The organism is Paracoccus sp. IB05, assembly GCF_016405985.1.
Lineage (GTDB): Bacteria > Pseudomonadota > Alphaproteobacteria > Rhodobacterales > Rhodobacteraceae > Pseudogemmobacter.
In genome coordinates, this window is record NZ_JAEFCF010000047.1 from 1 (window position 1) to 42,003 (window position 42,003).

38 protein-coding genes are annotated in these 42,003 nt (G+C 60.9%); 17 read left to right on the forward strand and 21 right to left on the reverse strand.

Going from position 1 to position 42,003, the window contains the following annotated elements; all coding sequences use genetic code 11:
- Positions 1–181: 181 nt before the first annotated feature.
- Positions 182–955: a MauE/DoxX family redox-associated membrane protein gene (locus tag JC607_RS21920; RefSeq protein ID WP_198838909.1), complete on the forward strand. Its 774-nt coding sequence runs from the start codon at positions 182–184 to the stop codon at positions 953–955.
- Between the two features lie 135 nt (positions 956–1,090).
- Positions 1,091–2,005, forward strand: coding sequence for a cation diffusion facilitator family transporter (locus JC607_RS21925; protein ID WP_174213102.1), 915 nt, complete (start codon positions 1,091–1,093; stop codon positions 2,003–2,005).
- A gap of 509 nt (positions 2,006–2,514) precedes the next feature.
- Here the strand turns inward: JC607_RS21925 and JC607_RS21930 are convergent.
- From JC607_RS21930 to JC607_RS21995, 14 genes are all read right to left on the reverse strand, one after another.
- Positions 2,515–2,856: a single-stranded DNA-binding protein gene (locus JC607_RS21930; RefSeq protein ID WP_174213103.1), complete on the reverse strand. Its 342-nt coding sequence runs from the start codon at positions 2,854–2,856 to the stop codon at positions 2,515–2,517.
- 53 nt (positions 2,857–2,909) lie between these two features.
- Complete coding sequence (locus JC607_RS21935) at positions 2,910–3,935, reverse strand: type IV secretion system protein (RefSeq protein WP_174213104.1); 1,026 nt, start codon at positions 3,933–3,935, stop codon at positions 2,910–2,912.
- Positions 3,935–4,348, reverse strand: coding sequence for a hypothetical protein (locus JC607_RS21940; RefSeq protein WP_174213105.1), 414 nt, complete (start codon positions 4,346–4,348; stop codon positions 3,935–3,937). The genes JC607_RS21935 and JC607_RS21940 overlap by 1 nt, the downstream gene beginning before the upstream one ends.
- A gap of 14 nt (positions 4,349–4,362) precedes the next feature.
- Positions 4,363–5,367 carry an ATPase, T2SS/T4P/T4SS family gene (locus JC607_RS21945; RefSeq protein WP_174213106.1) on the reverse strand — a complete coding sequence of 335 codons (1,005 nt, stop codon included), beginning with the start codon at positions 5,365–5,367 and terminating at the stop codon, positions 4,363–4,365.
- Complete coding sequence (locus tag JC607_RS21950) at positions 5,367–6,680, reverse strand: TrbI/VirB10 family protein (RefSeq protein WP_174213107.1); 1,314 nt, start codon at positions 6,678–6,680, stop codon at positions 5,367–5,369. The genes JC607_RS21945 and JC607_RS21950 overlap by 1 nt, the downstream gene beginning before the upstream one ends.
- On the reverse strand, positions 6,677–7,417 hold the full coding sequence (locus JC607_RS21955) for a TrbG/VirB9 family P-type conjugative transfer protein (RefSeq protein WP_198838904.1): 741 nt from the start codon (positions 7,415–7,417) through the stop codon (positions 6,677–6,679). Before JC607_RS21955 ends, JC607_RS21950 begins: the two co-directional genes overlap by 4 nt.
- Entirely contained in the window at positions 7,414–8,061 is a 648-nt protein-coding gene (locus tag JC607_RS21960) for a virB8 family protein (protein ID WP_174213108.1), read from the reverse strand. Before JC607_RS21960 ends, JC607_RS21955 begins: the two co-directional genes overlap by 4 nt.
- A gap of 17 nt (positions 8,062–8,078) precedes the next feature.
- Positions 8,079–8,849 carry a type IV secretion system protein gene (locus tag JC607_RS21965; RefSeq protein WP_174213109.1) on the reverse strand — a complete coding sequence of 257 codons (771 nt, stop codon included), beginning with the start codon at positions 8,847–8,849 and terminating at the stop codon, positions 8,079–8,081.
- Positions 8,846–9,991, reverse strand: coding sequence for a lytic transglycosylase domain-containing protein (locus JC607_RS21970; protein ID WP_174213110.1), 1,146 nt, complete (start codon positions 9,989–9,991; stop codon positions 8,846–8,848). The genes JC607_RS21965 and JC607_RS21970 overlap by 4 nt, the downstream gene beginning before the upstream one ends.
- Positions 9,992–10,209: 218 nt before the next feature.
- Positions 10,210–12,600 carry a type IV secretion system protein B4 gene (locus tag JC607_RS21975; RefSeq protein ID WP_174213111.1) on the reverse strand — a complete coding sequence of 797 codons (2,391 nt, stop codon included), beginning with the start codon at positions 12,598–12,600 and terminating at the stop codon, positions 10,210–10,212.
- The gene (locus JC607_RS21980) at positions 12,590–12,868 is read right to left on the reverse strand and encodes a type IV secretion system protein VirB3 (protein ID WP_174213112.1); all 279 of its coding nucleotides are present in this window, start codon (positions 12,866–12,868) and stop codon (positions 12,590–12,592) included. Before JC607_RS21980 ends, JC607_RS21975 begins: the two co-directional genes overlap by 11 nt.
- 12 nt (positions 12,869–12,880) lie before the next feature.
- Entirely contained in the window at positions 12,881–13,183 is a 303-nt protein-coding gene (locus JC607_RS21985; protein ID WP_174213113.1) for a TrbC/VirB2 family protein, read from the reverse strand.
- A complete protein-coding gene (locus JC607_RS21990) occupies positions 13,180–13,896 on the reverse strand; it encodes a lytic transglycosylase domain-containing protein (protein ID WP_370584917.1) in 717 nt (238 codons plus the stop codon). Before JC607_RS21990 ends, JC607_RS21985 begins: the two co-directional genes overlap by 4 nt.
- Positions 13,850–14,179, reverse strand: coding sequence for a hypothetical protein (locus tag JC607_RS21995; protein ID WP_174213114.1), 330 nt, complete (start codon positions 14,177–14,179; stop codon positions 13,850–13,852). The genes JC607_RS21990 and JC607_RS21995 overlap by 47 nt, the downstream gene beginning before the upstream one ends.
- A gap of 226 nt (positions 14,180–14,405) precedes the next feature.
- Here JC607_RS21995 and JC607_RS22000 point away from each other — a divergent pair, with 226 nt between their 5' ends.
- The 3 genes from JC607_RS22000 (at position 14,406) to JC607_RS22010 (ending at position 16,489) form a co-directional block, all read left to right on the forward strand.
- Positions 14,406–14,642: a hypothetical protein gene (locus tag JC607_RS22000; protein WP_174213130.1), complete on the forward strand. Its 237-nt coding sequence runs from the start codon at positions 14,406–14,408 to the stop codon at positions 14,640–14,642.
- A gap of 109 nt (positions 14,643–14,751) precedes the next feature.
- A complete protein-coding gene (locus tag JC607_RS22005; RefSeq protein WP_174213115.1) occupies positions 14,752–15,420 on the forward strand; it encodes a hypothetical protein in 669 nt (222 codons plus the stop codon).
- A 232-nt stretch (positions 15,421–15,652) separates the two neighbouring features.
- The gene (locus JC607_RS22010; RefSeq protein WP_174213116.1) at positions 15,653–16,489 is read left to right on the forward strand and encodes a hypothetical protein; all 837 of its coding nucleotides are present in this window, start codon (positions 15,653–15,655) and stop codon (positions 16,487–16,489) included.
- Positions 16,490–16,651: 162 nt separating this feature from the next.
- On the opposite strand, the gene JC607_RS22015 is transcribed toward JC607_RS22010, so the two are convergent.
- Positions 16,652–17,296, reverse strand: coding sequence for a TetR/AcrR family transcriptional regulator (locus JC607_RS22015; RefSeq protein ID WP_233093082.1), 645 nt, complete (start codon positions 17,294–17,296; stop codon positions 16,652–16,654).
- On the opposite strand from JC607_RS22015, the gene JC607_RS22020 reads away from it, so the two are divergent.
- Positions 17,295–18,812, forward strand: coding sequence for an MFS transporter (locus JC607_RS22020; protein WP_174213117.1), 1,518 nt, complete (start codon positions 17,295–17,297; stop codon positions 18,810–18,812). The two genes, JC607_RS22015 and JC607_RS22020, sit on opposite strands and share 2 nt — an antisense overlap.
- A 43-nt stretch (positions 18,813–18,855) precedes the next feature.
- On the opposite strand, the gene JC607_RS22025 is transcribed toward JC607_RS22020, so the two are convergent.
- Positions 18,856–19,218, reverse strand: coding sequence for an MliC family protein (locus JC607_RS22025; RefSeq protein WP_174213118.1), 363 nt, complete (start codon positions 19,216–19,218; stop codon positions 18,856–18,858).
- A gap of 57 nt (positions 19,219–19,275) precedes the next feature.
- Positions 19,276–19,623 (reverse strand): DUF1801 domain-containing protein, encoded by a 348-nt coding sequence (locus tag JC607_RS22030; protein ID WP_174213119.1) that lies wholly within the window; start codon positions 19,621–19,623, stop codon positions 19,276–19,278.
- Between the two features lie 143 nt (positions 19,624–19,766).
- On the opposite strand from JC607_RS22030, the gene JC607_RS22035 reads away from it, so the two are divergent.
- The 10 genes from JC607_RS22035 to JC607_RS22080 all read left to right on the forward strand — a co-directional run bounded on the left by JC607_RS22035 (position 19,767) and on the right by JC607_RS22080 (position 38,220).
- Complete coding sequence (locus JC607_RS22035; protein WP_174213120.1) at positions 19,767–20,273, forward strand: ClbS/DfsB family four-helix bundle protein; 507 nt, start codon at positions 19,767–19,769, stop codon at positions 20,271–20,273.
- A gap of 3 nt (positions 20,274–20,276) precedes the next feature.
- Positions 20,277–21,044, forward strand: a complete 768-nt coding sequence (locus JC607_RS22040; protein ID WP_174213121.1) for a dienelactone hydrolase family protein — start codon at positions 20,277–20,279, stop codon at positions 21,042–21,044.
- A gap of 926 nt (positions 21,045–21,970) precedes the next feature.
- Positions 21,971–24,250 (forward strand): AAA family ATPase, encoded by a 2,280-nt coding sequence (locus JC607_RS22045; protein ID WP_174213122.1) that lies wholly within the window; start codon positions 21,971–21,973, stop codon positions 24,248–24,250.
- Positions 24,247–25,242, forward strand: coding sequence for a hypothetical protein (locus JC607_RS22050; protein WP_174213123.1), 996 nt, complete (start codon positions 24,247–24,249; stop codon positions 25,240–25,242). Before JC607_RS22045 ends, JC607_RS22050 begins: the two co-directional genes overlap by 4 nt.
- A gap of 221 nt (positions 25,243–25,463) precedes the next feature.
- Entirely contained in the window at positions 25,464–27,077 is a 1,614-nt protein-coding gene (locus JC607_RS22055) for an N-6 DNA methylase (protein ID WP_198838905.1), read from the forward strand.
- A gap of 200 nt (positions 27,078–27,277) precedes the next feature.
- Positions 27,278–29,827 carry a hypothetical protein gene (locus tag JC607_RS22060; protein ID WP_198838906.1) on the forward strand — a complete coding sequence of 850 codons (2,550 nt, stop codon included), beginning with the start codon at positions 27,278–27,280 and terminating at the stop codon, positions 29,825–29,827.
- Complete coding sequence (locus JC607_RS22065; protein ID WP_174213125.1) at positions 29,824–34,158, forward strand: DEAD/DEAH box helicase family protein; 4,335 nt, start codon at positions 29,824–29,826, stop codon at positions 34,156–34,158. The genes JC607_RS22060 and JC607_RS22065 overlap by 4 nt, the downstream gene beginning before the upstream one ends.
- Positions 34,151–36,394, forward strand: a complete 2,244-nt coding sequence (locus JC607_RS22070; RefSeq protein ID WP_198838907.1) for a hypothetical protein — start codon at positions 34,151–34,153, stop codon at positions 36,392–36,394. Before JC607_RS22065 ends, JC607_RS22070 begins: the two co-directional genes overlap by 8 nt.
- A 271-nt stretch (positions 36,395–36,665) precedes the next feature.
- Positions 36,666–37,577: a DNA-processing protein DprA gene (locus JC607_RS22075; RefSeq protein ID WP_174213126.1), complete on the forward strand. Its 912-nt coding sequence runs from the start codon at positions 36,666–36,668 to the stop codon at positions 37,575–37,577.
- A complete protein-coding gene (locus tag JC607_RS22080; RefSeq protein ID WP_174213127.1) occupies positions 37,537–38,220 on the forward strand; it encodes a hypothetical protein in 684 nt (227 codons plus the stop codon). Before JC607_RS22075 ends, JC607_RS22080 begins: the two co-directional genes overlap by 41 nt.
- Before the next feature lie 89 nt (positions 38,221–38,309).
- On the opposite strand, the gene JC607_RS22085 is transcribed toward JC607_RS22080, so the two are convergent.
- Positions 38,310–39,191: an ImmA/IrrE family metallo-endopeptidase gene (locus JC607_RS22085; protein ID WP_198838908.1), complete on the reverse strand. Its 882-nt coding sequence runs from the start codon at positions 39,189–39,191 to the stop codon at positions 38,310–38,312.
- Positions 39,188–39,535 carry a helix-turn-helix domain-containing protein gene (locus JC607_RS22090; protein ID WP_174213375.1) on the reverse strand — a complete coding sequence of 116 codons (348 nt, stop codon included), beginning with the start codon at positions 39,533–39,535 and terminating at the stop codon, positions 39,188–39,190. Before JC607_RS22090 ends, JC607_RS22085 begins: the two co-directional genes overlap by 4 nt.
- Positions 39,536–39,881: 346 nt before the next feature.
- Here JC607_RS22090 and JC607_RS22095 point away from each other — a divergent pair, with 346 nt between their 5' ends.
- On the forward strand, positions 39,882–40,145 hold the full coding sequence (locus JC607_RS22095; RefSeq protein ID WP_174213373.1) for a DUF3892 domain-containing protein: 264 nt from the start codon (positions 39,882–39,884) through the stop codon (positions 40,143–40,145).
- A gap of 99 nt (positions 40,146–40,244) precedes the next feature.
- On the opposite strand, the gene JC607_RS22100 is transcribed toward JC607_RS22095, so the two are convergent.
- Positions 40,245–40,880 (reverse strand): SMC-Scp complex subunit ScpB, encoded by a 636-nt coding sequence (locus tag JC607_RS22100; protein ID WP_174213372.1) that lies wholly within the window; start codon positions 40,878–40,880, stop codon positions 40,245–40,247.
- Positions 40,881–40,882: 2 nt separating this feature from the next.
- A complete protein-coding gene (locus tag JC607_RS22105; protein WP_174213371.1) occupies positions 40,883–41,800 on the reverse strand; it encodes a DUF1403 family protein in 918 nt (305 codons plus the stop codon).
- Positions 41,801–42,003 lie beyond the last annotated feature (203 nt).

The window sequence follows — 42,003 nt, forward strand, 5'->3', positions numbered from 1 at the left end:
AACCCCACAGAAAAATCGGCGGAAATCCCCCGTTCCAATCATGGGAACCGTTGATTCCAGTGAGCGGGCAATGAAACTGGAAATGATCAGCTTGCCGGATCCTGACTGCTAAAAGCAGTCAGGGGCAGTGAGACAGCACGCGGAAGAAGTGGCTTCAGAAAAAGCGAAGCCTCCGGTCATAATGAGGAGCGAGCCATTGACCTCAAAACACCGACAGGCCGAGATCTACAGAATGGTGATGCCGGGTCACATCTGCCCATATGGCCTCAAATCGCTCGACCTGCTGAAACGCAATGGGTTTTCCGTCAGGGACCATCATCTGACGAGCAAAGCAGAGACGGAAGCCTTCAAGGCAGAGCATGGCGTTAAGACAACGCCACAGACCTTCATTGACGGAAAACGTATTGGCGGACATGACGATCTTGTCGAATTTTTGGGTGGAACTACGGCCACCAAAGACACCGTCACCTACCAGCCGGTCATTGCACTTTTCGGGATGGCAGCACTCATGGCACTGGCGGTCGGCTGGATCGCCGAGGGCCGCATTGTCCCGGTTCCTGCCATCGAGCGTTTTATCTCCACCGCCATGTGTCTTCTGGCGCTGCAGAAGCTGAAAGATGTCGAGGGGTTCTCGACGATGTTCCTGAACTACGACCTGCTCGCGCAGCGATGGGTTCCTTATGCGTATATCTATGCCTATGCCGAAGCTCTCGCAGGTCTGCTGATGCTGGCAGGTATCATGATGTGGCTTTCCATTCCGCTTGCGCTCTTCATCGGAACGATTGGTGCCGTTTCCGTTTTCAAGGCCGTTTATATCGACAAGCGCGAACTGAAATGCGCCTGTGTCGGCGGCGACAGCAATGTGCCATTGGGTTTCGTGTCGTTGACCGAAAACCTGATGATGATCGCCATGGCTGTGTGGATGCTGTCGAAAACCGGGATGGCGATGCCTTGACCAGAATGCAGGCTCTTTCTCTGAAGGAGTTCTAAAAGAACCGTTTGTCCCGAAACGTCGCCACGTCTCCGGGCCAGAAGTAGATAAAACAGACAGAAATCGATCAGTGTTTCTGAGTCATCCAGAGGAACGAGCATGGCAGCGCAACACGATGATGAAGACGGTCATGATCATGGCCAGACCGTAACCTCCGACAACGAACGCCGGATACGCTTCGTCTTCATCTTTACCGCAGGCTATGCGGTGGTTCAGGCCATCGGAGGCTGGCTGTCCGGGTCTCTTGCTCTCATTGCCGACTCTGGCCACATGGTTTCCGATGCGGCGGCTCTCCTCCTGGCCCTGATTGCCTATAGGGTTGCGCGACGGCCGGCCGATGGCACCCGGACTTATGGCTTCCATCGGGTGCGCGTCCTGGCGGCTCTGGCAAACGGGGCTACGCTCTTGCTGCTTGTTGCCTGGATCACCTGGGAGGCCATCCAGCGCTTCAACCAGCCGGTCGAGGTGCTGGCCGGACCAATGCTGATCGTTGCTACAATCGGGCTTCTGGTGAACCTTGCCGGTGCCTGGATCCTGTGGTCGGGCAACAAGGGCGATGGCAACCTGCGCGGCGCCCTGTTGCATGTGATCGGCGATCTTCTAGGTTCGGTTGGGGCCATCGCCGCTGCGATCGGCATTATGCTCACCGGCTGGTCCTTCCTTGATCCGCTGCTATCCGTTCTGGTTGCGGTGCTTGTCGTCAGGTCAGCATGGGCGCTGGTCTCGGACTCGATCCGCGTCTTGCTGCAGGCTGTCCCCAAAGGTCTGGATGCAAGAGCGGCAGAGTTGGCGCTGGCAGAACTCGATGAAGTTGACGAAGCCGCGCATTTTCATGCGTGGACACTCACCGACGACACCGTCGTTGCTACGGTGCATGTCACTCCGGCTACAGGAGCAGACACTCTTTCTTTGCCTCGGATTGTCGCAGACTCGCTCAAGAAGAAATATGATATTGATCATGTAACTGTGCAGGTGGACCCGCCGGGCGAACTTTGGCGGGGTGAAAACCTGTAGAAATAAGTGCCAACCATTTTGCGGCAGTTGTGGCTGGCTTCTGATCGAGAAACGGGGCCGTAACCTCGCTTGGGAGGGCCTAGAGGTGGCCCTCTCAACTTGGAGCAGTTCGCGCGTCTTTTGTTCAATTGCCGTCGAAACGGCGGCTGGCCGATCGAGAGCTCCGCCTGTCGTCACTAACTAGTCCGGCTAAACTATCCCACGCTCCCATGGCCTGCCGCGAGATTCAGCCCTCCTGTCTGCCTTGGAACAGTGCGCCAGCAACTCAGTGGGGTGATATCCATCCTCGAGCAGCGAAGCGGCTTCGCGAACCATAGCGATTGGCTGGACCATAGCGCAGGCCATCCTCTTCGAAATACGCCAGAGAGCCCAAAAGCCAGGCTCGATGCCAACGCGACTGCGCGAACAGCTTTCGCAGCCAGCGCGGAAAGACATAGCCCGTATAGCCTGAAAGGTAGAGGTGCAGTAGTACCTCTCCTGCCAACTGTTCAGTGCCGGTTGGATAAATCCTATGCATCCTTGCCGGTCGGCACGACAGCAAACCGGTCGGCCGCGAGCGAAGTCTCATAGACGGTCTGCCCGTCTTTCTCATAGTTACTTTCCGCGATCCGTCCCCGGACATGCACCAGATCACCGGGCTTCAGGTTTTCCTTCAGCCAGGCAAAACCTGTGGTGCTACGTTCAAAGAGAGTGACGGTGTTCCAGTCGGTGCGCTCGCGCAACTCGCCGCTGTCCTTGTCGCGCCAGCTGTCGGTGGCCGCGATGCTGACCTTCAGCACCTTGCCGCCTCCGAGTTCGGTCCGGCGCCCCACATAGCCCTGAATCTGGAATTCGGCATGGGTGTACAACATCTCTGTTCTCCTCGTTACGATACTGATTTCAAAGGCTCGCACCGCGGGCGGTTCTATTTCCCGAGACGGCGGGCCCTTTCGGCAACCCGCACGATCTGACCACCAGCGGCCATGGCGGCGGTTTTCACGGCGGGGGCGTTTTGGGCGATCTGGCGGCCAACCATCTCTCCGGTGCTGAGACTGCCCGTCCTCTCGCGCGCTCGGACGCCCGGGGTGTTCATCATCCCGCGTGTCATCGCGGCGGTGCCCGCTGCCACCGCCGGCGCAGCAACCACCATGAAATTCCCCGAAAGCCCACGCACGATCAGAGGCGTCGCAGCGACAAAGCCCTTGGCGAGGAAGACGATGACGAAAAAAGGCACCAGCGATCCGATATTGGTCGCCGAAGCCGGATCTCCCATCTGCGTGAGCAGCGCGTTCGCCATCCCAACCACAGTCGAGAACATTGCGGCGATCACAACCGGATAGAAGGCATAGCTGACAGTGGTCGAGACCCAGCGATGGAAGAAGTCCTTCGTCGCGTCAAACAGCGACAGCGCGATCATCACCGGCGCGAGGCCCAGCATCAGCGAGAGCATCATTTTGGCGAAGATCAGCACGATCCCGGTCATAAAGCCGAGCAGGCTCAGAAGGATCAGCCCGATGCCACTCAGGATCGCGCCGGCCATCCAACCGAGATTGTTGCCGATCGCGTTCAGATAGCCGGTGAACTGTTCGATCAGATTGTCGAACTCCGCCGCAAAATGCGTTGCGCCTGCGCCACCACCGCCAACCGAGGCAACCAGCGCACCCGCAATGTAATCCAGACCGCCGATCACCGCATTGGCAACAGCGTTGAAATGGGTCCAGTTGAAGGCAAAAAAGCCGATCAGGGTCAGCTTCAGCAGGTACCAGAAGAAAGTGGCCCCATCCATGCTGCGATACTGGAAGGCCATGTTGATACAGAGCCCGATCAGGGACAGGGTCACCATCAGCAGGGTGATCGTGCCGATATTGCCCGCCACCGCCCCGAACTGCGATTCCGCAGCAGAGGCGAGAAAGCTATCGGCGGAACCGACCATCCAGCTGACGACGCCCATTACCAGTTGCCCTGGGCTTCGCAGATCGCCTGGACAGCATGGCGCAGATCATTGGTCTGCCGTCGGAGGGCGCGTTGCGTTTGCGTGTGCTCCGGCGCAGAAATGTCTGCGAACCGCTCGGTGTATTCGGCGGCGGCGGCCGCCCAGTCCGGGAACCGGATTTCACAGGAGCAATCCTCGCTCTGCACAATGGCCTCCCAGGAGCGCAGCTCATAGAGGCCCATCAGGGTCAGGGCTTTGTATGCCTCGCGCGGATTGACCTCTTCGACCCAGATCGGTCGCGCGGGCCGGTCATTGCAGATCCGGTATCGCTGCGGCTCCATCGTCACCGTCAGATCATTGGTGATCGGAGTCTGGGCGAGCGCCGGAAGCGCGGTGGCCGCGAAGACAGCGGCAATGCAAAGATTGCGCATGGGATTCCCTTTCATCATTCGGCGACAAGGCGGGTTCGGGTGGCTGCCTCGCCCGTGCCGGGCAGGTAGAATTCGGTGATGCCGCGCGCGCCTTCATGGCGGCCTGCCTGGATGATCACGTCGATCGAGCCCTCGATATAGGTGATCATATCGGCATAGGTCATCGGCAGGTCGGTCTTCAGGGCAGCAATGGCAAGGCGGCGGACCGCGAGCTGCGGGGTCTCGGCATGAAGGGTGGTGAGCGATCCACCATGGCCGGTGTTGATCGCCTCGAGGAAGGTGAGGGCCTCCTTGCCGCGCACCTCGCCCAGCACGATCCGGTCGGGCCGCATCCGCAGGGTCGAGGTCAGCAGGGCATCGGCACTGCGCATCTCTGACTCCCGGTCCGAGATCAGCGTCACCACATTCGGCTGCTCGGGCCGCAGTTCGGCCGCCTCCTCGATGGTCAGAATGCGCTCTTCGACTGGAACAAGGGAGAGGATCTTGCGGGCCGCGACGGTCTTACCGGTCGAGGTGCCGCCCGAGACGATCATGTTGAGTTTATTCTCGACGCAGAACCGCAGCGACGCTTCGATATCGCCCGAGGCGACGACCGTGCGCAGCGCGAGATTGCGTTCCTTGCGCAACCCCTCAAGGCTTCGTTCACGCCCGTAGAGAAACCCGAAACTGATCTTGTCCAGGGGCAGGGAGGAGAAGAAGCGCAGCGAAATGGAAAATCCACCCTCGACCGCTGGCGGCTGGATCACCTGCGCCCGGATCGGCCGGTCGCCCCAGGTGATGCTGACCGAGACGATGGGCTTGCGGGCGCTGAGCGTGGTGTTCGCAGCCGAGGCGATCTGATTGCCGAGGTCGCGGATTTCCGTGAGCGAGAGCGGGCGCCCGAGATCCCGCATAAAATGATCGCCCTGGAACTCGCCCCAGATCCTTCCATCGGGGTTGATGCAGATCTCGATCAGATCCGGGCGGCGGATCGCGTCGCCGAGGCGGGCGAGGGAGGCTTCAAGATAACTTGCCGCCATCAGAGGATCTCCAGATCGTGGTCGACCATGACGGTAATGCGGGTGCCCTGCGGCACGCGGATCACCGGGCGGATCGACAGGTAGTCCTGCATGACGCTGCGGCTGGCATCGCGCAGATCGCCCGCAACATCGCTCGCAGCTTCCGATGTGGTCTCGCCGTCGATACTGGCCGCTGCCGCTGCGGGCACCGCTCCGATCAGAGAAATCAGCGCCGCCGAGCCGAAGCGCTGGCCAAAGCGGGTGTCGACATCGCCGGTGACACCGGAGCGCCCGAGTTCGTCCCCGCCGAATGCGCTGATCGCAACCGTCTGGTTGTCGGGAAGAATGATGCGGTCCCAGCCGACCATGACACGGGACTGCGCCAGCGAGACCTCGGAGCGGTAGCGCCCGATCAGTTGCGCGCCGCGCGGGATCAGCACACGGGTGCCGTCAAAGGAATGCACGTCCTCGGAGACCACGGCGCGGATCACGCCCGGCAGGGTGCTGTCCATCGCAGTCTCCAGCACGGCCTGGATCATCGTACCCTGCACGACGGTATGGCCTGGATTCACGATCAACTCGGCACGGGTCACCGGCGCAGGCGCTGCGCCGCCGCGGACAAAGGCCTCATCGGGGCTGAGACGAGCGGCTTCGACTGCCGTTTCGCCTTCAGCCCCGCCGCCCATCCCGGACCAGGCCAGCATGGGCGAATTCACCCGCGCTTCGCGTGCGGCAGCCTCCGCGGCGCGACGACGTTCCAGCTCGGCAAGTCGCGCATCTTCCTCGCCCTCTCCCTGCGGTCCGAGGCGTGCGATTTCCAGATCCATGCGGATCCGCTCCAGCTCGCGATCCCGCTCGACCAGTTGGCGCTCTAGGGCGGCGCGTGCCTCCGCTGAGCTCGCTTCCAGTGCCGCCATCTGTGCCGTCAGATCGGTGATTGCCGCCTGCGCTCCAGGATCCCCGGTCTCTACCGGGCGTGCACGAAGCTCCTCGAGTTCGCTCTGAAGTCGGGCAAGGGCTTCGCGCAATTCGAGTTCGGCAGCACTTGGCCCTTCCGGAACCGGGGCAGGGGCGGGCGCAGGTTCCGGGGCCGGCGTTCGCGGGAACTCTCCAAAGCCCGAACCCGCCGTCTGGAATTCTTCAGCGGCAGCAGTCGGCATACTGGGTTCTGACTTTGGCTGCATCAGCATCCAGCCCAGACCACCGACGGTCAGGATGGCGACACTGCCCAGAAGAGCCGTGAAGAGGGAAGGGCGGGCGCGGGCTTTGCGTTTGCCGGTTGACGCTTCGATGGCTGCAAGGCGGGCGGAGAGATCGTCGGGCTCGCTGCTCATGACGCGGCTCCGTTCTCGGCATCCGACATGTCCTGGATGCAGATCACTTCCTCACCGAGACGCAGCACCCATTGGCGGTGGACTCCGGAGACGCGGATCACGCCTTCGTCCTGCGCCACCGAATTTACCGTGCGCTCGCGGCCGCCCGTCCAGCGGAAGATCGCCGGGATCGGCGTGTTCCGCGGGAAGCGGAAGTAGGTGAAGGTGCCGTCATCCCAGACTGCGGTCGGCGTAAACTCGGTCTGGCTGCTGGCCGCATAGTTGCTGTTCGGCGCGCCGGCAGCCACGGCATTCGCCACTGGCGTGGTGCTGTCCGGATAGCGGAACTGAACGACATAATGCGGGGTCTCGCGCACCTCGACCACGTGGAAATAATAGGAGCGCCGGTTGGTGTAGACGGTGATATTGGTCGCCACCCCGGAGGCCACCGGCTTGATGGCAAAGGCCCGGCCGCCCGGAACACCGTCAAACTGGAACCCGGCGGTGTCGCCGGCAATGATCGAGCGGATGGACTCGCCCTCGCCGAACTCGACCGAAGTGACCCGGGTCAGGTTGGTGACCACCCGGTAGACCTGACCCTCGGTCCAAGTGGCAATCCGCACCCGACGGTCATGACCACCCGGGCGCGGCGTGGTTTCCGCGAGAGCGGGAAAGGCAGCCATGGCAATGAGTGCCGCGGCCAGAAGCCGGGAAGGCGAGGTGAGGCGGGGCAGGGCGCTTGGCCTGAAGCGGTTCATTCCGACCGGTCCGATCTGATGGCATATTGGGTCACGGTGAAGCCGAAGGGGTTCTGCCAGACATCATCGATGCTGCGTGCCCGCTCGGGCCGGAACTCGAACATCAGCGTTGCGGTGAAGAGGCCGACCTGACCGCCCTGCGGGCTCGTCAGACGTTTGCGCAGCCGGATCTGCGCCCGGTTCTCGCCGATCAGGGTGATGCTGGCGATCTCGACTGCCATCTCAGCAGTGGGCCCATAGCGCGTCGGTGGGAAACTCTCCTGCCCGCTGGTCCACATCGCCCGCATGCCGGCTTCGGCCGCACCCGCCGATTGCGCCAGAACCCGGTTCACCCGCAGATCATTGTCGAGCTGGTTGTAGGTCTCTCGATCCAGAATGTAGCGGTAGATCTGGGACTCGATCACCGCCGGGCGCTCGGATAGCCGCACGGCCTGCACCGTGGCATTGGGCAGGGCGAGGCCGCTTTCCGGATCATAGGGCACAACGACAGGCAGCGGGGGTTCCACAAAGATCGCGACAGCGGCGGCCGCCAGACAGCCGAGAACCCCAAAGCCCGCGCCCGCGATCCCGATGACCCGCCACTGCCGTTCCCGGCGCAGAGCACCATAAACTAGCTCTTCCTCGACCACATCCCGGATGCTCATCGTCGGATCCGCCGCGCTCACTCGAGGCTCGGCATGGTGAAATCCATGTAGCGCCGCTCTTCGGCGATGGTCGCGGCATCGACCACGCCCGCATTGCCCGCACCGATGGTCTGGATCGCCTCCAACTCCCACATGCGTGTCATGGCAATCGCGAGTTCCGCTGTGACACGGGTATTGTGGTCCATCGAGGCCTTCAGATCCTCCATATCGGGAATCATCGCGACCAGACGTTCAACCCGGGCGAGCGACTGCGCGGCTTCCTCGTGACTGTTCTGGGCCGCCGCCGAGAGCACGGCACCGGTGGTTGCCCGCGTGGCGATCCCCTCGGCACCGGGATTGCCGCTGGTTGCGATCTCGCGCAGGGAATCCTCGTCAAACCCCGCACTTGCGAGCGCCGCCTGCATCTGACTGCGCATCGGCCCGGCGGTCACGCCGAGCAGGTTGCTCCAGTCGCCTTGCTGGATGCCACGGATCAGACCGGGGATGTCCTCGAACTTGGCCTCAAGCAGCTGATCGAGGTCACCGCCCATGAGTAGACCAAGGATCTCGCGCGGCCCGGTCAGCGAGGTATACATGGTCTGGAGCTGGTCGAATTGCTGCTGGAGCACATCGAGTTGCTCGAGTGCATTCTCGAAGATATCGCTCTGGATGCCAAAATCCTCCAGCATCTGCTGCAGCTGGCGGATCTCCTGGGCGATGTTCTGGGTATCAACCGTGGGCACACCCTGCGCGGAAGCACCGGTGGCGAGGCCGAGGCAAAGGGCAGTGCTGATCAGCAGATATCTCATCGCAGATCCTCCATTGTAAAATCCATGAACCGCCGCTCGGCCGCCTGGGCTGCGGCCAGTGCCAGCTGTTCATCGCTGAGGGGTTGGGTTTGCGCCGCCTTCAGGCGGGTGCGGATCGCGACGATCCGCGCCAGTTCGGCGCGCGCATAGGTGTTGAGGGCGAGGGATTCCTGTACGTCTTCCGTTTGGCTGATAAGACTTATTATGTCATGCAAGCGTTGTGCCGCGGCCTGAACTGACACCATCGAGTAGTCGCCATAGACGCCGGATCCATGCGCCGAGAGGCTGAAACTCGCGTTCGCCAGCAACACCGGATCGATGGTCCCGAGCGCATCCGGACCGCCGACCATGGCGAGGTAGCGGTTGTACTGCGCCGGGATCACCACGACATAGTTCTGGGTCTCGGCGAAGGGCGGCACGCCGCTGTATTGCTGCACGCGCCCCGGCCCGGCGTTGTAGGCCGCGAGCGCATGGATGATATTGCCATCGAACATGGCGAGCATCTGCGCCAGATAGCGCGCGCCCCCGGTCACCTGCAGGTAGGGATCGTCGTAGTATTCCGGATTGATCCCCAGATCGCTGGCGGTGCCGGGCATGATCTGGGTCAGACCGAACGCACCCACAGGGGAACGCGCTCCGATCTGGAAGCGGCTTTCCTGCCAGATCAGCGCCTGCAACAGGCAGCGCCATTGCACTGGTGTCAGGCCGGCACGCGAGACGCCGGAAAGAGAATGGGTGTCGCGGGCCGCGCGGATGATCAGTTCCTCGACCGTCTCCCGAGCGTCCCCGAAGAGCCGGCTGGCGGCAGGATTACCGTCGTCAGTTGCATAGACCGCCACCGCCGCCGTCTCTCCCCCATTCCCGGCCTCCAGTGCTGCCACCGTCGCGCGCACGGACGGGCTAGCACCTGTGGTCACCGCGCCCAGAATGCTCTCGAGCGAGACGAGCTGCTGACGCTCGATTTCGGCCAGCTCCTCTTCCCGGGCTAGTCGGTCCCGTTGCAGGGCGATGTCACGATCCCGCTGCGTGATGGTGGCCGCAGTTCGGGCAATCGCCTGAGCATCAACCGTGGGCACGCCCTGCGCCGCCAGGGGCTGCGCCAGCGACATGCCGATCAGAACCTGTGGCAGAAGCCTGACCATGGCTTCAGTCCACCGCGCCGAGCAGAGTAAAGGAACAAGGATCTGATGCCCGCGCGACCTCGCCGCCCATGGTCGAGACCGTGACACCAGTTGGGTGCTCCGCAAAGCTGAAGCAATTGGCCCGTGGGGCCTGCCCGCCCGCGCAAGCGGCGAGGAGCAGGAGACTGCCGAGGACGGGAAGATGGGTAAACCGGAAACCATTTACACGAGACATCACACTACACCTTCCAGAAATCAGGGCGGTCGCGGTAATCCGCCCCCACGAGTTGCTCGCCCTTCTCCATGCCGCCAAGGACGGTCACGAGAGGGCCGAGGGCTGAGAGATCGGCGTCGATGACGACCGAGCCACGGTCGTCGCGCACCAGCGCCAGTCGCGAGGCTGTGCCGACGCCCAGAAGGACATCGAGTTCCTTTCCGCTGAGACCCAGCATGGCATAGTCGGCCGCGCTGGCGCGGATGTTCGGCAGCAGGATCTGGGTCGGCACCGCTTCGACGATGGTCTTGCCGGTCCGGGTGCGCTCCAACTGGCTAGCATACTGAGTCATCATCACGACGACGGCGTTCTGCTTACGGGCCGTGACCAGCCAGTTGCTCAAGCGATCCGCAAAATAGGCATTGTCGAGCGCCTTCCAGGCCTCATCGATCAGGATGACGGTCGGGCAGCGGTCCTCGATCACCCGTTCCACGCGCCGAAAGAGATAGGAGAGCACTGCCATCCGCTCTTGCTCGCTTTCGGAATCGAGGATGCCGGTCAGATCAAAGCCGGAGACTTCGCCGCCGAGCGAGAAGCTGTCTTCCGCATTGGCGCCGAAGATCCAGCCGTAGCGGCCAGTCTCGGTCCATTCCTGCATCCGCTCGAAGAGATCGCCATCATCATCCGTGGACACCAGCAACGAAGCAAAGTCTGACCAATTGCGCAGCCCGGCGTGATCGGCGCCGGCGTTCTGGCGCACCACCTCCTGCAGCCGATTGGTTTGCACCGGCGTCAGGGGCCGGTCGCGACGTTCAAGCAATGTTGCGAGCCAGTCTGTCAACCAGGCCTGACCGCGATTGTCGATCTCGGTCTGGAGTGGATTCAGCCCGGTGGGCTTGCCAGCGCGGACGGTTGCATAGCTGCCGCCAAGCGCGCGCACGGCCATTTCCATCCCGGCGCGGTAGTCGAAGATGAAGAGGCGTGCCCCGGCCCGCCGCGCCATGGTCATGAGGAATGCCGCCAGCACCGACTTGCCGGAACCGGGACGGCCGAGGATAAGGGTATGCCCCCCGGTTGGCTCCTTGTCCGGCGATCCCTGTTCGTGAAAGCTGAACCGAAACCCGCTGCGCTCGGGCGTCGGGAAGAGGGCAATCGGTACGCCCCAGGGCAGTTCCGGCCCTGTCTTGCCGAGTGGCGTGCGGTGGAAGGTCGCGAGATCTGCAAAATTGTGGTTGGTGATCGCTGCCTTGCGGCTGCGCGCACCGGTGTTGCCCGGATGCTGCGCCATGTAATGCGCACGCGACCCGAAGCCTTCCGAGATCAGGTTTATGCCGGAACTGGCCGAGATGTTGCGGATCTCGGCGCAGACATCATCGAGATGGGCGCGGCTTCGGGCATAGACCGCCACGGTCATATGGTGCTCGCCAAAGATCAGGCGCTTCGATTCCAGATCGTCCTGCGCCAGCTCCAGCTCTTGGGCCAGACTGACCGCGCCGTCATTGCTGGCCTGCATCAACCGCAGCTGGCGCTTGATCCGGCCCGCCATGATGTTCGAGTTGATCGGTACGAAGGAATGGGTGACGACCATGTCGACCGGCAGGTTCAACTCATCGAGCATCAGGCTGTCGGTCTTGGCTGGATAGTTCTTCACCGCGAAGATCGCGCCGAACTTCTCGCCCACTGCCCCATCGGTGAGGTGGATCTCCGCGCCACGGAAGGTCACGCGGGTATTGGCGACGTCTTCGGCGAGGATACCGAGGCGCGAGGCCGGGAAGAGCGGGTGTTCCTCGCCGGTGTTGAGGCTGCCGAGGAAACCGAGCAACTCGCCGCTCTCGGCCGAGAGCAGACGCGGCTTCAGGTCGGCGAAGCTGGACAGGAGGAATCCCACCACCTCATCGAGCTTGCGCAGGCGGCGTGCCGTGTCGGCGGCAAGGCGGCTGCGGGACAGGTTTGCCGCGAAAGGAATGCGACTGCCGGGATCGGGGCGCTTCAGGACAGAGAGGGTCAGGGTCTTGTCGCGCAGGCCGCCTTTGGCCAGGTCTGACTGCCAGCGTGCATCGACCGCCGCCGCAAAGCCCTCGCCCGGAATGGGTGGCAAGCCGGTCTCGACCGCCTTCGAGACCTTGTGCAGAAAGAAGGAGAACTCGGTCCCGACCTGCGCCACCACTCCGGCAAGAATGGCGCCGATGCGATCCAGATGGCTGTCCTCGGTGGTGGTGCTGTTGACCCCTTCAAGCCGGAGGCATTGCATCAGCTCATTGCCCCGCGTGCGGATAGTGGTGGCGTTCACCAGGCTGACATAGGGCAGCATATGCGCCAGCCGCCGCTCCTTCCCGGCCCACTCCGGCAAAGCAGCAAGCGGGTTGTCGGGTAGGTCGATCTCGGCGGACCGAACGGCAATCGTGTCACGGGGCATAGCTGTCACCCCCGTGCTGCTTGCGGTTCCGCGTCGGCGGCGTTTCCTGCAGAGTGATCACCAGCACGTCGAGGAAATGCGGATCCCAGTCTGCGGCCTTCCACAAGAGCGGCCAGGAGATCCCGGCCGCCACGGCGATGATCCAGTTCTGGATCCAGAGGAACAGCATCGACGAGCCGAAAAGCCAGACCATGGCATACATGATCGGCAGCCCCAGCAATTTGGGGGGCCGCAAAAGGCCGATGAAGACGCGCGATTGTTCCGCCATGGATCTTACCCCTCAAGGCCTCGGGGAGGGTGTGGTCCAGATGGCTGCAACGATGGTCGGTGCGGCGGCAATGCCGGCGATCGCCACCAGCACCCAGAGTGCCTGACGGAAGTCGAGAATACCAAAGAGCCAGGACAGGAACACGCCGATTAGTGCCAGCGTGCCGATCACGATACCAAGAGGGCCGGTGATCGCGGTGACGATGCCCTGCAGGAGGGTTTGCACCGGCGAAAGATCAATACTCTGGGCAAGAACCGGGCCGGCCAACACCACAAAGGCCATCGTCATGATGGCGGTGACAGGCGTGTACTTCATGAACTCGCTCCTCTCAGCCGCGCATAGACGGCCTGCACACGGGCCACATGGCCCTGGGTCTCGGTGTAAGGGGGAATGCCGCCGTGGCGGGTAACCGCCTCGGGCCCGGCGTTGTATGCGGCGAGCGCCAGTTCCGGCGTGCCGAAACTCTCCAGCATCATCAGGAGATAGCGGGCCGATCCGTCGAGGTTTTGCCGCCAGTCATTCGGATCGACCCCGAGGAAGCTGGCGGTATCCGGCATCAGTTGACCAAGCCCGATGGCGCCAGCATGACTGAGCGCTGACGGATCATAGGCGCTCTCGACCTCGATATTGGCGCGGTAAAACAGCGTCCAGTCGGTGACGCTCATGCCGGCGAGGCGGAGCGCGACATGGCCGCCATACCGCAAAGCCGTGTCCTCGATGCCTTGCAGAACTTCGGCGCTGGCCACCGCCGAGCGCGGCGGGGCCACTATCGCCCCTGTCCCGTCTTCTTCATCGGTTGGGGTGGAAAAGAGAAACAGGCGCTCCGGCGTCTCGGCGCCTAACTGGCGCATGAAGCCGGGTTCCGATGATACCGAGGCCAGCTGGCCATCCGATGCCATCGCGAAGATGAAGCCTTCGGCCCTGACCCCGGTCGCACCGAGCGCCGCCAAGGTCAGAATTGCCAGTAGGCTGCAGGTGGACTCAGTCCGCCTGCGATGTCTCGGGCAAAGTGTGGCGGGCGCGACCACCTTCTTCCAACGGAATATGCGCCGTGCGCATTCCGAGATCGGAAAGGAAGCTGACAAGGCCAACCACGGTCTTGAACTCGCGCGCCTTGATATAGCTGCGGCTGGTGACGACGATCTTCTCGTCACCGCCGTTCGGTCCGATGGCGCGGACGATCCAGAGCCCATACCAGGCATTGAGCCGCTTCTCGGCAGCCGATCGGCAGATGACCTCGGCGGCATAACCTTGGGCCAGCAACTGGCGCAGTCCGTCTTCTGTAACCACATTCGGGGCGTCTTCTAGCATGGTCTCCCCGCGGCTCCTCTCCATAGGATGGCTCGGGCCGAGGTGAATCAAATCACCTTAGCCGTATCATTACACTATCATTGCTTGCAATGATTATTTATTGTCTTGACGACAGACCATCGCTGCACAAAGCTGGATAGCCCAGATCTGTGACAAATCAAAGCAATGAAGGGGCTTCGTGCAAACCGTGGTGGCAAGAAGCATTGCTCCATACGCCGTTGCGATCATGGTGATGTGTGGATCTGCATCCGCCACCTGCCTGCCACCGGAGCGTCCGTGGCTGCCATCCGACGCGACTGACGTCCGCGCTTACGCCGACCTGATCCGCGAGGACTTCGAGAGCTACATCGCCGACGTGCAGGACTATTTCCGCTGCCTTGATGCGGAACGGGCCCGGGCCTTCCTTGAGGCGCAGGAGGTCAGTCAGGACTACGGGCGCTTCCAGGCCATCGTCAGCAATTGACGTACTGCGCAGTACGCGTGCAGGACTCGGCGCGCCGAATCAAAGCAAGATCATTGCAATCAATGATAGTGCATTGTAGCGATAAGGCGTAACTGAGTGAGTCGCCTTCATGTATTCTGCCTTCAAACACAGACTTCTGACAGCCTCTCTGGCGCTCGCCGCTGCCGTCGGGGCACCCCCTCCAGCGTTGGCGCAGAGCTATCCGATCGACTGCGCCATCCTGCTTTGCCTCGCAGGCGGCTGGCCCGCTTCCGTGCCCTGCGCCCGCGCTCGGGCGGAGTTCATCCGTCGCATCACGCCCTGGCCGGTCGAGCCTCCACTCCAGATCTGGCGCTGCCCAATGGGCGCAGCCTTTGATAGGCCCTCGCCTCTCAGCCCGATGGAGCGCCTCTACGACATTGCGTTCCGGGAAGAGCGGGAGATTGCCGGAACCGGTCAGAGCGCCGCAGCAGATCTAACCCTGGTGCAGGCACAGGAGCGGGCCGATATCGACATATCCGATGATGCCTTCGACTTTGTCCGCAGCATCCGGGTCTATCACATCCAGTTCAGCCAACATCAAAACCGTGATGGTGATTGTATCCGCAGCGATGCCACAAGGCTGGGATCCTACGGCCTCCAGGGCGACTACGCGTGGGCGCGATCGTCAGTCGCCGCTGTCCCTGATGCCTCTGATCTAGCTATTCCCCCACATTGCAGCAGCTATTCTTGGCGCTCGGTCTTTGTGGACTGGCGCGATCATGCCGGCAACTACGGGTCGGAAGAGGTTCGCTACTGAGGAGCCGCCGGGGCCTTGCGGCCCCGGCTTCGTTTACAGCCCGGGGATCACCGATCCCCCGGTAAAGCGACATTCGGTCAGAGACAGAACACCACCCACCCCAAAAGGCTAACACTCACCTAGCCAGAGTGGTCTAGCCGATGGGGCGAGGTAGTGCAAGCAATAATGTTCTATTGATTGCACTGGTGGTGTTTTGATCCTGAATCCGGATGCTCGCCCGGAGACAACCATCATGGAACTCACCACCGGCGCCATCCTTCGTTGCATCACCAACACCAGCCTGTCGACAGCCGCGCACAAGCTCGCCACCCTCATCCTCGACGGCATTGCCTGGAAGGATGGCTACAATGGCCTTCCGCGCGGGACCGCAGCCTTTGCGCTCGTAGATCTCGCCGAGAGGATGGATGTCTCGCGCCAGTATCTGCACACCTTGCTGAATGAGTTGGCAGCTTCAGGGCTGCGCCTCGTCCGCCACAGGGGGCGCGGGAACTTGGCCCCCTGGCTCTTCCGCTTCGCCGGCTGTGATGAGACTGACCGCGAGGAGAAGGTGTCAACCACAGATGACACCGCTCTATATAAGGAAGATTCAAACAAAAATGTATTCTTCGGAACGATAAGGGTGTATTGTGAAAAGCAAGCCACATCGCCTCGATGGTTGGCGCTGATCAGTAAGGCTAAGGCCACCCTGCCCTGCCACAGCGCAGACAGTCGCTACATCTGGGACAGGTTCCGGGAGTTCAACCGGCGGCGCGGCTATGAGGCGGTGCCGGCAGGCTATCTGCTCGGGTTCATGCGGAAATGGCGGGTGCAGGGAATGGGCCACACACCGGTAGTTGTAGAGTGCTCGGTGCCGGGCATCAGCCCGCTCCAGCAGGAACTACAAAGCCTCATCGCTCGGGCACCCTTTGCCAATCGACATTTCCACGAAATCGATTTGAAGCGAATGATCGGAGAGAAGCGATACCACGCACAACTTGCGGAGATCCGAGAGAGATTTAGCTGCTCAGAGTTCCAGGCGAGGCTCGCTCTTCATGGAAAAGCCGTCGCGTCCGCAACCATATCCAGATGAATCTGCGGGCACATACCCTCGCCCTTCGGCAAGGCCAAACTCATGCGTTCGACAACACAACAATGAGCGAGCCCACTCGATTGCAAACGACCGAGTGCCCTCTGGCGGCAAAGGCATTATCGTGTTGTCATTCCGGCATTGGCCTGTCGCCGGGCCAAGCCATCATCCGCTCACGTCATCGCCAAGGCCGGCGATATGCTCGGCGAGTGTGGCCTCGACGTCATCGAGAAACGTGATCCATGCGCCTTCTTCGTCGATGCCATTGATCCGCATCAGGAACAGCCCTTCAACCGCCAGAAAGGCCACGCGCGCCGCCCGCGCCCGGTGCGAGGGGCCGTCAAGGCGGCCGAACATCCCCTGATACCAGTCCCGCGTCTCTTGCTGATGCACCGGATCTTTGAGGGAACTGATCAGCAGGCCCGCCATTTTGGCGTTCATCAACTGCTGCGAGGCCCGGGTGGCCGCTATGTAACGGCGAACGAAGTCAACCGGGTCGTCCGGTAGCGGCTCTGCCAACAGAGCATCGAACTGTTGGTTCCAGCGGTCGACCAGGCTCCGCACCAGATCTTCCTTTGAGGTAAAGGAGTACTGCACCCCGCCTTTGGAAATGCCTGCCGCTTGGGCCAGCGCGCCGATGGTCAGCGCCGGCGCGCCGCCGCTGCGCACCAGTTCCTCGGCGATATCAAGCAGCTTTTCACGGGTGATCGTCGGCTTTCTGCCCAAGTTCCCTGGCCCTCGCAGATTCTTGTTGAAAACAATACGACCGTATTTATATGAGACCTGCGAAGTGAAGCCAAGGTGAATCATGTCTGTCCGTCAACCCGACCCGAAACGCTGGCTGGTGCTGCTGGCGGTGATGCTGGCATTCCTGCCGGTCGTGCTGGACATGACAATTCTGCATGTCGCTGTGCCCAGCCTGACCCAGGCGCTGGCCGCCTCCAGCACTCAGGTGCTGTGGGTGATCGACATCTATCCGCTGCTTATGGCTGGCCTTCTGGTGCCGATGGGGACCCTGGCGGACCGGATCGGCAACCGGCGCATCCTGCTGACCGGGCTGGTGATCTTTGGCTTCGCCTCGGCTTTCGCGGCCTTTGCCCCCAATGCGCCGGTGCTGATCACGGCGCGGATGCTGCTGGCGCTCGGCGGCTCGATGATCATGCCCTGCGTACTGGGGATCATCCGCCGCACCTTCGAGGATGAGAAGGAACGCGGTCTGGCACTTGGTCTCTGGGGCACGGTCGGCGCGGCGGGGGCGGCGGTTGGCCCGCTGATCGGCGGCGCGCTGCTGGAGCATTTCTGGTGGGGTTCCGTCTTTCTGATCAATATCCCGGTGATGGTGGTTGTCGTGGCCGCCTGCTGGCTGCTTCTGCCCCGGCAAGAGGCAACTACCCCGGGTCACTGGGCTATCGGGCAGGCGCTTTTGCTGATTTTCGGCATGATCGCCACGGTTTACGCGATCAAGGCCGGGTTCGGTGCAAAGCAGTCGCTGCCTGTCGTGCTGGCGGTGCTGGCACTCGGGTTGGGCCTGTTGACGCTTTTCGCCCGCAAGCAGATGAACGCCGCCGAGCCCATGCTGGATCTGTCGCTGTTCTCGCATCCGGCCATTCTGGCGGGGATGGTCATGGCGATGGTGGCCAGCGGATCGCTGGCAGGGGTCGAACTGACGCTGGCGCAAGAGCTGCAATATGTGCTGGACAAAACCCCGCTGCAGGCCGGGATCTTCTTGATCCCGATCATGGTGGCGGCGGCAGTTGGCGGACCGGTGGCGGGTTGGCTCTCGGCCCGGTTCGGCCTGCGCGCGGTGGCCAGCCTGTCGATGGCGGTGTCGTCAGGCGCGCTGGCCTGGCTGGCGCTGAGCGACTTCCACACACCGGGGCTGGCGGTACCGATGGTGTTGGCGGTGCTGGGCCTCGCGCTCTCCATCGGACTGACAGCCTCGTCCATTGCCATCATGGGCTCAGTGGAGGCCAGCAAGGGCGGCGCGGCAGGTTCGCTTGAGGCGACCGGCTATGAACTGGGCACCGGACTGGGCATCACCTTCTTTGGTGTCTTCATGTCGGTGGTCTATGGACGGCATTTCGATGCCCCTGCGGCGCTCGCGGCGGAACAGGTGGCACAGGCGACCCGTTCGATCGGGGACAGCTATCTGGTAGCCCGCGATCTGGCACCGGGTCAGGGCGAGGCGGTGATTGCCGCCGGCAAGGCGGCATTTTCCGCCACCCATTCAGTGCTGCTGCTGACCGCTGCCGCGCTGATCGGTGCGCTGGCGGTGCTGGTGTTCGTCCTGCTGGCAAAGGTGAAAAGCGGCGCTTCGAACCACTGATATCTTATCAGCGGGGGCGCATTCTGCGCCCCCGCCCGACCAATCAGTCCGCCGCCGGCAAATCCGCCGAGACGCAGTCTTTGAGGCTGCCCTCTTCCAGCTCATCCTCAAGCGTCGCGGTCTCGCCCTTTGACCACCAGACATACGGGCCCGAGGCATAGCGCGCCCCCGAGCCTGAGACGACATTGACGAAGATGCGCTGCTCGCCGTCGATGGGCAGCAGGGCCAGCGCATTGGCCCCGGCATTGACATATTGTACCTGAAACGGCTCGCCCCCGGCGCAACTGTAGGTCGCCGTGATCACCGTGCTGGTCGCGCCGGTTTGCAGCGGGATCGACAGCGAGACCTCCGCATGAGCGGTGCCAGCGATCATTGTCGCAACGAGGGTCGGAATAACTGCGCGCATTGTCAAAACTCCTTACACTGCAGCCGGGCTTATGGCACCGCCCCGGCTGCCCACAAATCACGAACAGCTGTTCGCGGCGGCGACAATATAGCTGCCGACCTGCTTTGCGGCGATTTCTGCCTCACTTTCCAGCCGGATATGACGGCGCAACTTGCCCTTGCCCTCAAGCACCGTGAGGGGATCCGCAAGTGCATGACCTGCACTGAATTCGACCGTCACATGCGATCTATAGGCGAAGATGCCGCAGAAAGGGCGCGGCGCGGCAAAAAGAATACCGCCATATTTGAATTCCTCGGAAACGCTCGGCCCCGCTGCCAGCGCAAGTTGCCGCAAAGTGCGGACAATCGGGTAAAGCTCACCGGCAGTCAGGCGCAGATCTTCCAGATACTGTGTAATCTTGTCCATGATGCGCTTTCAGGTGCTCTCGTCTGGCCAATCTGGTGTGCCGGATTGCGCCAGATCATTGCAGCGGGCTGACCCGCGCTGCAAGGTTGGCATTGAAGGGGCACATCCCCTTCGCCGCTGAAATCATACGGAAGGCATACAGGATGGCCGTTCCTCAGTCCCGGGATACGTTGCTCGCCGCCATAGATACGACGTTCGAGAGACTTATCACCGATCTCAAGCGTGTGCCGCCACCGCTGGCCCGCGACGCTTCGCTCGACGGGCATGTTACGGGCACGCGCATGAGCCCGGCCGATCTGGTGGCCTATCTGATCGGCTGGAACGAGTTGGTGCTGAAATGGCTCGACCTAGATGATCGAGGCGAGGCACCAGATTTCCCGGAGACCGGATTTCAATGGAACCAGCTTGGACTGCTGGCGCAGAAATTTTACGCAGATCACGCCGAAGCAGACTGGCCAGCACTGCTCTTGCGGCTGAAGGCGGCCAAAGTGCGGCTGTCCGCGACGATCAAGGCGCGCTCGAATGAGGACCTTTATGGCAGGCCGTGGTATGGCAAGTGGACGAAGGGCCGGATGATCCAGTTCAATACGTCCTCTCCCTATACCAATGCGCGTGGCAGGATACGCAGTTGGATGCGACAACAGGACTGAGCGATGACACGCGCCTACAACATTGGGAAAGCTTTCGCCCCTTCGCGTGAGGTGGGCGTGGGGCTGGAGCTTGTGATCGCAACACCGCCCGGCAATGGCCCCTTTCCGGCAATGATCTTCAACCATGGCTCCACCGGGCGCGGGCTGAATGAGGCCGTCTTCCGGCGCACGATCAGCCCTGCCGTGATCGCGGGATACTTCGCACAGCGCGGCTGGATGACGATTTTCCCGCAGCGGCGCGGCAGGGGGAAATCCGGCGGCGCCTATGGCGAAGGACTGGCCCCCGCTGGCGGCTATTCCTGTGATGTTGCTGTCGCCCTGGCCGGGTTTGAGCGCGCGGTCGAGGATATAGACGACGTGATGGCGCATCTTCCTGCGCTTGCGCGCGCCGATACGGAGCGGCTGGCTATCGGCGGGGTGTCGTGGGGCGGGATCCTCGCCATTGCCTATGCGGGTATGCGGCCGGGGCTGTTCAGGGCAGCGATCAATTTCAACGGCGGCTGGCTCGGGCGGGCCTGCCCGGGCCATGAGGTGTTGAACCCGCAGCTTTTTCGCCGAGGTGCCAGCGCCGGCATTCCGACGCTTTGGCTGCATGGCAGCCAAGACCCCTATTACAGCATCGGCCATTGCCGCGAAAACCATGGGCAGTTTCTGGCGGCTGGTGGACAGGGCCAGTTCGTCGCGGCCCGGGCCGGTCATGGGCTGATGTTCAAACCTGCGCTGTGGCAGCTCCATCTTGACCACATGCTGAACGCTCCGACCGCGCATTGAGCGCTTGTTAGGTGTCGCACTCTTGCCAGAAACTCCCCAAGCGCGAACAGGGCAGACAAGGTCTGGATGAAAACGACGATTGCCACGCCGAAGGCCCGGTAACGATGACACACCACTCCGCAGGAAAAGTCGTTCAGAAGGGCGTGCAGTGTGACGCAACAGCCCAGCCAATGAGCTAAAGAAACAAACTCGCTGTCGCTAGCACCAAACCTCACCGCATCTCCCGCAATGTCACAAAGGGCTGCAAGCGGGATGGCGGAAGCACGGGGTGGCGGCCGCCGCGAACCTAAGAAAGAGGTCAGGCATGCCTATCGCCGCGTACCGTTCTGTCGCTTCGCTTTCGAAGAGTCAGACAGAGATAGATATTAAAGCGAGAAGCTCCACCTCCTGGATTTGCGGCGGAGATCCTGCTCGAGTGCTACTTCTGCAACGACGTTGGCGACAGATCTTGCCTCGATTTTACGGTTGCGATTCCATCCCGCCTGTGCCCCCATCAGACGTCAGGCGGCGTAGTTTCATTCGGCGATCGTCACGGCCGGGAAGCCTGAAAGGGTCCGCCGACGCCATATCAGAGGGAGACCATGGCACCCCACTATCGGCGCATTGTCGGCTGTGCTCGCGCAGCGCCAGGTTCCCCTTGAACCGATTGTCAGGTTACTGGCCGTCGCGGAGCATTTCATGTCTTGCCGCTGGCTGAGTTGGAACGTCCGGTCAAGCTCATAAGAGGCAGCATAACCGGCTTGGATTATGGGAGGTTTGAGCTTGCAACGGGTTAGATTTCAGCACAGTTATTCGGCCTGCTGCACCATGAGTAGAAAATCAGTGGAGAGAAACAGAGGTCGCATGCGAGAAGGCCCATTTGCCAATAGTTGACGATTAGTCCTATCCTCACTTTCAAAGATTCACTTGAGATAGGGTCGACCTTAATGATCTTCGTAGATCGTGGCGCTGTTCCAAATCCACTTCTAGATTCGCCCCTTGCTGCTCAAGCAGCGCGCGAGCTTGAAAGGGCGCGGGCGGTAATATCCACTGGCTCACTCCAGCGTCGGGTTGAATTTTCGGCTTATAAACACCCGACGATCAAGGCCGCGCTAAATGTTCTTTTCCACGAGAAATGCGCCTATTGCGAAACCCCATTGGTCAGTGCGATGGGCGACATCGAGCAGTTCCGACCGAAATCCGGAGTATCCGAAGCTAACGGTCATCCCGGTTATTGGTGGCTCGCCGTAACGTGGGAAAACCTTTTAATCGCTTGTCAGTACTGCAATCGCTTGGCGAAGGCGGAAATAGGTGAGGGTGGTCGCTCCGAGTCGATCGGCAAAGCGAACCGATTTCCACTCCTCGACGAAAATAAGCGAGCTCGCGAGCCTGACGATGATATCAACCTCGAACAGCCCTTACTGCTCGATCCCACGCTTGATAACCCGTCCCCGCACCTGACCTTTGCAGAAGATGGCCAAGTCTTCAGTGAAACGGAACGAGGGAATGCGACCATCTCGATCTTGGGCCTTAATCGGCTCAGTCTTCTTCAGCAGCGACGTGGCACTGCGGCGCGATATCGTTCTCTCTTCGCCTACGCGCTTTCGTCGTTGTCCAGCGGCGACGGCGAGGCATCCAGGCTCGTCCGAGAGTTGATTGAGATGACTTCGAGCAGTGCGCCCTACGCGGGTATGGTGCGCCAGTTCCTGCAACGCGATCGAGCGCAGTTGGAGACGAAGCAGGTTGTCATCCCTATCCCGAGCTCTGTGGACCAAGGGTCTTTGGCAGCGACGTCTATGAGGGTGAAGCGTGCGGTTCGATCGACCAACGCGTTTCGTCAGCGAATGGCCAACTACTCGCTAGCCGACGATGAGGGCGTCCGCAAATATAAGTCACAGCGACGCGCAATCGAGACAATTGCAATCCGGAACGTACGTGCGATCAGTAGCTTCGACATAAACTTGCAGGCCCTCGGCACGGGGGCTGGTAGGTGGCTCATGCTGCTTGGTGAGAACGGCACGGGTAAAAGCACGGTACTTCAAGCAATTGCATTGGTGCTTGGTGGATCTGAATATGTCTCGAAACTTATCAAAGAAAATCGAATGTCCATCAGCGACCTCGTTCGGTTTCGATGCCGTTCCGGTGAGGTCGCCGTTAAGCTGAGTGGCTTTGATGTTCCTCACCGCCTCAGAATATTTAGAGATCGTCTGGAATTCATTAGTCCAGGGAAGAAAGTTGTTACCATCACTGCTGATGGAGAGATCGCCGGAGCCAGCGGAGCACCTCAGACCGTCATCGCTGGATATGGAGCGATCCGCCTGCCATCGCGACGTCAAAATGACGTCGCATTCGGCGGTGAATTCTCTAGGCTGGAAAACCTCTTTGACCCATTCGCCCCGTTGATAGATGCACAACGTTGGCTGAACGGACTCAGCCGAAAAGATTTCGATCATACAGCCATTGTTCTCAAGGACTTACTCTCGATCGATGTCGAAGCGAAGCTCGTAAGAAGCAAGGGGCGGGTCGCAGTGCACACATCCGGGGCAACGGTGTCCCTTGCCAATCTCAGCGTTGGCTATCAAACTGTAGTCGCGCTGGCTGCGGACATACTCGAAATCCTCTCGCGAGTTTGGCCGAACCGAATGGACGCCGAAGGCATAGTGCTGATCGACGAACTCGACGCCCATCTTCATCCCACGTGGCAGATGCAGATCGTTAGTTCACTGCGTCGGGCCCTGCCGTTCGTTCAATTCATCAGTACCACCCACCAGCCACTTTGCCTGCGCGGCCTCTATGAAGGTGAGGTCGTGGTCATGCACCGCCGTCAGAATCATCAGATCGAAGTGATTACCGATTTACCGTCTCCAGCCGACTTTAGGGTCGACCAACTCCTGACCTCGTCCTTCTTCGGTCTGAGTTCCACCGTCGACCCCAACACAGAACGGCTCTTTGATCGCTACTATGCGCTGCTGGCCTTAGACGTGCGCACCGACACCGAAAAGGCAGAGCTTGCCCAACTCACCTCCGACCTAGCGACACGAAAACAATTCGGGTCCACGCTTAGAGAAGGGCTCTACCTTGAAGCAATTGATCAAGTTTTGGCACGGAGAAAGGTAATGCCAGAGATCTCGACCGAAGAGGTACGAGAGGAAGCGGTTAATGAAATCTCAGCGATCTGGCACCGCCTCACTTCGGACGTCGTATCAAGCGGTGGAGGCACGGCTTGATTTCGATAGAGCGAACAACCGACGCTGCGGCATTGGCCTGTTACGCCGTTGCCACCGTCTACGACCTCGGCGGCGCGGCGAAGGTTACGCGTCACGAGCGTGAGCGCGAATTGGCTATCCAGTTCTTCACAAACCCAGCGAACTATTTCAACAATCAAAAGCTGGCCTCTAAATCGTTTGCGTTCAAGGTCTACAAGGACAAGGAGCTGGCTAAGGTACTGTCCCGCGAATTCTGCAAGAAATGCGCCTACTGTGAAAGCAAGTTCGCCGCCGTCACCGCGAGTGACATCGAACACTATCGACCGAAGTCTTCGGTCGGCCTCGGCGCGACAGAGTTAAAACCGGGCTACTACTGGCTTGGAGGTGATTGGGACAACCTTCTTATTTCATGTCCGGACTGCAATCGCGTTCGTACCCATGAAGTGCCAGGGCAGAGCAAGGGAATCGTTCTAGGCAAGGGCACTCAGTTCCCGCTTACTGACGAAACTAGGCGCGTACGTAGCCACAATCAAAATATCTCGACCGAGGATGATGCTCGCCTATTGCTCAATCCTTGCATCGACAAACCTGAGGATCATCTGACCTTCGACGAGACCGGTTTGGTTCATGCTATTTGTAATGGCGTCGCGAGTCAAAAAGGCAAAATTTCTATCGACGTGTATGCTTTGCAACGCAAAGATCTCGTTGAGGCTAGGCTAGATGAAGTTAACGAGCTTCGATCGAAAGTCGAAGACCTTCAAAGGTTGGTGCGCCAACACAATACCTTGAGTTCGCTGGGGAGCGCGACCTATCATGCCCGGGCAGACAATCTCGATCACATCGCGAAAGTTCTCAATGGGATCAAGGCAATGATGTTGCCATCGGCAGAATATGTCGCAGCCAAGCGGTCATGGCTGCGCGTCGCGCAACAGCGCGGTGAGTTCGACACGATTCGGAAGTTTGGCATCAAGCTCGAAGTCTTCCAGAGCCTCGCGGCCCAACCCACAGCGTGAACGTTGGGCACCCCATCCAATGACGTGAGACTCGGCGAGCCGATGGCAACACGTCAGTCATTGGCTGAGTTGCCTGCAGGGTGAAGAATTTTCTTGAACACATGAAGCATTCTGTATCTGAAGCACCCTAGGAACTCAAATAACGTTCAAAGTACTTTTGCCGACTAACTCATCATCCTATAGTTGCCATGTATTGCGTTATGGCAAGGCTTAGGCGAGCGATGAATTTGGGCGACTGGGGGTCAAAAGCTACGTTGCTTGCGCATGCACGAGCCGCTGCGCGTATGCTCGCGGAGGTCGCCTCCAGCGCTCAATCGCGCGCAGACATCTGTCTCGGCATGCTCTATCATACCGACGAGGATCTTTGCCGAAGCAAATTCCAGCGCATGCTGCAGGCACTGCCCATCGACGAGCGGCACTACTGGATCGGAACACTGTATACGCTTCTGCTTCCAACAAAGCTACGCCGCTCCCAGGCGACCTACTTCACTCCGCCAACTGTCGCCGACGCCGTCGTAGACTTATCTATTAAGGCGGGCTTTGACCTTGGAGCGGACACCGTGCTTGACCCAGCGGCCGGTGGCGCAGCCTTCTTGTCTACTATTGCAGGTCGTATGGTGAATGCCGGACTGAATGCAGAGGAGGTCGCCTACCGCCTGAACGGCATCGAGATCGATACCGGGCTGTCAGCGCTCTCCAACTGCCTCATCGCCCAGAGACTGGGCAAGCCTCTCCCCCGTGAAGTAATCATCACAGGCGACGCACTGAAGGTGACGATTCCCGGCTCCTACGGCCTTGTGATCGCTAACCCGCCGTATGGCCGTGTCGCGCTAGAAGACGTGCAAGATAAGGCTTGGCGCAAAGTTGCCCACAGTGGCCATATAAACAAGTACGCCCTGTTCACAGAGCTCTGCTTCAGACAGGCAAGGCCCGGCGGCATTGTCGCGCTTGTGATACCGTCCAGTTTCCGAGCAGGCCCTCTCTACGACCGAATGCGTGCCTTTATTCGTTCTCAAGCCGAGGTGCTCGCGGTCGGATCAATCGCCGGGCGGGATGGGGTATTCATCGACGTAGCGCAAGACATCAGTGTTCTGATCGCCCGTAAAGGCAAGGTTCACGTCGCTAGTGCACCCGTCAGCTTCCACATCGTGGGCCTTGTGCCATCGACCAGCCAAGCGATTAAGCAGCTGTTGCCCGCAGAGCAAGGTGGTGCCTGGCCACTGCCAGCTATCGATCCAGCGCTTATCGGTGGCGCTACACTGGCCGATTACGGTGTGACCGTTCGCGCGGGATACTTCGTTTGGAATCGGGAAAAGGCGCGGCTCTTTAGCAAGCTCCAGAGCAAGCAGCATTGTTACCCACTCATCTGGGCGCAAAATATAAAAGCGGGAGAACTCTGTAGGCCAGCGGGCAAGAAAGGCCAGGGTGTTGACTTCGTTTCTTTCCCTAGTAGCAGCACTGCGATCATCATGGGCGTCGCGGCCGTGATGCAGCGAACCACAAACGACAAGCAGCCACGCAGGCTTGTTGCTGCTATGGTCGATCCATCCGTAATTTCCGCATGGGGAGGCTTCGTGAGTGAGAACCACACTATCGTGTTAACCTGTGAGGACCCCAACAGACTCGCTCTCGCAGTGCGCCTTCTAAATACCACTGCTGTTGATCAGCGCTACCGTCGTGTCTCGGGAACAGCTGCAGTGTCAGTGACTTTGCTGAGGCAGCTCGATCTTCCCTCGCCGACCGCCTTCGCTGCCGCCCTCGCCGTGAGCAATGACGATGCAGAGGCCGCCGCCGCTGCGGCATACCGGTCCACCCAAGAGGCGATTGACGCCTAATGGCACGCAACCCTTCATTCCCGAAACCGCTTAGGGCAGATTTGGACGACCGCGCCGAGCAACGTCGCGCGGCTTTGGATAAGAGACAGTCGTTGCTCTCGAAGATGGCAAAAGCCAGTTCGGACCGAGCGGAAGTCACGTCCGCTATGCAAAGTAAGCAAGCGATACCAAAGCGCACAAGGCGCGACGTCGAGCGCTATATGGCAGCCCTGGCTGCTCAGCCGTTCCACCAACTCGGCCAATCCGACACGGCGGTATTAACTCCATCATACGCTCTTCTGGTGCGATCCGCCGCCGAGGTTGCATCAGACGGATCAGTTCAGGTCGTTATGCCATGGCCACCGGTCAAGGTTTCGCCTTCAGCGATCACCGGACTGCTCACGATAGCTGCGATTGGTAGCGCGGAAGTGAAGCAGTTCATCATCCAAGGTGCCACCGAGACAGGTCGCCGCCGATCCGACGAAGTGCGAGCACTCGTGTTCCCCTACGCGCGAGGCAGTCATGCCCAGGCCCGACAGGTTCAGGTTGACCGGAAAGTACTCGGCACCGTCAACTTTGAGCATGTTAAGCGATACGTCAAAGGCGGTGACGACGCCGCCAAGGACTTCCATCAGGTTCTCGCCCGGGTCCGCAACCTTACAGGGCGCGCGTCCGACGGTCGTGAATACGCCGAGTTCGAACACCCGATCCTTGACGAGATTGTGCCGCATGGCTCGCCACGCGGTGAGCGCTCGGCTAATAGCAAACTCCTCTGGAGGACGCGCTCGAAGACTGACATTGTCAAGCAGAGCAGATCGGGCGACGCTGACGACCCGTCGAAGGCCGACTTTTTCCTGTACACGCTTCGTGTTGGCGACCAGATCAGCGCCGATCTGCGGGCTATTAAGCGAAGTCCCGATCTGCTTATCCTCGACCTCACACGAAATGCTCGCACCCGGTTAGGCTGGAATTGGGTGGACAAATCGACCGAATTTGTTGCCTCCCTGCGCGAGGTCCACCCTATGACAGGTATCCTCGCCATCGCCGACGATCCCTGGACCTACCGCACCGCGCGGTTCGATGTCCTGGGCACTCGGAAGCCAGGGCGAGGCGGCAAGGTGATACCAGCGATCGGCCACGTTGCTTATTCCGAGGTGGCTAACATCGTCAGCCCCGTGGCAGCCGAGGCTCCCTCGTTCGAAGGAGCCGATTGCATTGATGTCGACGGCTTCTTCGGTGAAGTCGACCAAAACATCGAGACCCTTCGGCGCCTGGCGAACAGCCTCGACGACAAGGGTGACCTTAAGGGAGCGATCGTCGTGCGCAACCTAGTCGCGACGGTTCGCCGCACAGCCTCTCTGCCGGGCTCGCTCGCTGAGTTGAGCAGATTTCTGGAACAGGAGACATCAACCGCAGCAGCCAACGATCTGCTTGCGATCTACCGTGTTACAGCCGATCTCGCAACCTTGGAGGATCCGCGCGGCCTTGCCAATCAGGTCGACGCCGAGACCGGCGCGCTGGCGACCACGCGCGAATTGATGCGCAACTTCGGCAGCGCCACACCGATGACCACGCTACTCGAGGCGGCGATATTGCCCGCGCTCAGGTCCAGCTCGAAATCCGTGTTCGTGTTCAGGTCGGAACTGGTCGCAGAGTTTGCAGTTAACCGGCTTGGTATCTCCCATCCTAAACTGGCCGCGCGGCTCGAATCCGGGTTCATTCGCTTCGGAGGTGAACGGACACTCAGAGGCGTGGCTGACCTGCCACGGGTTGCGCGTAACCAGTTCAAGCGGGTCGTGCTCGTGGCGCCGACGCGGACCTCTATCCTGACGACACTTACCCAGCCGTGGCTTCCGGAGCACGTAACCGTTCTTGCCGACGCCGACACCCTCGCATTCGCCGCGCGCGACGCCGGGCGTCTCGCGGACGAAATCGACATCGCGCCATTGGCAGTCCGGCTGCGAATGTTTGCAAGAAAAGCTAATGAGCGGGTGGAGGAGATCGGTCGGCACGTCGTGCGGTTCGAAATGCCGCCGGACGACGTCGAATTCCCCAATGGCTCAGTGGTTGACCTGAGCGGCGGCAAGGGCGAACGAAACCTCGTCGAAATCGAATTAAAGAACGGCCAGCGCATTATTGCTCGCCGCAGCACCGAGATTGTGTTGCGCGACGACGGCGCGGCGACGACCTCGTTCGTCGAGCGTCCGGCATCGCAAGTAAAGGTGGGCGACGAGGTTTGCGTCATAGGCCACGGCTTCATTGAGCGGGCACGCACGTTGGTGAACATCCGCGCAACCGCCGCGGAGGAGATCCGCGACTACCACCAGTTGGTGTCCGATCGCTTCGCTGCGATGCCTGAGCCGACGACGATAGGGAAGCTGCGGTCACTTGTTGCCACGATGGGCGAACCCGCAGTGGCGCCCGAAACCGCGCGATACTGGATCGACCTCGGCGAAGAGATCGAAAAACCTCTGCACGACGTCGTTCCGCACGCGCCGCAGGATCAGGACACGTTCATGCGCTTCACCGCCGCCCTCGGCATCAGCGAACGCATGGCTGGCAACTTCTGGAGGTGGGCGGTGGTCGCGCAGCGGTCTCACCGCATCCGTTACGGAAACGTCTTCCACGATGCCTTTCGCGGAATTCTCACCGATCCGCACGCGGCCATAAGCAGCAATCGCGATCGGGTCGACCAAATCCGCATGTTAAGGTCTATGGCGGAAGAGCATGTTGCTATCGTTGACAAGGTTCGGAGCTTTACGGCGCGATGAAGGGAAAGTCGAACAGCGAGCTAACGGCGATTGACGTCGAACTAAAGGAAGCCGTCTGCGACGCGCTGACATATTCGCTGGTGCAGCGCGTCACCGGTGCGGACGAGCGCGGCCGCAACTTGCTCGGTAGTTCGCCTCGCAGGGGCATTTTCGCCAGCCAGCTCCTCCCGCGCTTCGACACGTCGGGACAGGATGATGAGACGACAGACATCCGCATCGCGGCGGTGGGCATTGACTTGATTGCGGTGGCTGGCGGAGGTGGGCCGATACGCGTCACGCCCCGGTTCTCGGTCTATCTCCGAGTGATCCCCGACTGGCTGGACCTTGCGCCCCACGGCGAACTCGAGTTCGACTTCCGCCTGCAGAGGAACATCCAGCAGCAGATCGACGATGCGATCCGGGCAGAGCGCGTGCCCGCGCTGCGAGCGGCGGGCGTCGAAAAGCCTGACTGGAAGGCGATGGACGAGACCAAGCGTTCCAAAGTCAGAGCGACGCGAGCACAGATCCTCACCGAAGTCCGGCGCAAAGCATACGCCGCACACGGCATCAAGCTAGTCTCTGGCGATGCAGATCCGGACGATGCGGCAAAGGTGTCGAGAGATACGTCCGACATAGATCCGAACACGCCTGACGACATCAAGCCAGCGGTACTGCCCATCCCGCGTCTGCTTCGCGATCAGCGAGAGCTTCCGCTCCACCTCGTCGATCCAGCGCCAATCCCGGGGAAGTGGACACGGCTGGACCTCGAAATGCCAACCCTCGAGTTCAACTATGATGCGCCCGACGAAGACCTCAAATCTGCAGTCGAAACGTATAACCGTGCCTTAAGCGGCTCGGTTGCCGCGCAAATCGAAGCTTGGGTCAACGGGCCTGGCGCCTCCACGGCATGGCGGGAGGTGACAGTCCAACCCAGCGAAACGCTGACGGAAGAGAAATGGCGTGCAGCAATGGCTGCGATCGCCACCCGCCCGGTGGATCGCAACCGGGTCGTACCCGACCTCTCGCGCGTCGTAGTCAAAGTCGAGCGCCAGACCGACTTCCTCAACCCGAGCGCTCTATCGATGCGCATCACACTCGACAATCAGTCGCTTGAGCAGTCGCCAATCGACGCGCGCGGCCGCTGCAACACGGTCTTCGATGCCGGCCTTACAATCGAGCTGCCATCGGCTGCGCACCGCCCACTGCGCCTCGACCGCGTCGAGCCATCCTATCGTTTCCGCGAGCACCTCGACTATCCGGCTATAGGCCTCAACTGCGGAGTCGAGGCCCATTGCGAGGGAGCGAACTTGCACCTGCGCACGACGTGCGCGCCCCGCTTCGCCCAGCCGCGGATCGTCGCGCGCAAGCTCGACCTGCCCTATCAGTTTGCCGTCTTGAAGGATCCAGATTTCGATGCATCTAGGCTGCTCGAACTGCCTTGTGAGTACAGGCAGTGGATCGACGGTCAGGAAGCGAGGCTCCGGGATACGGTCACGGCCGGGCTGGAACCCGCCGACGCGGCGATCGAGGCCGAACGCCTGCGCAAGGACATCGCGGCACAACGCGACGAGGCGCGCTACATTGAGCGTGGCGTCGAACTGCTGATCGCGTCCAAGAAGGCAGCGGACGCGCTTGCCGCCTGTGGTGGCGGGGATAACCAAGCCCTCGAGCGGCGTGCCGCGCCTTGGCGAGCTTGGACCATGGCGAACGAGGCCTTTGCGTCGCGCGATGTCTCCGACCCCGGCCGGGGATGGCGCCTGTTCCAGATGGCTTTCATACTCGCCCACGTGCCGGTGTTCGCTTCGAGGATGGACGAGTGGCGCGAAACGCACGACCCTCGACTCGACGAGGAAGGCGTCAGCCTTCTCTACTTCCCGACCGGCGGTGGCAAGTCTGAAGCGTTCTACGGAACACTGCTCTTCGCGATGTTCCTCGACCGGCTGCGTGGCAAGGACCGCGGCATCACCGCGATGATCCGGTATCCCCTGCGGCTGCTAACCCTCCAGCAGGCCCAGCGGCTCCTGAAACTTATTGCCAGGGCGGAATTGGTCCGCAAGCGTCACAGCGTCGGCTCATGGCCGTTCGAGATGGGCTTCTGGGTCGGCAGCCAGAACACGCCGAATAACTACGGGGCCTTCAAATCGGACATCCCGCTTACTACCGATCATGACCATCCGGACGACAGTGGCCTCGATGGCGAGACCGGCGATGACCAGGAGCGAGATCGCGGCCGGCGCTACCTTGTCGCCCGCGAGGCGTACGATAAGATCCCGGACTGTCCGGTCTGCGGCAAACCAACCGGCCTCAGACGCGACGAGACCGATGGTCAGTACGGCAGGCGCGCCGCGATCCTCTGCTTCAACGACGATTGCGATTGGAACAAGGAGCATGGTGGTCGCCACCCACTGCCATTCCTCCTCACGGATGACGCCGTCTACGCGCGCGCGCCATCGATAGTGCTGGGCACCGTAGATAAGCTGGCAATGCTAGGGCAAAACACCAGCACAATCAGCAAGGTGCTTGGCATGTTTGGCCTGGCAAGGCGCGTCGATCACCGCGGCAACCTCAGCAACCCGCGCAGCGAGGCGGACCTCAAACGCGATCCCGCCCTTGACCGCTGCGCCAATGTCTACCCCGCGTACGCGAGCGGCAGGCACATCTTTCACGACCCCTTCCCATCGCTTATCATTCAGGACGAGGCGCATCTGCTGGAAGAGAGCCTCGGCACGTTCAGCGGCTTGTTCGACACTTTACTCGACACGATGCTAGAGGACATCGCCGACATGGCGGGCGACGCACTGGGCGTTGCTCGACGCTGGACCGGCGTCGGTTGGGGTCCGCCCCGAATGCCGAAGATCATCGCGGCGACCGCCACTATCTCAGCACCCGAACGGCAGTTGGAGACGCTTTACCAACGCATCCCCCTGCGCTTCCCTTACCCCGGACCTGACCTCTACCACTCCTTTTTCGCCGAGCCAGCCGCGCCACCGGAAGAGAATGAGGACCGTGTCACTCTCGCCAAGTCGCTCCCATTCGCGCAGGTTCCAGAGGCGACCGCGCCGTGGATGCGCCTCTACGTTTCGCTGTTGACGAACGACGCTACCCACACCGTCACGACGGTTGGAGTCCTCGCCGCCTTCCACGGCATCGTCACATCTCTGTGGGACGGCATGCTGGACGGCGCGCAGCGGGTTCAGACGATCGCCGCAATCCGAGCATCGGTCCCGCCAGGTCGCGCGGGCGACTGGCACCGTGCCGCCATCGATCGCGCCGTCGAGCAGGGTCGTGATGCGGAGATCATGGCGCTCGTGGACCTGCATCGCATCGCCCTCGCGTACGTTACGAATAAGAAGGGCGGCGACCAAGTCATCGACGCGCTGAGCGCAGCGGTCGAAAAGGAGCACCGCCGTATCGGCCGCGCCCATATCGCTTTCGACAGCCGCCTTATCTCCGGCGGCATTGACATGAAGGATATACAGGCGGTGATGGAGGCCGCCGACAGGTCGTTCGTTGGAGCCGACTATCCGGATGTGGCCGAGACCGTGCGCAACATCGTGGCGACGTCGGCGATCAGCCACGGCGTCGATGTCGACCGCTTCAACAGCATGTTCTTTGCCGGTCTTCCCTCTGACATTGCCGAGTACATCCAGGCATCCAGCCGCGTCGGCCGCACCCATGTCGGCTTCGTCATGCTGCTGCCCACGCCACAGAACCGACGCGACCGCTATGTGGTCGAGACTCATGACATCTTCCACCGCTTCCTTGAACGCATGATCGCGCCGCCGGCGGTTGAGAGATGGGCGGAAAACGCGATCAAGCGGACGATGGCTTCGTATGTCCAAGCCTGGGCGATGCTGCGCGAGGCACGCGAGTTCATCGGCAAGGATGACGCCCGTAAGTTCGAGGAGGCACACATGGACCAAGTCAGCCGGCTGGCAGCCCTGGAAAAGCGCGACCACCTCCGTTTCACAAAGGAACTCGTCTCTTTCATACTCCGAGCGAGCGGTTTCGCCGGAAAAGGTGCTTTGCACCTCGGGGCGCCGTACTACGAGGAATTCTATCGCGGGCTCGTCGACAATCAGGTCGAGAGGTTCGCGCGGCACATTTCCGGTCTAGCCACGATATCGAGCCTACGTGACTACTGGGGCGACGTCCCGGTCTTCAAGCCTCCGATGACGTCGTTGCGCGACGTCGACGAAGCCGGTTACATCGTCGCTGCGATGCGCGACCCGCTCGCGCGCGGCAGGTCATCGGACGTCGACCGCCGCGACCTGGCTAAAGTGATGAAAGCTATAAGGACCCAGCGCGGCAGTGCCTCGGAGCTGGACGCGGATGGGGGAAAAGATGGCTGATACAGGCAAGAAAGACTGGCGCGCCCCTTCCGTCCGAAGACCCTCATCGTTCGGCGTCGGCCACGCCGACCCCGATCCGCTGGAGCCGCCCACGATGTTGCGCTCGCGGGTCCAGATCGCCGGCTCTTACGCGCCGGGCGTGCTGATGACATGGGAGGGCGGCAAGGGCATTTGTCGCTCCGTTCCCCTCGCCAACGAGGCGAAGGACCTCAACCCGACGACTGTCGATCTGATCTTCGAGAATCTGAGCCACGCAGTGACCACCTGGCGCAATCGCGTGATGAAAGTGCTGCCCGACGCACTGCCGGAACTCGTCCTCGACACCCCGTTCCGAGACTCGAAAACCGGCGAGGCGCGGGTGCAGCGCGCCGACTTCCAGATGACGAGCCCTGACAAGGTCGGCTACGTACCCTATCCGCTCCTGTACCGCTGCGGGATATGCGGATCGACCCGCGAGTTCGACAGCGTCGCCGATCAGGCGCGACAGCCACTACCCAGGAAGTGCAATGGCCACGAGGCCCGTTGGACGCAGGTTGACGTGGTCTACGCCCACTGGTCGGGCGACATCGAGCCGCTCAGCCCCTTCAACTACAACTTTGACTCGCAGACCGGTACCGCCAAGCAGATCAGGATGTGTACCTGCGGATCGTCGAGTTTCAAGCTGCGCAACACAGCACCTGTGTTCTCCGAATGGCGCTACGTCTGTGAGGGTTGCGGCGAGACAAGGTCGCTCAAGAAAGCCAACCCCGATGTGCTTACGCGTCTCCAGATCCAGCAGAACGAGGGCGGCCGCCAGTTCCAGTGGATCGAAGTCAACATGCTACCGGTTTCATACCGGGCAAACTCGACCTTCTATGTTCAGCGGACCAGCTTCATTGTGTTCAAAGACAGCGCAGTGGTCGAACTAATGAGCCCCAGACGCCGCGACGGGCTGATCGCCCGGCTCGCCCAGATTCACGAAATCTCATTCGCCGAGCCGTCCGGCGATCAGATCCGCAAGAGCGTCGAGGCCGACCAAACGCGTGCAGGCGAGTGGGACGAGTACGAAACCTACCTTGATATGGCGGAGAAGGCGGAAGGTTCCGGGCGCGCCGACGCGGCGCGCCGGCACCGCGACAACGCGAGCTCGCTGCGCGAGGGCTGGTTCGCTAATGGTATCGTCGAGCGCGGCCAGCTCGGCAGCCAAGCGATCCTGCAGGCGATCGCGATGCGAGAGGACTGGACGCAACGTTACGACCCCGTCCGGCTGACGATCCAGCACGACGCATTCGTGCGTGAGCATATCGAGCAGGCGATGACGGAGCACAAAGCGGTCAACGTCATGTCCCCGGACGTCGTACTCACGGATGTGGTCAACGATCCGGCGCGCAAGGTGAAGTACCAAGAGACCATTGGGAGGCTGCTCGGCCATCTTGGCGTCGATCGCCTAGTACTGATCCGCGGCCTTCCGATCTGCGAATTTAGCTTCGGCTATACGAGGGTCTCGGCCACTCCGATCTACCAGCGCGAGCATAACGGTCAGCGTGTCGAGATGCCGGTCCGGCTGAAGGCGTTCGACCAACTGCCTATCCCCGACAACAAGCGGCCGATCTACGTCACGCAACAGCTCAACGAGGCGCTATACTTCAAACTCGACGAGGGCCGAGTCCTGCGCTGGCTTGAGGCCAATCAGGTCGTCGACGTGCCCCGCGAACACGTCGGCCGCGCCTACCTAGAGCGCTACGATGACTTCGGGCCTTTCCTTGAAGTGTTCAAGGATCGCGAGGGCATGGGTGGTTACCCGCGCACCCTCCCAGCCTACATCTACCTGCTGCTGCACACATTGTCGCACCAGATGATGCACTCGCTCGCGGACACATCGGGCGTGGACAGGGATGGTATCGGGGAACACATCTTCCCCGCCGACCTCTCTTTCGTCATCTACCGCAAAGGAATGACGCCCGACTTGGGGAACATCTCCGCGATGTGGCGCAACTCCGCAGAGGCGTTTTTAAAGCGGGCTCTCGACCCGAGAACGCTGCGCTGCGGATCGGGTAGCCTGTGTGATATCCGCGGCGGCGCGTGCCCGGCATGCGTAATGGTGTCCGAAGTTAGCTGTATCGCATCTAACCTGCTGCTGTCGCGGGCCGCGCTGAAGGGCGGTAGAGGCCCGGAATGGGAACCGCGGACCGCTCCAAATCTTATAGGCTTTTTCGATACCTCGCATCAGTCATCAACATCTAATCCCAACGCGTGATCGATTGGAGGGAACACGGGGCTCAGGCCATCGGCTACAACCCGATTGCTTCCGACATAATCGAGGCCGTTTTCCATCGAAGTTGAAGGAGGAACGCCTCCTCATGCAGTAAAGTTGCTTTCAATCACTCAAACGACTCGCTTACATCCTCGGCTTCAATTTGCCATAGTCGCGAGGTTAGGTTGCGACCATCGTTGGACACGGAAGCGAAAACCTGCTATCGTTCCCCTTACGTTCACATAGGAGCGGAGGCCGCCTGAGACGGAGAGTAATGACACAACTGGATTTCGGTGCGCTAGATTTCGCAGCACGGGCTGTTTCGCCGTTCTTGGAGCTTGGGGCATATGAAGCCCTTTGGGACCAAGACAATGCCAGCTTCAAGACCATCGCCGCACGATTCGCTAGGGTGCCGGGAGCGCTCCCGTCCGATTTCATCGCCCCGGCTCAATCGACGGAGTACGCAAACGCGGTGCATCGCGCCCTCGTTGGAGCAGGTGTTCGGCATTATGGCGTACGTGTACATGGCGCCGGAGAGTACCCTGATCGCCTGCGGGATGCAGAGCATCCGATTGAACTGCTCTACTATCAGGGCTGGTGGGAACTGGTGAATTCGCCCAGATCCGTCGCGATTGTCGGAACGCGCAATCCCTCCGAAGACGGGATCCGGCGCACCCGCAAACTAGTGCGTTCTCTGCTAGCCGATGACTTCACCATCGTGTCCGGACTGGCGAAGGGCGTGGACGCAGCCGCGCACACGGCTGCGATCAGCGAGGGCGGCCGCACCATTGCGGTTCTCGGTACTCCAATTTCACAGACATACCCGAAAGAGAACGCAGCGCTTCAAAGGGAAATCGCAACCAATCATCTGCTGATCAGCCAGGTTCCCGTGACGCGTTATGAGCGCGCACCGAACCCGACCGCGAACCGACATTTCTTCCCCGCACGCAACGTCACCATGTCCGCACTAACCGATGCGACGGTGATCGTGGAAGCCGGTGAAACTTCCGGAACGCTGGTGCAAGCCCGCGCAGCACTGAAACAAGGACGCAGACTCTTCATTTTAGATAGCTGCTTCCGCAATCCGAAGCTGACCTGGCCACACACTTACGAAGAGCGCGGCGCGATCCGCGTCCGGGATTACGATGACATCCGACAACAGCTCATACCCGGAAAGACTCACTAAGGTCGACGCGCTGACGCGCGGCGATCACTCCTACCTACACGAAGAAGACAACTGCCTCTTCCTCGGCGAGTACACCGCGCGCAAAGGGTTCTCCTACAGTGCAACCAACAATCTGATCATCAATTTCAAAAAACCGATGGATCGCCAAGGACGCCCAGAATGGTCCCACAAGGCGCGTAACATCCGCAAAGCCGCCGCAGCGCTTCACAAGGCCTTCGGAAACACCGATCTGCGGCGTTACACCTTCGTACCGGTCCCCCCTTCGAAGGCCAGCACCGATCCGATGTACGATAATAGAATGATGGAAATGCTGGCCCATCTGAGTGCCCATGTACGGCGTTCACACGGCTACGACATCGATATCCGGGAACTGGTCAGCCAGACCCAAAGCACGGCTGCTGCGCATGATACGGATGCGCGACCCACACCCGCTGAGTTGGTCGCACTTTACCGGCTCGAGCAAGGTGCGCTCGCCGGAGTCCGTGAGGGGATATTGATCTGTGATGACGTCCTCACCACCGGCTGTCACTTTCGGGCGATGGAGGAAGTACTGTCCGCAGCGCTGCCAGGACGCCCCTGCTACGGCGTGTTTCTCGCCAGGCGCGTTCCCGAGGCAATCGATATCGAAGACGTCGATTGGTGAGTAAGGCACTCACACCTTCCTCAGCATGTTAAAGGCCCCTTCATCCTGAATCTGAACACGCTTTAGCCAGTCCGCATGCGTTCCAGCAGCTATCGGAAGCGTACCTCCCAGCTTTCCCTCAGGCTCTCCTCTTCATCGTCGACTTCATCCGGATCGTCCTGAAGTTGCTCGCTGGAAAGCACCGTTAGCGTAAGACCATAGCTCCCCAAGCCTATGATCTCCTCGTCAAGAGCCCGGCTCGCGGCCCCCTCGAACCAGCGCCTCAAACTCGCTGGCGCGCAATGTCGCCTACCCTGAGCAATATTTCCCGAATCCACATTGAATGCCCGCGTTGCGGTGTCAGGCAGCGATGTCCCTTTGCGTAAGTAGTGCACACCCGGAAGCGCCTTAAAGCTATCGGGCATGAAACTATACGAGATCTCGGCTCCGCGGCTAACTATAACGGCCATAGGGTACGGAGCGCACTCCGCCGCCCTGATCGCCGCCGCCGTAAGCGATGCTTGCGCCTCCCGGGCAAGGGTCTCTATACCTTGCAAGCCGACAGGAGAACCCAGTAGCACTTCGCGCACATGGGTCGTGGGCATCAACAGACCTGATGCAAAATGATCGGCTTCCAACTCGATAGAGCTCGAACCCTCGGTGAAGCCTGCTCGAGAAACATGCGTTCCAGAGGATTTCTGTATCTCCTCCGGGTGCCCTTCAAGGAAATAATGACCCAGCTCATGTGCAACCGTGAACCGACGGAAGCCTTCGCTCCTGATGTGTGTGGAGTAAATAATCCCAACGCTGTCGCCCTGAAAAATGATGCAACCGCTCATGCCTGGCTGCCCAGCATCATTGCCTTGGACGAGAATATCTGACGCTTCGGCGATTTTGAACGGATCCACGGGAAGCGAGAAGAATCCAAACTCTTTGGCCACAGCTTCGCCTCGCTGCCTGGCCTGCCGCAGGCGAAACTTCGGCAATGTCATTCCTTCCCCCGGCGCTCTGCAAACATATCAATCATCATCTGGATACTCTGACGGTCAGCATCGGTGAGGTTCTCTTCACCTCGGAATGCCGTCGTGGCTCCTTCAATCGATGCGGTCCTACCGAGTAGGAAGTCCGAAGACACATTTAGCGCGCGTGCCAGTGATCTGATATTTGCGAAGGATGGCTTACGCCGATTTGCTTCAAAATGCCCGATGGCGGCCGGCTGTAGTCCCGTCAGCTTCCCCAGGTCGCTTTGGTTTAGCCCACGTAATTCACGGGCCTGTCGGAGCCGCGCCGAGAAAATCCCATCCTGATCCTCAGATCTTGACACTACGTTGCTCATTATAGTAATCCTACTTTATCGTAGGCTTTCCGATTCTTAAGGTTCACTGCTGGTGGGCCTTTTACTCTGACTGATCGCCCTACGTTTTCGTAGCAAAGTACTACACGACCAGCGACATCGTCAACCCAAACATCGAAAGGGGGTGAATACCATGGCAAAATCGAACAAGGAGGTTACCAGCGCTCGGGCTGCGTCGGCTGCATCGAAGGTTCTGAGCAATCCGAAATCCAGCGCGGCCGCGAAGACCGCAGCAGCTTCGGCACTGACTCAGCGTCCGAACAAGAAGTGATACTCAAAGCGCTTCCGGGCAAGCCCGGAAGCCTCATCAAATGAAAAGGACAGAACTATGGCTGATCGCCAAGTTACCGCATCGGGTAAAGACCGTGACGGAGACATTACCAAACTGTGCCAATCTGGCGCGATTTGGTCGCCTCGCTCGAAGGCCGATGCCATTCGAGACATCGAGGGTGGCCTGCATACTTATTATGTGCAGCGTCCCGGCACCACCCGTGTGAACGTGAATGTTGTCAATGGTGCAAGCGGAAAGTACCTGCGGTCGACGGCCGACAAGGCATCAAGCAACAACCTGGATAATCTTCCGGACTGTTGAGTTGAGAAGCGACTAAGGCGAGCCTGCCGATTGGCTGGGCTCGCCCTCGAGTGTGCCTCGGTCACCCTCTTACCTTCACCGGGCGCGCACGAATACGGCTCACTCACCTTCACCCACAATCGGCAGATCCAGCGCGATGTCCGCAACCGGCTTCAGCAGCCCGGCATCTTCCAGCGCCTCGAGGTCTGGCAGGTCGCGCAGTGTTTCCAGCCCGAACTGCACCAGAAACCCCGGCGTAGTGACATAGGTATAGGGCGCGCCGGGTTCCGGGCTGCGCGGGCCACGGGCAATCAGAGCCTGCCGGTGCAGGCGGGCGATCAGATCGCGGCTGACTTCCCGGCCGGTCAGGCCCGAGATCGCACCACGGGTGACCGGCTGCATATAGGCGATAATCGTCAGAACCAGCGCCTCATTCTGAGTCAGGTCGCGAGTGGCATCACCCTCACCGCGCGCCATGCGGATAGTTGCCGCATATTGCGGCCGGCTGCGGAACTGCCAGCCGCCTGCAACGCGGGCAATCTCATAGGGGCGCCCAGCGAGTTCGGCAGAAATGTCCTCGATCAGCAGATCGAGGGCGCAGTCCCGGCCGACCACCCGGACCAACACGTCGCGGCCCACCGGCTCGGAGGATGCAAAGAGCACCGCCTCCACACGCGCCATCCATTCCCGCCAGCGCAAGGCCTGCGGCAGATCGGTAAGTTCGGTGTCCAGCGGCTCGGCAGATTTCTGGGCCATCGTCACAACCCGTACAGCCGGAAGGTCGGCCGTCCGGTCAGTTCGCGCACCAGCCCGAGTGACGTCAGACGATCAAACAGCCGCCGCGCCGCGCGGTCACTCGCCTCCGCCCCGGCCTGAGCGGTTATAGCATCCTCGGTCAGTAAAGCGGCAATGATGGCGGCCGTGTCTTTTCCCGGCCGCCGCAGATGTGCCGCGCGCAGAGCCGTGGCGCGGCGGGTCAGATCGACGTGCAGATCGCAGGCGGTCACCGCCGCCCTGCCCCAGGCCACAGTACAGGCCGCAACCCATGCCTCGCCTTCCATCCTGAAGGCCGCGCGCGGCAGATGCGCTGCGAGCAACTGCACTGGCCGATCCCAGCCGAGCGCCCGGGCCAAAAGAGCATCCGCCAACCAGAGCGCCAATCCACGCCAGGTCGGGCCGAGGGCGAGAACCTCCCGCGCGGCTTCGGCTGCGAAGTGCAGAGGCGGAATGCGCCCGACAAACCGCGTCCCGATGTCACGCAACACCTCAGCGCCCGGCTCGAGTGGCAAATCGAAGAAGCCGGGCAAGCGCGCGGGCCAGTCGGTTGATCTCAGCGCCCGCGCCTCGCCCAGGGCACGCCAGCCAATCAGCATCCGCCCGGCGGGGCCGGGATCATCGCCGGGTTTGCGCAGGGCAAAGGCGTCCCGCAGCTGCGCTTCGCCCTCCCGGCGCCCTTCCAGCTGGCAAACAGCCGCTGCGGCAGAGAGCGCCAGCCGCTTGCGCCAGAGGATACCAACCGGATCGTCGGACCGGGCAATCGGATCGAGAGCCGCGAGAACTGCACCGGCAGAAAACATCGCCGTTTCAACGTCATCGCGACCCACACCCTGCCGGACCCATCGCGGCAGGGCCGGAGGATTCGGGGCGAGCTTAGGAGATTTCAGGGCACGGGACATGGAAGAATGCTAGCAAGCATCGGCGTTTTAAACCATTTATGTTCTCTATATCCGCCGCGCCTGTCCTTTTTGCATGATGTCCAATAATGTTGCATTATCGGACATATCATCGCTTAACAGGAGAGACATATGCAAAAACAACCACTTATGTCGGATGACCGGAATTCGTGAGATTCAAGCACTTCGTCGAAGAACATGCCGGG

What these genes read in the sequence shown, in the direction of transcription:
- JC607_RS21920 (WP_198838909.1), top strand. Translation starts at nt 182, where the DNA reads ATGAGGAGCGAGCCATTGACCTCAAAACACCGACAGGCCGAGATCTAC.
- JC607_RS21925 (WP_174213102.1), top strand. Translation starts at nt 1,091, where the DNA reads ATGGCAGCGCAACACGATGATGAAGACGGTCATGATCATGGCCAGACC.
- JC607_RS21930 (WP_174213103.1), bottom strand. Translation starts at nt 2,856, where the DNA reads ATGTTGTACACCCATGCCGAATTCCAGATTCAGGGCTATGTGGGGCGC.
- JC607_RS21935 (WP_174213104.1), bottom strand. Translation starts at nt 3,935, where the DNA reads ATGGGCGTCGTCAGCTGGATGGTCGGTTCCGCCGATAGCTTTCTCGCC.
- JC607_RS21940 (WP_174213105.1), bottom strand. Translation starts at nt 4,348, where the DNA reads ATGCGCAATCTTTGCATTGCCGCTGTCTTCGCGGCCACCGCGCTTCCG.
- JC607_RS21945 (WP_174213106.1), bottom strand. Translation starts at nt 5,367, where the DNA reads ATGGCGGCAAGTTATCTTGAAGCCTCCCTCGCCCGCCTCGGCGACGCG.
- JC607_RS21950 (WP_174213107.1), bottom strand. Translation starts at nt 6,680, where the DNA reads ATGAGCAGCGAGCCCGACGATCTCTCCGCCCGCCTTGCAGCCATCGAA.
- JC607_RS21955 (WP_198838904.1), bottom strand. Translation starts at nt 7,417, where the DNA reads ATGAACCGCTTCAGGCCAAGCGCCCTGCCCCGCCTCACCTCGCCTTCC.
- JC607_RS21960 (WP_174213108.1), bottom strand. Translation starts at nt 8,061, where the DNA reads ATGAGCATCCGGGATGTGGTCGAGGAAGAGCTAGTTTATGGTGCTCTG.
- JC607_RS21965 (WP_174213109.1), bottom strand. Translation starts at nt 8,849, where the DNA reads ATGAGATATCTGCTGATCAGCACTGCCCTTTGCCTCGGCCTCGCCACC.
- JC607_RS21970 (WP_174213110.1), bottom strand. Translation starts at nt 9,991, where the DNA reads ATGGTCAGGCTTCTGCCACAGGTTCTGATCGGCATGTCGCTGGCGCAG.
- JC607_RS21975 (WP_174213111.1), bottom strand. Translation starts at nt 12,600, where the DNA reads ATGCCCCGTGACACGATTGCCGTTCGGTCCGCCGAGATCGACCTACCC.
- JC607_RS21980 (WP_174213112.1), bottom strand. Translation starts at nt 12,868, where the DNA reads ATGGCGGAACAATCGCGCGTCTTCATCGGCCTTTTGCGGCCCCCCAAA.
- JC607_RS21985 (WP_174213113.1), bottom strand. Translation starts at nt 13,183, where the DNA reads ATGAAGTACACGCCTGTCACCGCCATCATGACGATGGCCTTTGTGGTG.
- JC607_RS21995 (WP_174213114.1), bottom strand. Translation starts at nt 14,179, where the DNA reads ATGCTAGAAGACGCCCCGAATGTGGTTACAGAAGACGGACTGCGCCAG.
- JC607_RS22000 (WP_174213130.1), top strand. Translation starts at nt 14,406, where the DNA reads ATGGTGATGTGTGGATCTGCATCCGCCACCTGCCTGCCACCGGAGCGT.
- JC607_RS22005 (WP_174213115.1), top strand. Translation starts at nt 14,752, where the DNA reads ATGTATTCTGCCTTCAAACACAGACTTCTGACAGCCTCTCTGGCGCTC.
- JC607_RS22010 (WP_174213116.1), top strand. Translation starts at nt 15,653, where the DNA reads ATGGAACTCACCACCGGCGCCATCCTTCGTTGCATCACCAACACCAGC.
- JC607_RS22020 (WP_174213117.1), top strand. Translation starts at nt 17,295, where the DNA reads ATGTCTGTCCGTCAACCCGACCCGAAACGCTGGCTGGTGCTGCTGGCG.
- JC607_RS22015 (WP_233093082.1), bottom strand. Translation starts at nt 17,296, where the DNA reads ATGATTCACCTTGGCTTCACTTCGCAGGTCTCATATAAATACGGTCGT.
- JC607_RS22025 (WP_174213118.1), bottom strand. Translation starts at nt 19,218, where the DNA reads ATGCGCGCAGTTATTCCGACCCTCGTTGCGACAATGATCGCTGGCACC.
- JC607_RS22030 (WP_174213119.1), bottom strand. Translation starts at nt 19,623, where the DNA reads ATGGACAAGATTACACAGTATCTGGAAGATCTGCGCCTGACTGCCGGT.
- JC607_RS22035 (WP_174213120.1), top strand. Translation starts at nt 19,767, where the DNA reads ATGGCCGTTCCTCAGTCCCGGGATACGTTGCTCGCCGCCATAGATACG.
- JC607_RS22040 (WP_174213121.1), top strand. Translation starts at nt 20,277, where the DNA reads ATGACACGCGCCTACAACATTGGGAAAGCTTTCGCCCCTTCGCGTGAG.
- JC607_RS22045 (WP_174213122.1), top strand. Translation starts at nt 21,971, where the DNA reads ATGATCTTCGTAGATCGTGGCGCTGTTCCAAATCCACTTCTAGATTCG.
- JC607_RS22055 (WP_198838905.1), top strand. Translation starts at nt 25,464, where the DNA reads ATGAATTTGGGCGACTGGGGGTCAAAAGCTACGTTGCTTGCGCATGCA.
- JC607_RS22060 (WP_198838906.1), top strand. Translation starts at nt 27,278, where the DNA reads ATGGCAGCCCTGGCTGCTCAGCCGTTCCACCAACTCGGCCAATCCGAC.
- JC607_RS22065 (WP_174213125.1), top strand. Translation starts at nt 29,824, where the DNA reads ATGAAGGGAAAGTCGAACAGCGAGCTAACGGCGATTGACGTCGAACTA.
- JC607_RS22070 (WP_198838907.1), top strand. Translation starts at nt 34,151, where the DNA reads ATGGCTGATACAGGCAAGAAAGACTGGCGCGCCCCTTCCGTCCGAAGA.
- JC607_RS22075 (WP_174213126.1), top strand. Translation starts at nt 36,666, where the DNA reads ATGACACAACTGGATTTCGGTGCGCTAGATTTCGCAGCACGGGCTGTT.
- JC607_RS22080 (WP_174213127.1), top strand. Translation starts at nt 37,537, where the DNA reads ATGACATCCGACAACAGCTCATACCCGGAAAGACTCACTAAGGTCGAC.
- JC607_RS22085 (WP_198838908.1), bottom strand. Translation starts at nt 39,191, where the DNA reads ATGACATTGCCGAAGTTTCGCCTGCGGCAGGCCAGGCAGCGAGGCGAA.
- JC607_RS22090 (WP_174213375.1), bottom strand. Translation starts at nt 39,535, where the DNA reads ATGAGCAACGTAGTGTCAAGATCTGAGGATCAGGATGGGATTTTCTCG.
- JC607_RS22095 (WP_174213373.1), top strand. Translation starts at nt 39,882, where the DNA reads ATGGCTGATCGCCAAGTTACCGCATCGGGTAAAGACCGTGACGGAGAC.
- JC607_RS22100 (WP_174213372.1), bottom strand. Translation starts at nt 40,880, where the DNA reads ATGGCCCAGAAATCTGCCGAGCCGCTGGACACCGAACTTACCGATCTG.
- JC607_RS22105 (WP_174213371.1), bottom strand. Translation starts at nt 41,800, where the DNA reads ATGTCCCGTGCCCTGAAATCTCCTAAGCTCGCCCCGAATCCTCCGGCC.